At 72.8% G+C, this 55,993-nt stretch carries 55 protein-coding genes (1 of these 55 cut by a window edge); 22 read left to right on the top strand and 33 right to left on the bottom strand.

Going from position 1 to position 55,993, the window contains the following annotated elements:
• The 8 genes from ACA514_RS20005 to ACA514_RS19970 form a co-directional block, all read left to right on the top strand.
• A protein-coding gene (locus ACA514_RS20005) for a carbamoyltransferase (protein ID WP_375042693.1) crosses the window boundary here: on the top strand, positions 1–309 show its end. Its footprint begins 1,524 nt before the window's first position; only the last 309 of its 1,833 coding nucleotides appear in the window; its start codon lies off the left edge, out of view; the stop codon is at positions 307–309.
• A 39-nt stretch (positions 310–348) separates the two neighbouring features.
• Positions 349–525, top strand: coding sequence for a hypothetical protein (locus ACA514_RS20000; protein ID WP_375042692.1), 177 nt, complete (start codon positions 349–351; stop codon positions 523–525).
• 3 nt (positions 526–528) lie between these two features.
• A complete protein-coding gene (gene carA / locus ACA514_RS19995; protein WP_375042691.1) occupies positions 529–1,728 on the top strand; it encodes a glutamine-hydrolyzing carbamoyl-phosphate synthase small subunit in 1,200 nt (399 codons plus the stop codon).
• Positions 1,712–4,993, top strand: coding sequence for a carbamoyl-phosphate synthase large subunit (gene carB / locus ACA514_RS19990; RefSeq protein WP_375042690.1), 3,282 nt, complete (start codon positions 1,712–1,714; stop codon positions 4,991–4,993). Before carA ends, carB begins: the two co-directional genes overlap by 17 nt.
• A gap of 48 nt (positions 4,994–5,041) precedes the next feature.
• Positions 5,042–5,803 (top strand): sulfite exporter TauE/SafE family protein, encoded by a 762-nt coding sequence (locus ACA514_RS19985; protein WP_375042689.1) that lies wholly within the window; start codon positions 5,042–5,044, stop codon positions 5,801–5,803.
• Between the two features lie 135 nt (positions 5,804–5,938).
• Positions 5,939–6,718, top strand: a complete 780-nt coding sequence (locus ACA514_RS19980; RefSeq protein ID WP_375042688.1) for a TSUP family transporter — start codon at positions 5,939–5,941, stop codon at positions 6,716–6,718.
• Between the two features lie 176 nt (positions 6,719–6,894).
• Entirely contained in the window at positions 6,895–7,473 is a 579-nt protein-coding gene (locus ACA514_RS19975) for a TetR/AcrR family transcriptional regulator (RefSeq protein WP_375042687.1), read from the top strand.
• Positions 7,474–7,560: 87 nt separating this feature from the next.
• A complete protein-coding gene (locus ACA514_RS19970) occupies positions 7,561–8,484 on the top strand; it encodes an alpha/beta fold hydrolase (protein ID WP_375042686.1) in 924 nt (307 codons plus the stop codon).
• On the opposite strand, the gene ACA514_RS19965 is transcribed toward ACA514_RS19970, so the two are convergent.
• The 5 genes from ACA514_RS19965 to ACA514_RS19945 all read right to left on the bottom strand — a co-directional run bounded on the left by ACA514_RS19965 (position 8,481) and on the right by ACA514_RS19945 (position 11,404).
• Positions 8,481–8,624: a hypothetical protein gene (locus ACA514_RS19965; RefSeq protein WP_375042685.1), complete on the bottom strand. Its 144-nt coding sequence runs from the start codon at positions 8,622–8,624 to the stop codon at positions 8,481–8,483. The two genes, ACA514_RS19970 and ACA514_RS19965, sit on opposite strands and share 4 nt — an antisense overlap.
• 121 nt (positions 8,625–8,745) lie before the next feature.
• Positions 8,746–9,765, bottom strand: coding sequence for an ABC transporter permease subunit (locus ACA514_RS19960; RefSeq protein WP_375042684.1), 1,020 nt, complete (start codon positions 9,763–9,765; stop codon positions 8,746–8,748).
• Positions 9,762–10,652, bottom strand: a complete 891-nt coding sequence (locus ACA514_RS19955; protein WP_375042683.1) for an ABC transporter ATP-binding protein — start codon at positions 10,650–10,652, stop codon at positions 9,762–9,764. The genes ACA514_RS19960 and ACA514_RS19955 overlap by 4 nt, the downstream gene beginning before the upstream one ends.
• A complete protein-coding gene (locus ACA514_RS19950; RefSeq protein WP_285911989.1) occupies positions 10,649–11,041 on the bottom strand; it encodes a GntR family transcriptional regulator in 393 nt (130 codons plus the stop codon). Before ACA514_RS19950 ends, ACA514_RS19955 begins: the two co-directional genes overlap by 4 nt.
• Positions 11,042–11,056: 15 nt before the next feature.
• Entirely contained in the window at positions 11,057–11,404 is a 348-nt protein-coding gene (locus ACA514_RS19945) for a hypothetical protein (protein ID WP_375042682.1), read from the bottom strand.
• A gap of 63 nt (positions 11,405–11,467) precedes the next feature.
• On the opposite strand from ACA514_RS19945, the gene ACA514_RS19940 reads away from it, so the two are divergent.
• The gene (locus ACA514_RS19940; RefSeq protein ID WP_375042681.1) at positions 11,468–12,265 is read left to right on the top strand and encodes an ArsR family transcriptional regulator; all 798 of its coding nucleotides are present in this window, start codon (positions 11,468–11,470) and stop codon (positions 12,263–12,265) included.
• Positions 12,262–12,645: a VOC family protein gene (locus ACA514_RS19935; RefSeq protein WP_375042680.1), complete on the top strand. Its 384-nt coding sequence runs from the start codon at positions 12,262–12,264 to the stop codon at positions 12,643–12,645. The genes ACA514_RS19940 and ACA514_RS19935 overlap by 4 nt, the downstream gene beginning before the upstream one ends.
• A gap of 284 nt (positions 12,646–12,929) precedes the next feature.
• Here ACA514_RS19935 and ACA514_RS19930 read toward each other — a convergent pair whose 3' ends face one another.
• Positions 12,930–13,622 carry a response regulator gene (locus ACA514_RS19930; RefSeq protein ID WP_375042679.1) on the bottom strand — a complete coding sequence of 231 codons (693 nt, stop codon included), beginning with the start codon at positions 13,620–13,622 and terminating at the stop codon, positions 12,930–12,932.
• A 99-nt stretch (positions 13,623–13,721) separates the two neighbouring features.
• A complete protein-coding gene (locus ACA514_RS19925) occupies positions 13,722–14,936 on the bottom strand; it encodes a sensor histidine kinase (protein ID WP_375042678.1) in 1,215 nt (404 codons plus the stop codon).
• Between the two features lie 421 nt (positions 14,937–15,357).
• Between ACA514_RS19925 and ACA514_RS19920 the strand changes: the two genes are divergently transcribed.
• Complete coding sequence (locus tag ACA514_RS19920; protein ID WP_375042677.1) at positions 15,358–17,541, top strand: MMPL family transporter; 2,184 nt, start codon at positions 15,358–15,360, stop codon at positions 17,539–17,541.
• A gap of 52 nt (positions 17,542–17,593) precedes the next feature.
• Here the strand turns inward: ACA514_RS19920 and ACA514_RS19915 are convergent, their stop codons facing one another.
• Both ACA514_RS19915 and ACA514_RS19910 read right to left on the bottom strand, forming a co-directional pair.
• Positions 17,594–18,199, bottom strand: coding sequence for a cadmium resistance transporter (locus ACA514_RS19915; protein WP_375042676.1), 606 nt, complete (start codon positions 18,197–18,199; stop codon positions 17,594–17,596).
• 420 nt (positions 18,200–18,619) lie between these two features.
• Positions 18,620–19,540, bottom strand: a complete 921-nt coding sequence (locus tag ACA514_RS19910) for a zinc-binding alcohol dehydrogenase family protein (RefSeq protein ID WP_375042675.1) — start codon at positions 19,538–19,540, stop codon at positions 18,620–18,622.
• 177 nt (positions 19,541–19,717) lie between these two features.
• Between ACA514_RS19910 and ACA514_RS19905 the strand changes: the two genes are divergently transcribed.
• Positions 19,718–20,074: a winged helix-turn-helix transcriptional regulator gene (locus ACA514_RS19905; RefSeq protein ID WP_375042674.1), complete on the top strand. Its 357-nt coding sequence runs from the start codon at positions 19,718–19,720 to the stop codon at positions 20,072–20,074.
• Positions 20,075–20,450: 376 nt separating this feature from the next.
• On the opposite strand, the gene ACA514_RS19900 is transcribed toward ACA514_RS19905, so the two are convergent.
• The 4 genes from ACA514_RS19900 to ACA514_RS19885 form a co-directional block, all read right to left on the bottom strand.
• Positions 20,451–20,675, bottom strand: a complete 225-nt coding sequence (locus ACA514_RS19900; protein ID WP_375042673.1) for a hypothetical protein — start codon at positions 20,673–20,675, stop codon at positions 20,451–20,453.
• 1,115 nt (positions 20,676–21,790) lie between these two features.
• Entirely contained in the window at positions 21,791–23,059 is a 1,269-nt protein-coding gene (locus tag ACA514_RS19895) for a DUF222 domain-containing protein (protein ID WP_375042672.1), read from the bottom strand.
• 580 nt (positions 23,060–23,639) lie between these two features.
• Entirely contained in the window at positions 23,640–24,206 is a 567-nt protein-coding gene (locus ACA514_RS19890) for an HAD domain-containing protein (RefSeq protein ID WP_375042878.1), read from the bottom strand.
• Between the two features lie 5 nt (positions 24,207–24,211).
• The gene (locus ACA514_RS19885) at positions 24,212–25,123 is read right to left on the bottom strand and encodes a hypothetical protein (RefSeq protein WP_375042671.1); all 912 of its coding nucleotides are present in this window, start codon (positions 25,121–25,123) and stop codon (positions 24,212–24,214) included.
• 162 nt (positions 25,124–25,285) lie between these two features.
• Here ACA514_RS19885 and ACA514_RS19880 point away from each other — a divergent pair, with 162 nt between their 5' ends.
• A complete protein-coding gene (locus ACA514_RS19880) occupies positions 25,286–26,737 on the top strand; it encodes a hypothetical protein (RefSeq protein WP_375042670.1) in 1,452 nt (483 codons plus the stop codon).
• On the opposite strand, the gene galT is transcribed toward ACA514_RS19880, so the two are convergent.
• The 4 genes from galT to ACA514_RS19860 are packed head-to-tail and all read right to left on the bottom strand — an operon-like array spanning position 26,724 to position 31,669.
• Complete coding sequence (galT, locus tag ACA514_RS19875) at positions 26,724–27,785, bottom strand: galactose-1-phosphate uridylyltransferase (RefSeq protein WP_375042669.1); 1,062 nt, start codon at positions 27,783–27,785, stop codon at positions 26,724–26,726. The genes ACA514_RS19880 and galT overlap by 14 nt on opposite strands.
• A 10-nt stretch (positions 27,786–27,795) precedes the next feature.
• Positions 27,796–28,407 (bottom strand): ATP/GTP-binding protein, encoded by a 612-nt coding sequence (locus ACA514_RS19870; RefSeq protein ID WP_375042668.1) that lies wholly within the window; start codon positions 28,405–28,407, stop codon positions 27,796–27,798.
• Entirely contained in the window at positions 28,388–28,765 is a 378-nt protein-coding gene (locus ACA514_RS19865) for a DUF742 domain-containing protein (protein ID WP_344269065.1), read from the bottom strand. Before ACA514_RS19865 ends, ACA514_RS19870 begins: the two co-directional genes overlap by 20 nt.
• A 6-nt stretch (positions 28,766–28,771) precedes the next feature.
• On the bottom strand, positions 28,772–31,669 hold the full coding sequence (locus ACA514_RS19860) for a nitrate- and nitrite sensing domain-containing protein (protein WP_375042667.1): 2,898 nt from the start codon (positions 31,667–31,669) through the stop codon (positions 28,772–28,774).
• A gap of 277 nt (positions 31,670–31,946) precedes the next feature.
• On the opposite strand from ACA514_RS19860, the gene ACA514_RS19855 reads away from it, so the two are divergent.
• Positions 31,947–33,158, top strand: coding sequence for an extracellular solute-binding protein (locus tag ACA514_RS19855; RefSeq protein ID WP_375042877.1), 1,212 nt, complete (start codon positions 31,947–31,949; stop codon positions 33,156–33,158).
• 81 nt (positions 33,159–33,239) lie between these two features.
• On the opposite strand, the gene ACA514_RS19850 is transcribed toward ACA514_RS19855, so the two are convergent.
• From ACA514_RS19850 to ACA514_RS19840, 3 genes are read right to left on the bottom strand one after another with little or no spacing between them, the layout of a single operon-like run.
• Positions 33,240–33,533 (bottom strand): DUF1330 domain-containing protein, encoded by a 294-nt coding sequence (locus tag ACA514_RS19850; RefSeq protein ID WP_375042666.1) that lies wholly within the window; start codon positions 33,531–33,533, stop codon positions 33,240–33,242.
• Between the two features lie 48 nt (positions 33,534–33,581).
• Positions 33,582–34,961: an MFS transporter gene (locus ACA514_RS19845; RefSeq protein ID WP_375042665.1), complete on the bottom strand. Its 1,380-nt coding sequence runs from the start codon at positions 34,959–34,961 to the stop codon at positions 33,582–33,584.
• 26 nt (positions 34,962–34,987) lie between these two features.
• On the bottom strand, positions 34,988–35,446 hold the full coding sequence (locus ACA514_RS19840; RefSeq protein ID WP_375042664.1) for a MarR family winged helix-turn-helix transcriptional regulator: 459 nt from the start codon (positions 35,444–35,446) through the stop codon (positions 34,988–34,990).
• Between the two features lie 157 nt (positions 35,447–35,603).
• Between ACA514_RS19840 and ACA514_RS19835 the strand changes: the two genes are divergently transcribed.
• Positions 35,604–36,512, top strand: coding sequence for an oxygenase MpaB family protein (locus ACA514_RS19835; protein ID WP_375042663.1), 909 nt, complete (start codon positions 35,604–35,606; stop codon positions 36,510–36,512).
• Between the two features lie 30 nt (positions 36,513–36,542).
• On the opposite strand, the gene ACA514_RS19830 is transcribed toward ACA514_RS19835, so the two are convergent.
• The 4 genes from ACA514_RS19830 to ACA514_RS19815 are packed head-to-tail and all read right to left on the bottom strand — an operon-like array spanning position 36,543 to position 39,773.
• Entirely contained in the window at positions 36,543–37,442 is a 900-nt protein-coding gene (locus ACA514_RS19830) for a RecB family exonuclease (RefSeq protein ID WP_375042876.1), read from the bottom strand.
• A gap of 37 nt (positions 37,443–37,479) precedes the next feature.
• The gene (locus ACA514_RS19825; protein WP_375042662.1) at positions 37,480–38,190 is read right to left on the bottom strand and encodes an MBL fold metallo-hydrolase; all 711 of its coding nucleotides are present in this window, start codon (positions 38,188–38,190) and stop codon (positions 37,480–37,482) included.
• 10 nt (positions 38,191–38,200) lie between these two features.
• Positions 38,201–39,088: a PHP domain-containing protein gene (locus tag ACA514_RS19820; RefSeq protein WP_375042661.1), complete on the bottom strand. Its 888-nt coding sequence runs from the start codon at positions 39,086–39,088 to the stop codon at positions 38,201–38,203.
• Between the two features lie 37 nt (positions 39,089–39,125).
• Entirely contained in the window at positions 39,126–39,773 is a 648-nt protein-coding gene (locus tag ACA514_RS19815) for a DUF6758 family protein (protein WP_375042660.1), read from the bottom strand.
• An 83-nt stretch (positions 39,774–39,856) separates the two neighbouring features.
• Here ACA514_RS19815 and ACA514_RS19810 point away from each other — a divergent pair, with 83 nt between their 5' ends.
• A complete protein-coding gene (locus ACA514_RS19810; RefSeq protein WP_375042659.1) occupies positions 39,857–40,252 on the top strand; it encodes an NUDIX hydrolase in 396 nt (131 codons plus the stop codon).
• Here the strand turns inward: ACA514_RS19810 and ACA514_RS19805 are convergent.
• The gene (locus ACA514_RS19805) at positions 40,238–41,662 is read right to left on the bottom strand and encodes a lysostaphin resistance A-like protein (protein WP_375042658.1); all 1,425 of its coding nucleotides are present in this window, start codon (positions 41,660–41,662) and stop codon (positions 40,238–40,240) included. The two genes, ACA514_RS19810 and ACA514_RS19805, sit on opposite strands and share 15 nt — an antisense overlap.
• 51 nt (positions 41,663–41,713) lie before the next feature.
• Positions 41,714–42,658 (bottom strand): HpcH/HpaI aldolase/citrate lyase family protein, encoded by a 945-nt coding sequence (locus tag ACA514_RS19800; protein ID WP_375042657.1) that lies wholly within the window; start codon positions 42,656–42,658, stop codon positions 41,714–41,716.
• A 38-nt stretch (positions 42,659–42,696) separates the two neighbouring features.
• On the opposite strand from ACA514_RS19800, the gene ACA514_RS19795 reads away from it, so the two are divergent.
• Positions 42,697–43,203, top strand: a complete 507-nt coding sequence (locus ACA514_RS19795) for a hypothetical protein (RefSeq protein ID WP_375042656.1) — start codon at positions 42,697–42,699, stop codon at positions 43,201–43,203.
• Positions 43,204–43,218: 15 nt separating this feature from the next.
• Here the strand turns inward: ACA514_RS19795 and ACA514_RS19790 are convergent, their stop codons facing one another.
• From ACA514_RS19790 to ACA514_RS19780, 3 genes are all read right to left on the bottom strand, one after another.
• On the bottom strand, positions 43,219–44,106 hold the full coding sequence (locus tag ACA514_RS19790; RefSeq protein ID WP_375042655.1) for an RNA polymerase sigma-70 factor: 888 nt from the start codon (positions 44,104–44,106) through the stop codon (positions 43,219–43,221).
• A 140-nt stretch (positions 44,107–44,246) separates the two neighbouring features.
• Complete coding sequence (locus ACA514_RS19785) at positions 44,247–44,747, bottom strand: inorganic diphosphatase (RefSeq protein ID WP_344269104.1); 501 nt, start codon at positions 44,745–44,747, stop codon at positions 44,247–44,249.
• A gap of 43 nt (positions 44,748–44,790) precedes the next feature.
• Entirely contained in the window at positions 44,791–47,064 is a 2,274-nt protein-coding gene (locus ACA514_RS19780) for a SpoIIE family protein phosphatase (RefSeq protein WP_375042654.1), read from the bottom strand.
• 219 nt (positions 47,065–47,283) lie between these two features.
• On the opposite strand from ACA514_RS19780, the gene ACA514_RS19775 reads away from it, so the two are divergent.
• Complete coding sequence (locus ACA514_RS19775; protein WP_375042653.1) at positions 47,284–48,294, top strand: DUF5954 family protein; 1,011 nt, start codon at positions 47,284–47,286, stop codon at positions 48,292–48,294.
• Here ACA514_RS19775 and ACA514_RS19770 read toward each other — a convergent pair.
• Positions 48,289–49,740: an MFS transporter gene (locus ACA514_RS19770; RefSeq protein WP_375042652.1), complete on the bottom strand. Its 1,452-nt coding sequence runs from the start codon at positions 49,738–49,740 to the stop codon at positions 48,289–48,291. The genes ACA514_RS19775 and ACA514_RS19770 overlap by 6 nt on opposite strands.
• A gap of 7 nt (positions 49,741–49,747) precedes the next feature.
• Positions 49,748–49,897: a hypothetical protein gene (locus tag ACA514_RS19765; RefSeq protein WP_375042651.1), complete on the bottom strand. Its 150-nt coding sequence runs from the start codon at positions 49,895–49,897 to the stop codon at positions 49,748–49,750.
• Between the two features lie 76 nt (positions 49,898–49,973).
• Between ACA514_RS19765 and ACA514_RS19760 the strand changes: the two genes are divergently transcribed.
• Together ACA514_RS19760 and ACA514_RS19755 are read left to right on the top strand one after the other, a co-directional pair.
• Positions 49,974–50,582, top strand: a complete 609-nt coding sequence (locus ACA514_RS19760) for a TetR/AcrR family transcriptional regulator (protein WP_375042650.1) — start codon at positions 49,974–49,976, stop codon at positions 50,580–50,582.
• A gap of 144 nt (positions 50,583–50,726) precedes the next feature.
• Entirely contained in the window at positions 50,727–51,560 is an 834-nt protein-coding gene (locus tag ACA514_RS19755; protein ID WP_375042649.1) for an SAM-dependent methyltransferase, read from the top strand.
• Here ACA514_RS19755 and ACA514_RS19750 read toward each other — a convergent pair.
• On the bottom strand, positions 51,557–52,567 hold the full coding sequence (locus ACA514_RS19750) for an acyl-CoA dehydrogenase family protein (protein ID WP_375042648.1): 1,011 nt from the start codon (positions 52,565–52,567) through the stop codon (positions 51,557–51,559). The two genes, ACA514_RS19755 and ACA514_RS19750, sit on opposite strands and share 4 nt — an antisense overlap.
• On the bottom strand, positions 52,564–53,733 hold the full coding sequence (locus ACA514_RS19745; RefSeq protein ID WP_375042647.1) for an acyl-CoA dehydrogenase family protein: 1,170 nt from the start codon (positions 53,731–53,733) through the stop codon (positions 52,564–52,566). The genes ACA514_RS19750 and ACA514_RS19745 overlap by 4 nt, the downstream gene beginning before the upstream one ends.
• A gap of 194 nt (positions 53,734–53,927) precedes the next feature.
• Here ACA514_RS19745 and ACA514_RS19740 point away from each other — a divergent pair, with 194 nt between their 5' ends.
• The gene (locus tag ACA514_RS19740) at positions 53,928–55,058 is read left to right on the top strand and encodes an acyl-CoA dehydrogenase family protein (RefSeq protein WP_375042646.1); all 1,131 of its coding nucleotides are present in this window, start codon (positions 53,928–53,930) and stop codon (positions 55,056–55,058) included.
• Positions 55,055–55,957 carry an acyl-CoA dehydrogenase family protein gene (locus tag ACA514_RS19735; protein ID WP_375042645.1) on the top strand — a complete coding sequence of 301 codons (903 nt, stop codon included), beginning with the start codon at positions 55,055–55,057 and terminating at the stop codon, positions 55,955–55,957. Before ACA514_RS19740 ends, ACA514_RS19735 begins: the two co-directional genes overlap by 4 nt.
• Positions 55,958–55,993 lie beyond the last annotated feature (36 nt).

The following is a 55,993-nucleotide window of genomic DNA, read 5'->3' as shown; positions in this document are numbered from 1 at the left end:
CGCTCGACGATCCCGGCCGTCACGCACGTCGACTCGTCGGCCCGGGTGCAGACGGTCACCGAGGACGCCAACCCCGTCTTCCACCGGCTGCTGAAGGCGTTCAAGGAGGCGACCGGCTGCCCGGTGCTGGTGAACACCTCGTTCAACGTGCGCGGCGAGCCGATCGTGAACACTCCGCTGCAGGCCTACGCCTGCTTCATGCGCACCGACATCGACCTGCTCGTCATCGGCGGCTTCGTCCTCGACAAGGCGGACCAGCCGCCGTGGCGGGAAAAGGACGACTGGCGCTCGGAGATCCCGCCGGACTGACGACGACCGCCCTCCCTCACCCGAGAAAGGTTTCCCGACGTGCGCACCGCGCTGCTCTTCCTCGCCTACTACCTCGTCCTCACCCCCGCCGGACTGGTGCTGCGGCTGATCCGCGACCCCCTGACCCGCAGGCCGGACCGGCGCGCGGCGTCGTACTGGATGCTGACCGCGTCACCGCGCTCCGTCGGGAGCGCGAACGCGCCGGGCGAGGTGTGAGAGGTGTCCGCACCCGGCCCGATCGCGACACCCGGGACGCCCGCGGTCCTCGTCCTGGAGGACGGCCGCACCTTCCGCGGGCAGGGCTACGCCGCGGTCGGCGCGAGCCTCGGCGAAGCCGTCTTCGCCACCGGAACCACCGGTTACCAGGAGACCCTCACCGACCCGTCCTACCACCGGCAGATCGTGGTGATGACCGCGCCGCACGTCGGCAACACCGGCGTGAACGACGAGGACGGGGAGTCCCGCCGGATCTGGGTCGCCGGGTACGTCGTGCGCGACCCCGCCCGGCTGGCCTCCAACTGGCGCTCTCGCCGGCCGCTGGAGGAGGAGCTCGCCGGGCAGGGCGTCGTCGGGATCCGCGGGGTCGACACCCGCGCCCTCACCCGCCATCTGCGCGGGCAGGGCACGATGCGTGCGGGCGTCTTCTCCGGAGACGCGGTCGCCGGCACCGAGGCGATGCTGCGGACGGTCCGCGCGGCGCCGCGGATGGCAGGGGCCGAACTGTGCCACCAGGTCTCCGCCGACCGGCCGTACATCGTGCCCGCGGTGGGTCCGCGGCGCTTCACCGTCGTCGCGGTCGACCTCGGCATCAAGTCGATGACGCCGACGCAGCTCGCCAGGCGCGGTGCCGAGGTGCACGTGCTGCCGTCCACCGCCGGGGTGCGGGACGTCTACGCCCGGGAGCCCGACGGCGTGTTCTTCTCCAACGGCCCCGGCGACCCGGCCGCGATGGACGGCCCCGTGACCCTGCTGCGCGCCGTCCTCACCAGGGGCACGCCCTTCTTCGGCATCTGCCTGGGGCACGAGCTGCTCGGCCGGGCCCTCGGCCTCGCGACGTACAAGCTGAGGTACGGCCACCGGGGCATCAACCAGCCGGTGCAGGACCTCCGCACCGGGAAGGTTGAGGTCACCGCGCACAATCACGGATTCGCGGTGGACGCTCCGGTCGACCGGGTTTCGCCGACCGCGTACGGGCGGGTGGAGGTCACCCACGTCTGCCTGAACGACGGCGTGGTCGAGGGCCTGCGCTGCCTGGACCGGCCCGCGTTCGGCGTCCAGTACCACCCCGAGGCGGCGGCCGGGCCGCACGACGCCGCCCACCTGTTCGACGGGTTCGCCGAGCTCATGGGCGAGGCGCCGACCGTGCGGCCGCGGCCCACGGTCCCGAGCTGGGAGACCGACCATGCCAAAGCGCTCTGATCTCCGGTCCGTGCTGGTGATCGGCTCGGGGCCGATCGTCATCGGGCAGGCCTGCGAGTTCGACTACTCCGGCACCCAGGCGTGCCGGGTGCTGCAGGAGGAGGGGGTGCGCGTCGTCCTGGTGAACTCCAACCCCGCGACGATCATGACCGATCCGGAGTTCGCCGACGCCACCTACGTCGAGCCGATCACCCTGGAGTACCTCGAGAAGGTCATCGCGAAGGAGCGGCCGGACGCGCTGCTGCCGACCCTCGGCGGCCAGACGGCGCTCAACGCGGCGGTGGCGCTGTCCGAGGCGGGGATCCTGGAAGAGCACGGCGTCGAGCTCATCGGCGCGGACATCGGCGCGATCACCGCCGCGGAGGACCGGGAGCGGTTCAAGGGGATCGTCGCGTCGATCGGCGCGGAGTCGGCCCGATCGACGATCTGCCGCTCGGTCGGCGACTGCCTGTCCGCCGTCGAGGCGCTCGGCGGGTACCCGGTCGTGGTCCGGCCGTCCTTCACCATGGGCGGCGCCGGCTCGGGGATCGTGCACGACGAGGCCGCGCTCCGCGACGTCGCCGGCACCGGCCTGCGGCTCTCGCCCGCGGGCGAGGTGCTCCTGGAGGAGTCGCTCCTCGGCTGGAAGGAGTACGAGCTGGAGCTCATGCGCGACCGCGCCGACAACGTGGTCATCGTCTGCTCCATCGAGAACCTGGACCCGATGGGCGTGCACACCGGCGACTCGATCACCGTCGCGCCCGCGATGACGCTCACCGACCGCGAATACCAGAACATGCGCGACGTCGCGATCGCGGCGATCCGGGCCGTCGGCGTCGACACCGGCGGCTGCAACATCCAGTTCGCGGTGCACCCCGGCACCGGCCGGATGATCGTCATCGAGATGAACCCGCGGGTGTCGCGGTCGTCGGCGCTGGCCTCCAAGGCCACCGGCTTCCCGATCGCCAAGATCGCCGCCAAGCTCGCCATCGGCTACACCCTCGACGAGATCCCCAACGACATCACCCGGCGGACGCCGGCCTCCTTCGAGCCCGTCCTCGACTACGTCGTCGTCAAAGTCCCGAGGTTCGCCTTCGAGAAGTTCCCGCAGGCGGACGCCACCCTGACCACGACGATGAAGTCGATCGGCGAGGCCATGGCGATCGGCCGCAACTTCACCGAGGCCCTGCAGAAGGCCCTGCGGTCACTGGAGCGGAGCACGGCCGAGTTCGACTTCGCGCCCGGTTCCGGCCCGCCGGGCGACGGGACGGCGCTCGCGGCCGAGGCCGCCGTGCCGTCCGAGAACCGGATCAACACGGTGATGGCCGCCCTGCGGTCCGGCGCCACGGTGGCCGAACTGCACGCCGCGACCGGCATCGACCCCTGGTTCCTCGACCAGCTGTCCCTGATCGCGGAGATCGCCGGGGACCTGGCCCGCGCGCCGGACCTGACCCCGGCGCTGCTACGGCACGCCAAGAGGCACGGCTTCTCCGACGCCCAGATCGCGCGGATCCGCTCGGCGGAGGAGGAGAGCGTCCGCCGGCTCCGCCACGCGGTGGACGTCCGGCCCGTCTACAAGACCGTCGACACCTGCGCCGCCGAGTTCGCCGCGAGCACCCCGTACCACTACTCCTGCTACGACGAGGAGACCGAGGTCGAGCCGCGCGAGAAGACCGCCGTGATCATTCTGGGCTCCGGACCGAACCGCATCGGGCAGGGCATCGAGTTCGACTACTCCTGCGTCCACGCCTCCTTCGCGCTGCGCTCGGCCGGCTACGAGACCATCCTCGTCAACTGCAACCCCGAGACGGTCTCCACCGACTACAGCATCTCCGACCGGCTCTACTTCGAGCCGCTCACCCTGGAGGACGTCCTCGAGGTCGTGGACGCCGAGCGGCGGGCCGGGCCGCTGGCCGGGGTGCTCATCCAGCTCGGCGGGCAGACGCCGCTGAAGCTCGCGCGGGGGCTGGCGGACGCCGGCGTCGAGATCCTCGGCACCGGCCCCGAGGCCGTCCACCTGGCCGAGGACCGCGGCGCTTTCGGCCGGATCGTCCGGGAGGCCGGGCTGACCGCGCCGGAGCACGGGACCGCGGCCTCCCACCGCGAGGCGAGGGCGGTCGCGGAGCGCATCGGCTTCCCCGTCCTCGCGCGGCCCTCCTACGTGCTCGGCGGGCACGGCATGGAGGTGCTGGCCGACCACGCGGCCCTCACGGCCTACGTGGACCGCGCCGGCGACCAGCTCTCCCGGCATCCGGTGCTGATCGACCGGTTCCTGGACGGCGCCATCGAGATCGACGTCGACGCCCTGTACGACGGCGGGGAACTCTACATGGGCGGAGTGATGGAGCACATCGAGGAGGCGGGCGTCCACTCCGGCGACTCGGCCTGCGTGCTGCCGCCGGTCACCCTCGACCGCGTGGACGTGCAGGGGCTGCGGACCGCGACGGAGGCGATCGCCCGCGCGGTGGGCGTGCGCGGACTGATCAACATCCAGTTCGCGCTCGCGGGCGGCGTCCTGTACGTCCTGGAGGCCAACCCGCGCGCCTCGCGGACCGTGCCCTTCGTGGCGAAGGCCACCGCGGTGCCGCTGGCGAAGGCGGCCGCACGGATCGCGCTGGGCGCGGGCATCGCCCGGCTGCGCGCCGAAGGGCTGCTCCCGGACCGGGGCGACGGAGCCGACGTCCCGCCGGGAGCGCCGTTCGCGGTCAAGGAGGCCGTCCTGCCGTGGACCCGCTTCCGCGGACCCGACGGTGCCGCCGCGGACGTGGCGCTGGGGCCGGAGATGCGATCCACGGGGGAGGTCATGGGGATCGGCGCCGTGTTCGGCGACGCCTTCGCCAGGTCGCAGGCCGCCGCGAACGTTCCGCTGCCGGCCGCGGGACGGGTCTACGTGGCGGTCGCGGGACGGGACCGGCGTTCCGTCGTGTTCCCCGCCAAGCGCCTCGCCGAACTCGGCTTCGAGATCCTCGCGAGCGAGAGCACCGCCGGCCTGCTCCGCCGCGGCGGCGTGCGGGTGACGGCCGAGTCGTCGGCCGAGCGGCTCGTCGCGGCCCGCCGCATCGACCTGGTCGTGGACACCGCGGGCGCGGAGTCCGGCCGGGTGCGGACCGCCGCGGTCACGGTGGGGCGCCCGTGCATCACCACGATCGCGGCGTTCGGTGCGGCCGTGCAGGCCATCGAGGCGCTTGACCTGAAGAAGAACAAGGTGCGCTCCTTGCAGGAGTACGCGGCGGACGCCCGCGCTCACGCGGTCACCGGGTGCTCCACCGCGTCCCCCCTGTCATGACCCGCTATTGAGGGCCCCGGAGAGCCGGGGCCCTCGGCTGGAGACTCGATGTCCGCTCTCGAGGTGGTCGTGGTCGCGCTGGCCGGCGTGCTCGCCGGCGCCATCAACACCGTCGTCGGGTCAGGCACGCTGGTGGCGTTCCCGGTGCTGCTCGCGGTCGGTTATCCGCCGGTCGTCGCCAACGTCTCCAACAGCCTCGGCCTGGCGCCCGGCTCGCTGAGCGGCGCCTACGGCTACCGCGAGGAACTGCGCGGCCAGGCCGGGCACGTGCGCAGGCTGCTGCCCGCCTCGCTGCTCGGCGCGGTCGCCGGGGCGCTGCTGCTGCTGATCCTCCCCGCCGGGGCCTTCTCGACGATCGTGCCGGTGCTCATCGCGCTCGCGCTGGTGCTGGTGGTGGCTCAGCCGCTGCTCGTCCGCCGGCTCGCCTCCCGGCCCAAGCGGCCGCACGAGCACGGCGGCGTTCTGCTGTGGATCGGCGTGCTCCTCGGCGGCGTCTACGGCGGCTACTTCGGGGCCGCCCAGGGCGTGATGATGCTCGGCCTGATGGGCGTCCTCATGCCGCACAAGAACCTCCAGCGGACGAACGCGTTGAAGAACCTGCTCGTCGCGATGGTCAACCTGACGGCCGGGGTCGTCTTCGTCTTCCTCGCACACGTGGCCTGGGAGGCGGTGCTGGCGCTCGCGGTCGGTTCGGTGATCGGCGGTCAGATCGGCGCGCGGATCGGCCGCAAACTGCCCCCGGCCGCCCTCCGGGCGATCATCGTGACGGTCGGCATCGCCGCCCTCGTCAAGCTGACGGTCTGGCAGTGACCGCCGCCCGCCGGAAGCCCACCTGACCTGGGCAGCGATCACCGTGACGGCACGCCGCCTCACCCGGGCGCCCCTGCCCGCCGCCCGCCAGGGCCGATAAGGCAGGCTTTGCCCGATGAAGGCGGAGCTGACCACATGACCGGCCAGACCGAAGTGATCGCCTTTGCCGCCGGCGCGCTGATCGCGGTGGTGACCGCCCCGGTCGGGGTGTCGGGAGCGGTGTTCCTGCTCCCGGTCCAACTCAGCCTGCTGGGCGTCCCCAGCCCCGCCGTCACCCCGACCAACCTGCTGTTCAACGTGGTCGCCGGTCCCGGCGCCCTGGTCCGCCACCACCGCCAAGGCGACCTGGGCGGCCCGCTGACGCGGCTGCTGATCGCCGGGACGCTGCCCGGCGTCGTCGCCGGCGCGGCCATCCGGGTGTTCGCCGTCCCCGGCCCCACCGTCTTCCGCATCCTGGTCGGCCTGCTCCTGCTGCCCCTGGGCCTTTGGCTCTGCGCCCGCACCCTGCGCCCGCCCCGCCACCCGACCGGACGGCCGTCCACCCGGTTCATCACCGCACTCGCGCTGGCCGTCGGCACCGTCGGCGGCATCTACGGCATCGGCGGCGGCTCCATCCTCGGCCCCGTCCTGGCCGGCCGCGGCATGCCCGTCGCCCAGGTCGCCCCCGCCGCGCTGGCCTCCACCTTCCTGACCTCGACGGTCGGCGCCGCGACCTACGCCCTTCTCTCCCTCACCGCCGACGGCGCCATCGCCCCCGACTGGCCCCTCGGCCTGACCTGCGGCCTCGGCGGCCTGGTCGGCGGATACCTGGGCGCGCGCCTGCAACCCCGACTCCCCGAAACCGCGCTCCGGCTCACCCTGGGCCTGCTGGCCACCGCACTGGCCGCGCTCTACCTGGTCCAAACGATCGCCTGACCCGAACCGTCGAGCGCGAAGCAAACGTCAAAGCTCCTCTTGAGCGTCGATCGCAGTCGAAACATATGGCCGGCCGATCGATCCGCCGTAATGCCTTGGCCGACCGGTGGTGCGGCCGGAGCACCCTTGGACGCTGATTGTTGAACGTTCGGTCATGATCGGCTAGCCTCTGCCGCATGGGCAGGACCAGGGAGTTCGATCCGGACGCGGCGCTGCGCAGCGCGATGGAGCTGTTCTGGCGGCAGGGTTACGAGGCTACGTCGATGCAGGAGCTGGTCGATCACCTCGGGCTGGCCCGGGGCAGCATCTATGGCGCGTTCGGCGGCAAGCGCGAGTTGTATCTGCGCGCACTGGACCGCTATATCGAGGACACTCGGGCGGAGTTCCTCGGACGGCTGGCCGCGCCGGGCTCCGCACTGGAGGCGGTTCGCGGGCTGGTCCGGCACTACGCCGAGATGTCCCTGGAGGACGCCGAGGCCAAGGGCTGCCTGCTGACCAACACGGCGGTCGAGATGCCGGCCGACTCGGGAGCCGGCCGGCGGGTGGAGTCGAACCTGGAGATGATGGAGACCGCGCTGGAGGCGGTGCTGATCCGGGCCCGCGCGGCCGGCGAACTCGCCGCGGACAGGGATCCGGCGGCTCTGGCACGATTCCTGGTGACCCTGCTCCAGGGCATGCGCGTCGTGGGCAAGACGCCGAGCCGCCGGCGCTTCCTCGACGACACCGTGGAGCAGGCCCTCACCGTCCTGGACTGAGCCTTCCTGGCGCATGCCGCACCGGCTTTCGGTGCGGCGCCCTTACGCCCATTTTCTTGAATGAACGGTCACGAATTAAGGAGTGCCATGAGCAGTGTGGACACCGTGCCGACCGACGCGGAACTGGCCGCGTCCCTGGACGGCGACTTCACCAGCCGGTACGCCGACGTCAACGGCGTCGTCCTGCACCACGTCACCGGAGGGCACGGCGAGCCGGTGATCCTGCTCGGCGGCTGGCCGCAGACCTGGTGGCAGTTCCGCAAGGTGCTGCCGGACCTGGCGCGCCGCTACCAGGTGACGGCCGTCGACCTGCGCGGCATGGGCGGCTCGGCCAAGCCCGAGTCCGGTTACGACAAGCAGACGATGGCGGGCGACATCGCCGCCTTGATCGGCCACCTGGGACACCGGTCGGCGTTCGTCGCCGGGCACGACATCGGCGCCTCGGTGGGGTACCACCTTGCGGCGTCCCGGCCCGCGACGGTGCGGCGCCTGGTCACCCTCGACCTGGGAGTTCCCGACGCGTCCTGGCTCGACATCCCGATGCTGCCGGCCTCCGACGAGCAGGTCGCGGCGCTGACCCGCGGCCGCGGCGGCTACCCCTGGTGGTTCGCGTTCAACCAGCTCCACGGCCTGCCCGAACAGCTCCTCACCGGCCGCTTCCGGCACCTCATCGACTGGTTGTGCGGGCACATGCTGGTCGACCAGGCGTCCATCGAGGAAGACGCCCGCCGGATCTACGCCCGCGCATACGACTCCCCGGACGCCATCCGCGCGGGCAACGGCTGGTACCGGACGATGCGCCAGGACATCGCCGACCTCGCCACCTACGCCCCTGTCACCACCCCGATCCTCACATTGGCCGGCGAATCCAGCTATCCCATGCTGCGTCAGCAGATGGGCCCCGACAAGGGCACCGACATCCAGGTCGTCAAGGTGAACAACAGCGACCACTACCTGCCCGAAGAACGCCCGGACATCGTTGTCGAAGAGCTCATCAAGTTCTTCGGCTAGTGGAAGACGGGTGGCGGCTGAGGCGGGCCGCGTTGCCACAGCGCCATTTCCAGCGCGCCCAGCGGCAGGTCAGTGCCCAGATGGTCGGCCAGTTGCCAGCCCACGATCCGGCGGGAGGAGGCGTCCAGTACGAACGCCACCCACACCCGGCCCTCGCAGGGCTCTCACCTTGTACTGCCGGCGCGTTCGTAAGAAGGGAACCCCGTGATCCGGTCACCTCCTGCGCGAGCGGCTCCGCAAGGGCCACCCTCGGGCCGCTGATCAAGACAGTCGGCGGAGGCGGTGGAAGCAGAAGGCGGTGAGGCCGAGGGCGAGGAGGGCGTAGACGCCCGCCTCGCACCACTGGAGGGGCCAGAAGCGGCCGGCGGGCTGGTAGGTCATCGCCTGCCTGTAGCCGAGCCGGTTGATCTCGGCCATGCAGGAGTCGCGGGTCGGGGCGCCCTGGGCGGGGGCGCATGCCCCGGTGGCCAGCGACACCTTGACGTCGCCGACGGTGCGTCCGGATGCGTCGACGGTGCGCTGGGACAGGATCCATGCGCCGGTTTCGGGTGGCTTGATCCGTAGGCGTACCGAGCCGTCGGCGGTGTCGGCCATGAGGGACTTCAGGTTCGTGCCGGTGATCGCGGTGGCGGTACGGACCGGCGGCAGGAGATGGGGGCGGACGAGGAGCGGCACGGCGATCTGGACGGCGGCGAAGACGGCCAGGGTCAGGGCCATCGCGGGGACGGTCCGGCGGACGAGCATCCCGACGACCACGCCGAGGACGAACGCGAACGCGGCATAGCCGACCGGGACGATGCCCCGGGCGCCGAACACCAGGGGCGACAGCCGTGGCAGCTCGTCGGCCGCGCTCTTGTCGATGGGGGCCGACCACCAGGTGATCGCCGCGCTGCCCAGCGCGGCGGCGGCCGTGGCGGCCAGCCCGACGAGCGTGAGCTTGACGGCGAGCCAGCGGGCGCGCGTGACGCTCTGGTTCCACACCAGCCGGTGGGTGCCGCTCTCCAGTTCGCGGCCGATCAGGGGTGCTCCCCAGAACAGTCCGACCAGGCCGGGCAGCAGCAGCACGACGGCGATCAGCGCGAGGAAGACCGGCTGGTGGTCGTCGAAGAACTGCCCGGTGAACGTCGAGCAGTCGTGTGCGGCCGTGCAGGCGGCCCGTCCGGAGGCGTAGTCGCCGGCGAGGCGGGGACCGGTGACGGCGAGGACGGCCGCCAGCGCGGCGAGCGCGGCGAAGCCCGTCGCCGCCTGGGTACGGAACTGGCGCAGTGTCAACCAGATCATCGCTGGACCTCCAGGGCCGGCCGGGCGCCTGCGTTCCCGTCGGGGTTCATGTAGGCGAGGACGAGGTCTTCCAGGCCGAGACCGCTGACGGTCCAGGCGGGGTCGTGAATCGGGCCGTCGGAGCGGACGATGAGGGTCGTCTGGCGGCCGGTGTGGCTCGCCGAGACGACCTGCTGGTCGCCGGGAAGCGTGACCGGGTCGCGGCGCGGCCCGGTGAGGCGGTGGTGGGCGGCCAGCAGTCCGTCCACCTCGCCCGCTACCCGGACCTGCGACGACACCAGCACGACCAGGTGGTCGCAGGCACGCTCCAGGTCCGACACCAGGTGGGAGGAGAGCACGACGCCGAGCCCCTGCTCGGCGACCGCCTCCATCAGGCTCTGCAGGAAGTCGCGGCGGGCCAGCGGGTCGAGCGCGGCGACCGGCTCGTCCAGGATCAGCAGCTCGGGTCGCTTGGCGATGCCGAGGGTGAGGGCGAGCTGGGCGCGCTGACCGCCCGACAGCCGCCCCGCCCGCTGCGCGGGGTCCAGGCCGAGCCGCCTGATCCGCTCCCGCGCCAGCGCGTCGTCCCACGCCGGGTTGAGGCGGGCGCCGAGGCGCAGGTGTTCCTCGACGGTCAGCCCCGCGTAGACGGGGGTGTCCTGGGCGACGAAACCGACCTTGGCGAGCTGCCCGGGACCGGCGCCCGGCCGGCCGCCGCACACCTCGATCGTGCCCGAGGTGGGGGTGAGCATCCCGGCGGCGAGGTTGAGCAGCGTGCTCTTCCCGGCACCGTTGGGGCCGACCAGCCCCGTCACGCGTCCGGCGGGGATGTCGAGGGTGCAGTCCGTGAGCGCCCGGCGGCGCCCGTACGTCTTGGTGAGCGCGCGGGCGCGCAGGGCGGCGGTCACGCGGTCTCCTCCTGTCCGGCGGCGCGGAAGGTCGACATGAACAGGGCCTCGATGCTCTCGTCGTCCAGGCCGGCCCGGCGGGCCTTGGCCAGCCAGCGCCGCAACTCGGTGCGCAGCGGGCCGTGCGCGGCCAGCGAGGTGTCGGCGAGGGTCGCCGTCACGAACGTGCCGACGCCGGGACGGGCGGCGACCAGGCCCTCGTGCTCCAGCTCGCGGTAGGCCTTCAGCACCGTGTTGGGGTTGATCGCCAGCTGCGCCACGACCTCCTTGACCGTGGGAAGCCGGTCTCGCTCCTTCAGCAGCCCGAGCCGCAGCGCGTGCCGGACCTGCCGGACGAGCTGCTGGTACGGCGGCAGCCCCGAGCCCGGGTCCAGATGGAACTCGATCACCGTTCCTCCATTTGACTAGTTGCCTAGTACTTTAGAGGAACGGGACGGCGCCCTGTCAATCCCGCAGCCGGGCGTCCCCGGCGTCCCCGGCCCCACCAGGCCGGGCACGAAAAGATGGGCGGGCCGAAGGCTTCTCCGCCGGCGACCACGACATCGCGCCGGCGAGCGCGCCGATGGCCAGTCCGGCGAGCGGGCCGCCGTCGTGCCGCGCCGCAGCGGCCGCAGCAGCACCGCGTCGGCGGGCCGCCCCAACGCGCGCAGTTCGCCGACGTCGCCGTCCAGCGCCAGGAACAGGCCTCCGTCGGCCGCCACGCTCAGCGCCATCAGCACCAGGCAGGCCACGACGACCCGCACCACGATCACTCGCACTCCTGGGGGCCATCGCCGTGCTAATACATCAAAGGGATTTGATGTATCGTCGCTGTCATGGTGTCCTCGGGTCACGCCGCCCCGGCGTTCGTGGGCCTAGCCGCCCATCCCCTGCGGTGGCGGCTGCTGACCGAGCTGGCCACCAGCGACCACCGCGTCCGCGAGCTCGTCGACCTCCTCGGCCAACCGCAGAACCTGATCTCCTACCATCTGCGGCTGCTGCGGACCGGCGGCCTCGTCAACGCCCGGCGCAGCAGCTTCGACGCCCGCGACAGCTACTACCACCTCGACCTTCAGCGCTGCGCCGATGCCCTCAGCGCCGCCGGGACCGTCCTGCACCCCGCCTTGGGCCTGGACCCGGCACCGCCACCGCTGCGGGCGGCCCAGCAGGCGGACCAGTCGAGTGTGCTGTTCGCCTGTACCGGCAACAGCGCCCGCTCACCGATCGCCGAGGCCCTGCTCCGCCGCGCCGGCCACCGGCAGGTGACCAGCGCCGGCAGCCATCCCAAACCTGCCGTCCATCCCCATGCCGTGCGGGTCCTGCGCGAACGCCACGGCGTCGACATCGCCGACCAGCGTCCGCGGCACCTGGACACCCTCGGCCGCCGCCGGTTCGACTACGTGATCACCCTGTGCGACAAGGTCCGCGAGGTCTGCCCCGACTTCCCCGACCACCCGCGGCTGATCCACTGGAGCATCCCCGACCCCGCCGCCGCCACCTCCGGAGGCGCGGGCACCGCCAGCCATGCCACCGATCTCGGCGCCTTTGTCGATGTGGCGGCCGAGATCGAGACCCGGATCCGTTACCTGCTCCCGACCCTTGCCCGCGTCCCGCGCCAGGAGGCCCGGCCATGACCGAACCCGACCAGCTCGCCAGCGTCCGCTACATCGTCGACGACGTCGCCGCCGCCATCGACTTCTACACCACCCACCTGGGCTTCACCCTGCACACCCACCCCGCCCCCGCCTTCGCCGACGTCGTCCGCGGCCCGCTGCGGCTGCTGCTGTCGGGACCGGCGACCTCCGGCGCCCGCGCCACACCCGACGACCACGCCGCACCCGGCCGCAACCGCATCCACCTCATCGTCGACGACCTCGACGCCGAAGTCGACCGGCTGCGCGCCGCCGGACAGCCCTTCCGCAGCGAGGTCGTCACCGGCCCCGGCGGACGGCAGATCCTGCTCGCCGACCCCGCCGGCAACCTCGTCGAACTGTTCCAACCCGCCTCACACTGAACCGTGTTCGAGGGGCGGCCTCGTACTCGGTGAACTGGCGGTCCTTCATTGCCGTGCACCGCTCGACCGCCGCGGGGTGGGACGGCGCGGCGCCCGGACCTGGAACCGGCACCGCTCGGCGCTGCGCTCCTTCACCGCCTGGGCCACAGGTCCCGGCCGCGGCCGGGTCAGCACCGACCTGGCCTCCCAGATCGACCGGCGACCGCAGACGCCGACGGCGGCCGTGGTCGACTCGCTGTGGACACTGCCCCGGACGATTTTCTCGACGGGCGAGAAGCCGACGTTTATGGAGCGTCCGGTGGCGTCGGGTCAGGCGGGTTGACCAGGCGGTGTTGGTAGGCCAGCGCGACCAGCTGCGCGCGGTCCCGGGCGCCGAGTTTGGCCATGGCCCGGCTGATGTGGGTCTTGGCGGTGGCCTGGCTGATGGACAGGGCCGCGGCGATCTCGTTGTTGCTCATGCCGTGCGCCGCGAGCCCGGCGACCTCTCGCTCCCGCTCGGTGAGTCTGGCCAGCGCTCCGGGGTTGACCTGGCGCAGGGGGGCGTGGTCGACAAGGCGCGCGATCAGCCGACGGGTCAGGCCGGGGGAGAGGAGTGATTCGCCACCTGCGACCACCCGGATGCCTTTCAGCAGCTGGCCGGGATCGGTGTTCTTGATCAGGAAACCGCTGGCGCCGGCGTCCAGCCCCTCGATGACGTATTCGTCGTGATCGAACGTCGTGAGGATCAGCACGTGCACGCCGGCCAGGTCGGGAGCCTCGGCGATCTGGCGGGTGGCGGCCAGCCCGTCGACACCCGGCATGCGGATGTCCATGAGGACGACATCGGGGTTGGTCCGCCGGGCCAGGTCGACCGCTTCGGCGCCGTCGGCCGCCTCGCCCACCACGATCATCTGCGGCTCGGCATCGATGAGCGCCCGGAACCCGGCGCGGACCAGCATCTCGTCGTCGGCGATGAGGACCCGGATCGGCTCGGTCATGCCTGACCCGCATCAGGTGCCGCCGGTGATCGCCGGTCCCCGCTCGTCCGGATAACGCACGGTTCCGGTTGGCCGGTCATGGGCGGGCGCATGCCGTCATCATGCCTGGTCCGGAGTGGGTAGCACACACCGCACCTGGAAGCCGCCGTCAGGGTGCGGGCCGGCGGTGAACTGCCCGGACAGCGCCACGGCCCGTTCTCGCATGCCGCTCATGCCGTGCCCGTCCCCGCCGTCGGCGCCGCGGTGACCGGGACCGGCGCCCGGTCCGTCGTCGCGGATCTGGATGACCAGCTGGGCGGGTTCGTAGCGAAGGTCAAGCCGGACGGTGCGGGCGCGGGCATGGCGCACGACGTTGGTCAGTGCCTCCTGGATGATGCGGTAGGCGGTGAGATCGACGGCCGCGGGCAACCGCCGGGCGTCGTGGTGGATGTTCAGCTCGGGCTGGACGCCGGCCGCCCGGACCGGATCCAGCAGCGCGTCGAGCCGGTCGAGGCCGCCGCGCGGGGCGCGGGGCCGGTCGGGCTCGTCGCCGTCGGTGCGCAGGATGCCCAGGATGGTCTTGACCTCGGTCAGCCCCTGGTCGCTGATGTGCTTGATCGTGCGCAGCGCCTCCACCGCCTGAGCGGGTCGCGTGGCGATGAGGTGGATGCCGACCCCGGCCTGCACGCTGATGCCGGCCATGGTGTGGCCGAGGACGTCGTGCAGTTCGCGGGCGATGCGCAGCCGCTCTTCGACCACCCGGCGGCGGGACTGCTCCTCGCGGGTCTGGGCTTCGCGGGCGAGCTGGGCGCGAGTGGCCACCAGCAGTGCACGGTTGTATCCGACCGCGGTTCCGGCGGCGCCGGCGGTGAAGGCCATCCACATGGCATTGCCCGTGATCCCGGCCGGCACGGCGGCGCCGAAGGCCAGGTGGATCGCCGCCAGCGCGGTGAGCGCGGTCGCCGCCGCGCCGGCCGCCCCCCACCGCCATCCGCGCAGGGCCGCGAGGGTATAGCAGGCGATCAGCGGGACGAGGGGGACCAGCGGGCTGGGATAGCGGGCGGCCGACCAGGCCAGGGCGACCGCGTTGAGGACGACCAGCACCGATCTCGGGTGACGGCGGCGCAGCGCCAGAGCGCCGGCCACGACCCCGACGAGCCCGACCGCCACGGCGTCCGGTCGGCGAGGGTCGTCGACCCACGGGAGTCTCGTGCCGGTTCGGCCGTCGGCCAGCACCAGCACCAGCACCAGCAGCGCCGCACCGAGGCCGACAACGGCATCGGTGGGGTTCGGTGCGGCCCGGCGCACCGTGCTGAGCGCCCTTGACGTCTGCATCGCGGGACATTCTGCCTGTATCCGCTGGTCATGCGCATCCGCTGCCGGGAGTACCACGCTCGGCGTACTGGTCTACCGCGTGCGGATGACCTACTCCGGCGGAGTGAGCCACGGAACACGACCGCCGGCCGACGCGAATTGCCTGCACCTGCCGCCACCATCAGTTGATGACGGGCAGGAGCGAGAAAGAACTAATGATGGCGAAGCGGTCAGGGGCACGATGCCGGACCGAAATCGGGCCGGTGGCCGGGCGAACCGTTAGAAGCATTCCTCCGGTGAATGAATCGGGCGATTCCGCGAGGTCGATTTCGCGTACGGCGACGCTGCTACCGGAGAGCGGCTGGGAATTGCGCGTCGGCCGGGGTGGGCGGTGGTCGGTGTCCTGGGGGCGGCACGCGAACGCGCACGACTTGAGGAGAAGATGATGACGACCGAGGCTCCACGGACCGATGGGGTTCTGGCGGGACTGGCCCGTTTCTGTTACCGGCGGCGCCGCCTGGTCCTGCTCGCCTGGATCGTCGGCGTGATCGCCATTGCGTTCGTCGGCTTCGGCTACGGCGCCGCCCCCGACAACGACATGTCCGGCGGGGGATCGGAGTCCGCCAAGGCGCAGGCACTGATCGAGAAGCACTTCCCCGAGCGGCAGGGGGACACGCTCACGCTCGCGATCAAGGCCGGCAGGGGCATCGACGACCCCGCCGCCCGGCGGAAGATCGAGAGGGTCGTCGCCGATCTCGAAGCCTCGCCCATGACCGGGCCGGTGACCTCGCCGTACCAGGACGAGAAGCTGGTGACCGATGACCGCCGCATCGCTCGCACGATCATCCCGCTGACCGCGAAGGACGCGACGAAGACCGAGGTCAAGCCCCTGGTGGACACGGTCAAGCATGCCTCCGGAGACGGCGTCTCGCTGGGGCTCGGCGGGGAGCGGGCGGAGAAGGCCGAGACGCCCAAGCAGAACCCGGCCGACAGCGCGGGCGTGCTGGCGGCAGCGGTGATCCTGTTCATCGCCTTCGGGTCGCTGGTGGCGATGGGCCTGCCGATCGTGACCGCACTGATGGCGATCCTCGGCGGCCTCGCCCTGACCAAGCTTTCGGGGTACCTCGTTCCCGCGCCGGACTTCACCGTGGTCTTCGCCGCGGTGATCGGGCTCGGTGTCGGCATCGACTACGCATTGTTCATCGTGACCCGCTACAAGGACGGCCTCCGGGAGGGCGACACCCCCGAGGGCGCCACCGTCAAGGCCATCGCCACCGCGGGTCACGCGGTGCTGTTCGCCGGCACGACCGTCGTGATCGCACTGCTGGGTCTGGTCGTCATGGGACAGCGGCTCATGACCGGGGTGGCCATCGGCGCGTCGGCGACCGTGCTGGTGACCATGATCGCCGCAGTGACCCTGCTGCCGGCGTTCCTGGGCTTCATCGGACACAAGATCGACTCGCTGCGGCTGCCTCGCCGTACGTCCCGCCGGCGCGCGTCCATCGACGGCCCGGCACCGGCCCGCCGCACCGCCGCCGAGCGCTGGGCCGGCGTCGTACAGCGCAGGCCACTGATCGCCGCGGTAACGGCCGGTGCGGGTCTGCTGGTCCTGGCCGTCCCCGCCCTGTCGATGCGGCTCAGCCTGCCCGACGCCAGCGTGCAACCCCACGACAGGGGCAGCTACACCTCGCACAAGATCCTCTCCGAGGGTTTCGGCCCCGGCTACGGCGCGCCCCTGATCTTCGCGACCGAGGCCGATTCCAAGGACGACCTGGGCCCCGTCGTCGAAGCGGTCGGCGCGACCGAGGGCATCGCCTACGTCACGCCACCCCAGATCAGCAAGGACGGAGGGGCCGCCACCTTCACCGCCTTCCCCAAGACCGGATTCCAGGACGAGGCGACCACGCACCTGGTACACGAGCTCCGCGACGACGTACTGCCCAAGGCACCCGCCGGTGAACGGGTCCACATCGGCGGCCCGAACGCCGCCGCGATCGACTACTCCGAGCAGACCGGCTCGCGCCTGCCCCTGATGATCGCGGTCGTCATCGTGCTGTCACTGGTGCTGCTGGTCGCGCTGGTCCGGTCGGTCACGATCGCGCTGCAGGCCGCCGTGATGAACCTGCTGTCGATCGGCGCCGCCTACGGCGTGCTGGTCGCGATCGTGCAATGGGGATGGTTCGGCTCGGCCCTCGGCTTCCCCACCGACATGCCGATCACCACCTGGGTACCGCTGGTGATGTTCCCGGTCCTGTTCGGCCTGTCGATGGACTACGAGGTCTTCCTCATCTCGCGGATCCGCGAGGAGTACGAGCGCAACGGCGACACCCGGGCCGCCGTCGCCCACGGGCTGGCACGGACGGCCAAGGTCATCACCGCCGCGGCCGCCATCATGATCGCCGTCTTCACGACCTCCCTGTTCGGCCCCGACATCTCCATCAAGCAAGTCGGCCTGGGCATGGCCGTCGCCGTGCTCATCGACGCCACCGTCGTCCGGATGATGCTCGTCCCCGCGGTGATGGAACTGTGCGGCAAGACCAACTGGTGGATGCCCGGACGCCGGGCACCGAAGACGACATTGGCCGCACAGGCGGGGGGCGGAGAAAGGGAAGAGGCCAACGTCTGACCCATGGCCGGCTTCGCACCGACCAGGGCCCGTCCCAGCTACTCCCGGGCGATCAGAAAAGTTCGCCGAGCACGCCGGACTCGATGACGATGAGCGCGCCGATCCCCATGAACACCGCGGGCACGATCCATTGGCCGTAGCGCTCGACGACCTCGATGACCTTCTTGTGCGAGCCCAGCCAGGAACCGGCCGCGCACCACAATGCGACGCCCACGGCGAACACCGCGATCGTGACCAGGGTCGAACCGGTGCCGATCGTGCGGAACACCGGGGTATAGACCGAGACGTTGTCGGCGCCGTTGGCGATCGTCACCCCCGCCACCGACACCAGCCCGGTCGCCACCGCCGGCGAAGCGTCCTGCCCGCTGCTGTGGGCGCGCAACGCGCTGACCAGGCTGCGGACACCGAGCGCGAACGGGACGAGGCCGAGCAGGCCGACGTAGTCATCGGGGACGATCGTCAGTCCGAGAGCGGCGATGACCGACACCGCCACCAGGACGGCGATCCCGGCGTACTGCCCGGCCCAGATCTGCCCGGGCCTGAGGGCGCCGCCGGCCCGGGCGGACAGGAACAGCACGGTCAACACGATGATGTCGTCGACGTTGGTGCCGGCGAACATCGCGGCCGCGGTGCCGACCGTCCCCCCAATCCCGTCCATGACGGGCAAACCTACTGATCCAGCACTGCCCCCGCACCCACCGGCAGCCCCGCCCCTCGATGCACCGCCCTCGATCGACCGCGTCCGCCGAGAGTCGCGACGGGCGAACTCTGGACACAGGCACTGGCCACCGCAAGGAGGCGCGCGAGGCGTTGGATGGGGCGTTGGGCGCGCGTCCGTGCGGCGTGCCTGACGCCGAGACGCCCACTACCACGTCGCCGGCCGAGGACTTCTGCGCCAAGGAACGCCGTCCTGAGCAGGTCCGCGCTGAGCTGCCGGCCCGATGCAAGGCCGGCAGGATAGAGCCGTCCACCTCGTTGCGCCTCGACACGATCGTCCCGCTGACGGCTGCACCACGGCGATGTCGGCGGCCGGAACTCACTGCCTGCCCAGGGGCATGCACCAGGTGTGATCCGAGGGTTATGGCGTGAGGACCGTCTTGCCGATGGTGGTGCGTTCTTCGAACGCCTTATGCGCGGTGGCGGCCTGGGCCAGCGGAAGAGCGGCGCCGATGATCGGCTTGAGTTCGCCGGTGCGGGCCAGTTCGAACGCGCGGTTGAGCAGTCCGGCCAGGTGTTCTGGTGGCAGCATCACGGACGCGAACCCTGTGACGGACAGGCCACGCTGGTAGACGTCGAGTGGGTCGAATTGCGGCGCCTGGCCGCTGGTCGTCCCGTAGACCACCATCCGGCCGGTGCCGGGCGTCAAAAGGTCGAAGGCGGCCTTGGAGACCGGGCCGCCCGTGGTCTCCAGCACCACCTGGAGACCACCGTCCGCCGCCTCCCGGACGCGCTCGGACCAATTCGGTGTGCTGTAGTCGATCGCCGTGTCCGCGCCGAGTTGCTTGGCCACATCGAGCTTCTCTTCGCCCCGGGCAACGGCGATCACCCTCGCGCCGGCGTGCTTGGCCAGTTGCACCAGCAGACTGCCGACGCCGCCCGCCGCGGCCTCCACCAGTACCGTCTCTCCCGGCCGGAGGGCGGCCGCCTCGGCCACCCCGACCGCGGTCGTCCCCTGCCCGAGCAGGGCCAGGGCCGTGTGGTCGTCCAGCGTGTCGGGCCGCGACAGGGCCGCCGCCGGAAGGACGGCCTTCTCGGCGTAGCCGCCGCCCGCGGTGGCGCCGATCACCTGGCGGCCGATCTGTACGGGATCGACGTCCGGGCCGACGGCGATCACCGTGCCCGCCACTTCGAACCCCGGCGAGTACGGCAGCGGGAGGTCGGCGAGCACCGATCGCATCAGGCCGGCCCGTACCTGGACGTCGGCGAAGCCGATCCCGGCCGCGGTGACCTGCACCAGGATCTGGCCGGGGCCGGGCTCTGGGTCGGGAACCTCGTCCACCTGCAGGACGTCGGGGGAACCGTAGTCATGGAAGCGAACAGCACGCATAGATGGTCCTTCGCATCGGAGATGTGAGGCGGCGGATGCACCGCCTCCGCGAAGGTATCGATGAGATACTGGTTACTTCAAAGGTATCTAACTACCGTGAGGGTACTAGTGGATCCACTCTCCCCGGACATGTTCGACCCGGCCTGCCCGAGCAGCATCATGCCGATCCGGATCGGCGACAAATGGTCGGCGATGATCATCCAATGCCTCGAACAGGGGCCGCGCCGGTTCTCTGAGATCCGGATTCCGCTCCGGCACGCTACACCCAAAGTGCTCACTCAGACTCTCCGTGCCCTCGAACGCGACGGCATGATCACTCGCACGGTTTATGCCGAGGTCCCACCACGAGTGGAGTACGAACTGACCTCGCTCGGGCGGACCCTGCTCGACCTCGTCGCCGCCTGTCGGCACTGGGCAGAGGAGAACATGCCCACGGTCCTCGCGGCGCGTGACGCCTATGAGAACACCATCACCGACTCCGGCTGATCGAACCAGCGCAGCACGCCGAACGGCTCAACCAACCCAGCTACATCGCCCCGGATGTGGCAGTCCTTAATGGCACCCAAAATGGTCCAGGACGGTCTACGACCGCAGAAATCCGGGCGTGCTCGCCACTGCGGCGATCCCGTGCGGCCTCAACTCCGCGGTCTGCGCGAACGCCAGTCGGATCACCGCGGACTTCGCTAGGTCGTAGAGGAACGAGCCCCGGTACCGAGCGGTCTTCTAGTCGGTCGCCTCTCGGTCATCTCCACCACCAGTCCGCTGCCGCGCGCGACCATCAGCGGCAGGGCAAGCCGGCTGGCGATCACATGGGTCTCCACGGCGCGCCGCAGCAGCCTCAGGCCCGGTCGAGGTTCTGCTCTCACAGCGGATGCTCCCAGTCGGTCAGCGGATCGCCGCCCCACACCGAGTCGACCAGGACGTCGAGCCGCCGCGTCCTGGTCCGCGGCGATCCGGTCGACGAGAGCGCGGACCTGGTCTCCGGATCGCCGTGGTCGGCGCGGACGGCGACACCCGCCCCTCCGGCGGCGTCGACCAGCGTGGTGGTCTCCTCGATGGTCTCCACGCACCCGAGGTCGGAGATCACCGACTCACTGCTGCGGCCCGAGACGTAGACGGTCGCGCCTGCGGCCCCGAGTTGGACGGCGATGCCCCGACCTGCGCCCCGCGTGCCCCTGGCGACCAGCGCGACCTTACCGGCGAGCGGACGTTTCTCTACGGTCCCTACTCAGGGGAGATGCGGTGCCAGGCGTTGTCCGGTTCCCGCCCGAGCCGTTCGGGTAGTGTCCCCCGCCGATCGCGGGCCCATGTGAGCCCGGCCCCGCGACGACGGCCTGAATCGTTCCGGCCAACGCCTCGGTGTCCGTCCCGTCCCGGCCCGGAGGCCGCCGTCGGACACCGCGTCGTCGAGCAGCATCTCGATCATCCGCCCCGTTCGCCTCGTGCACGGCGAGCGCGTGCTCGTGGAACTCCGGATCGGTGAGGACCGGGCACATGAACGCCAGCTGGTTGACGTACCGCTCGGCGTGGACATCGCCGACCACGATCGCGGCACGAACGCCCGCCGCTGGTGCCGCCAGCGCCGATCGCTGCCCCTCGCACGCCCATCCGTGCAGCGTCTCCGCGTTCTGCACTGACCGCTCGGCCAGTGCCAGCAGCAGCCCGCCAGTTGGGCCATGGCCAGGGAGGGGAGAAGCGTAGGGCGGAGCGTTCTTGGTGGGCTGCTGCTGGTGGAGTGGCATGCGCAGACGGGCGTCTGGAATGGGCATCCAGGTGTGGTGGTGTGTTCGGGCGCTGGGCCTGTTCAGGGGATTTGCGGAGGGTGGAAGGGGTGTTCGCGGAGAGGCAAGAAGGGTGTTCGTGCGGTGGGGTGGCGCTGGCGTACGGGGCCGCCCCTCCAAAGTCAAGGGCGCCTTCGGCGTCGCTTCGCGATGGACTTCGTCCACCCTTGACTTTGGAGCCTCTGCGGCCCCTGAGGCAGCGCTTAGGGGCAGGCTCCGCCTGCCCCGCCCGGTCGCGCCACCCCACCGCCCCCGAACCAGCGGACCAAGAGACGGTCGAGATGAAGAGGGTGAGTAGGCAGGGTGCTCCGGGCCAGTGCAGCTCGGAGGGTGGGGCGCGATGTGAGCCAACGTGGGCATGCCGGTTCGCCCGAGATCCGGGGTGGATTCGGGCGAACCGGTGGCGTGAGGGTGGGGTTGGCTATGCGGCCCAGTTGACGGTGGTGTCGGGTGGGCCGATCGTGCCCGGTGGCCCGCTACCGGTCCGGGATCTTGATCGGGCGCCCGGCGGTGGCAGCAGCCGGTAGATGTATCGCCCGTCGGGAGCTTTGCTGATGCCGATCTGATCTGGGCTGGTGTGCTTGAACCGGTTGTGCCACCCGCAGGTCAGCGCGAGCTGATCGATATCGGTGGGTGAGTGTCCGAGGGCCCAGCCGTTGACGTGGTCGACCTCGCACAACGTCCCCGGGATCTCACACTCCCGCACCGCGCAGGTGGAGTAGAGGGTCTCCAGCACCTGCCGTTGGGCCGCGCTGGCGAACCGCTCCCGATAGCCCAGGTACAGCGGCGTGTGCCCTCGCCCGAGGATCAGCGGTGACACTCCTGCCGATAGGGCGATGCGGCGGGCTTGGGCAGCGGGGATCGGTGTCCCGTCGGTCAAGCGGGCCGGAGCATTGCCGCCGGTGAGGGTGTCCAGGTCGCAGATGACGGTGACCTTGGTGGCCTTGTGCCCACCGGACAGGACGCTGGACAGGGCGGCGGCGGTGCGTTCGGCGACGTCGCGGGTGTCCTCGGGCCCGGCCGGCTTGGCCAGCGGGGCAAGCGTGCCGTCCCAGATCGCGGCGTCCTCGGCGTTCAACCAGCCCTTGATGTAGCGGCCACCGTCCAGCGAACCGGTGCTGGTGATCCAGGACTTGGCGTACCCGCGCTTGACGTCCTCGCCGGGGACGGTGTCGGTGCCGTCGCGTTCGGCGATCACGTCGCAGATACGGCGGCCGAACACCCCCACCTTCGCCGCTGAAAAGCCTTGGTCGACCAATCCCAGCAAGGTGGTCTCGGCTTCGGCGCAGTCGGTGTCTTCCAGTCTGGCCACGCTCTGCGCGACCGTGGCCGCGTAGCCGTAGGACAGTTCCCCAGAGGCGAGGCGTTCGGCGACTTGGGGTAGGCGGTGCCGCTGGCGGGCGAGGGTGAGGCGTTCGGTGGTGCGGTTCTCCCGCATGCCAAGCCGGGACCGTAGCCATGCCCGGGTGGAGGGGTATCCCCAGCGTTTCTGTTCACCGGTGGCATCGACTCGGCGGATGAAACCGGCCAGTGCGCTTTCCTGAATATCGCAGGCAGCGGCAAGGTTCTCGGTGAGTTCCAGGCACGCCGCCGCCGACTCCGGGGCTTCTCGCTGGGCGAGTTCAGCGGCGATCGCTGAGACCGCGTCCACCAATTGCATGGTGGACGCGGTCTCCAGGTCGACCGTCACTGATTGCATAGGTAAAGCATACCCTACGTGGCCGACAAAAGTCGGCTCGACGGACCCTTAATTCGACCTTCCAGAAAAAGGTATGGCTAGGTATACCTTCGGGATACCGATCACCCTCTATTGGGTCCAGGGAATGCCACTTTATGGGGATTTGCGAGCACGCGTTCGGAAGGGGGTGGTGGGGTGGCGCGACCGGGCGGGGCAGGCGGAGCCTGCCCGTTTGCGCTGCCTCAGGGGCCGCAGAGGCTCGAAAGTCAAGGGTGGACGAAGTCCATCGCGAAGCGACGCCGAAGGCGCCCTTGACTTTTGAGAGGCGGCCCCGTACGCAGCGCCACCCCACCACCCGAACACCCCATGCCCACTTCCCGAACACTCCATGCCCACTTCCCAAGCACCCTTACCCCCCGCCATCTAAGAGCATGAAACAGAAGGCGTCTCAGCATCCTCGCCGGTCCGACGAGATTCTCGAACACCAGAAATTCCAACCAGATTGCGGCGCACAAAAACGAACACCACCGTCCAACAGCCCACCACACTCGCCCATCAACCAACAAGCCAATAAGCCCAAGCCCAGCCACCCCTAAAAGGAACCATCCACCCCTTCGCGCGTCCGCTGTCCACCCCACTTCCCACTAAACTGAAGCAGGCGGCTTATATGGCGGCGTGTCAGGCCCTCGTCCGGTCTCACGGGGACGAGTTTGACGGCTCGGCGGTACAGGAAAGCCTGGCGCCTGATTGTCCAGGGAATGATGTCGTCCACCCAGGCGAAAGGCCGACCGTCCGCGTGTCGGAGGATCGGCGCCCATTTGCGCATGAGCGGTATTTGGAGGAGCGGAGTGTGCGGATCGTCAGGATGCGGTTCGTACGCGGAAAAGGCCACGTGAGGGAGAGGTGGGAGGCCCAGCAGGGGGCCTATGTGCTCGTTGGCGTGTTCTTCCCAGGTCGTGGCCCAGGTCAGGTCGTAGTGAGCCGCCAGTTCTCGTAGCCAATCGCCGTGCTCGCGGTTGATGCGGACGGTGAGCCGGCCAATGGCGTGCTCGTGGAAACGGGCGGGGTCGCGGGGTGCTTCGGGGTTCAGGACGCCGTCGATGTCCAGGTAGAGGAGCGGGCGGGCGGGGCGGCTGCCGGGACGGGGCACGCCTCGCATGGCGGTCAAGCAGCGGCCTGCGTGGAGGCGGCGTGGAGGCCGGTGTCCGTGGCGGCGAGGAGGGTTCCGTCCGTGGTCAACGCTAGGTCGTTCACTGCGGCGGGAATCGGGACCCGTTGCGAGGGCGTGGCGGACGCGGCGTCCCACACCAGCAGAGCGTCGTGGACGGCGGCGGCCGCCATGAACCGGCCGTCGACGATGGAGGCGGCGACCGGGCCGATGTCGGCGGGGGCCGTGAGGGTGGCCGCGAGGTCGCCGTCCAGGGTTCGGACGAGCAGCTCCGCGCCGTCGGGCTGGACGAGGAGCGGCGGCCCGTCCGGACTGGGCGCGAGCACCGCGTGGGAGCCGGACGAGGGCAGGGACGCGGTCTCCTCCTCGCGCTCGATGTCGAGGATCCCGATGGTGCGTTCGGTGTCGCAGGCGAGGCCGACGAGGGGGCCGCTCGCGGGGGTGGCGTGCAGGATCCAGCGGTCGATGGCGGTCCAGTGGCCGAGCCAGATGCCGAACTCGGCGCGGAGGTCGCCGTTGCGGGCGTCCCAGACGACGACCTTCGCGTCGTTCGCCGGGCCGAAGACGGCGACGACGGCGCCACGGCCGTCGTGGACGGCGAGCCCGATCAGGTCGGGCTGGCCGTCCACGGTGAACTCGGCGCCGGTGGACGGGTCGTGGACGTGCACCCGGTCGCGGTGGGTCCAGGCCGCGACCGGCGAGCCGTCGGGCAGCAGGCCGAACGCCCATTCCGCGCGGTGGTCGGGGAAGTCGGGGATCGGCGGGCCGAGCGGGGAGCGGGTCCGCAGATCCCAGGCCTGGCCGATGTTGGCGCCCTGGCCGGCCCGCGTGGTGAAGGCCAGCGGCGGTCCCGCCGCGGTGGCGGCGACGCCGTCGAACGCTCCCCGCGCCAGCACGCTTTCGAGCATGCAGGGAGGCTAGGGCACCGGAGTGAGATCGTTCCACGAAGTGCACGAAAACGCGGAGGCCGCCTCCGGCGCCGGTCAGGCCCCGGTCAGGCCCCCGGTCAGGCCCCCGGTCGCCCGATTGTGCGGGCGAAGGACCGGATGATGCCGATAGGTTCCTTGGTCGTGGAGCCGATCGATCTGACCCCCGTCGAACGGCGCGTGTGGCGGGCGTTCCCCACGGGCACGCCGCTCGACCTGCGGGACGGCGATGACGATCCGGAGCACGGCGGCGGCTGGGGCCCAGGGCGGACGGTCCGGGCGAGCGTGCTGCGCAAGCTGCTGCTGAGCCCGGCGTCCGACGGGGAGATCGCGGCGCTGCGGGTGAACGGCGCGCGGATCTCCGGGCGGCTCGACCTGCGGTACGCGGCGGTCGGGCATCCGATACGGCTGTCGGGCTGCCATTTCGACGAGGTGCCGGAGCTGTACGGCGCGCATCTGCGGCAGCTGAACCTCAGCCGTTCCTTCCTGCCGGGCCTGATCGCCCAGACTCTGAGGATGGACGGCGTGCTGCGCCTCACCGACTGCCGTGTCCCCGGGGAGGTCCAGCTGGGCGGGGCGCGGCTGAGCGGTGCCCTCTTCATGGAGCGCGCGCGGCTCGGGCAGGACGGCGCACGGAAGGAGGTCCTGCACCTCAACCATTCCACCGTCGATGACGACGTCTGGGCGCCCGGCCTCGAGGCGCGCGGGCAGATCCGGCTGAACGGCGCGTCCGTCGCGGGCATGGTGAACCTCAGGGGCGCCGTGCTGCTGACCCCGGGCGGGCGGGCGTTCGACGGCGAGAACCTCTCCGTGGGTTCGGACGTGGTCGCCACCGGGGCGCGCATCGAGGGCGAGGTGAGCGTGCGCGGCGCGGCGATCCCCGGGCTGCTGGTGCTGACGAGCGCGCGGCTGTCCGACACGACCTGCGCGCTGCGGGCGACGAGCGCGGTGATCGGGGAGGTGTGGCTGCGGGAGGCGCGGGTCGACGGCACGGTGAACCTGCTGCGCGGCCGCTTCGGGCTGCTGCACGCGGCGCCGGAGGCGTTCGGCGGCACGGTCTGGCTGGACGGCCTGACGTACGGCCTGCTCACGCCGCGGCTCCCCGCGAAGGCCCGCATCGCGTTGCTGGAGCGGGACGAGGAGGGCTACGTCCCGCACGCGTACGAGCAGCTCGCCGCCGCGTACCGGCAGGCGGGCGACGATCGGGCGGCGCGGAACGTCCTGCTGGCCAAGCAGCGCAGGCACCGGTCGACGCGGCCCCGGTACGCGCGGCTGTGGGGGTACTTGCAGGATGTGACGGTCGGGTACGGGTTCCGGCCGATGTGGGCGGCGGCGTGGCTGGTCGGGCTGCTGGCGGTGGGCACGGCGGTGTTCGGGCCGCATCCGCCGGCGCCGCTGAAGGCCGACGAGCATCCGCCGTTCAACGCGCTGTTCTACACGCTGGATCTGCTGCTGCCCATCATCGACTTCGGGCAGGAGAAGGCGTTCGAGCCCGCCGGCTGGCACCAGTGGTTCGCCTACGGCCTGGTCATCGCGGGCTGGGTGCTCGCGACGACGATCGCCGCCGGGATCACCCGGACGCTCAGCCGGCAGTGACCTCGCGGAGGCGGGCGGCGGCGGCCTCGGGCGGGACGTCGTTGATCCACGCGGCCATGCCCGACTCGGACCCCGCCAGATATTTGATCTTGTCGGGGGCGCGCCGGATGGAGAACAGCTCCAGGTGCAGGCGGACGAGGTCGCGGCCCTCGCCGGTCGGCGCCTGGTGCCAGCCCGCGACGTACGGCAGCGGCGTGTCGTAGAGGGCGTCGCAGCGGCGGAGCAGGTCCCGGTAGAGGACGGCCAGCTCGTCGCGTTCCCCGGCGTCGAGCGCGGCGAAGTCGGGGACGTGCCGGTGCGGCATCAGGTGGACCTCGACGGGCCAGCGGGCGGCGGCGGGGACGTAGGCCGTCCAGTGCTCGCCCGCCAGCACCACGCGCGTGCCCGACCGCTCCGCCTTCAGCACGTCGTCGAAGAGCCCCGGATGCCGTGCCGCCATGGCGAGCATGCGCTCCGTGCGCGGGGTGATGAACGGGTACGCGTAGATCTGCCCGTGCGGGTGGTGCAGCGTCACGCCGATCTCGACGCCGCGGTTCTCGAACGCGAACACCTGCCGGACGGTCGGGATCGCGGACAGTTCGGCGGTGCGGTCGGCCCACGCGTCGATGACCGTCCGGACCCGGGATACCGGCAGGTCCGTCATCGCCGCGTTGTGGTCGTCGGTGAAGCAGACGACCTCGCAGCGGCCCGCGCCCGGGAACCGGGCGAACACCTCGGCGCCGTCGACCGTGGCCGGCACGGCGGGGGTGCGGGTGTCGAACGACGGGAACCGGTTCTCGAAGACGGCGACGTCGTAGGAGTCGTCGGGGATCTCCGAAGCGGGGCCGCCGGGGCACAGCGGGCACTGGTCGGGCGGCGGCAGGAACGTGCGCGTGTTGCGGTGCGCGGTGACCGTGACGTGGTCGCCGGTCAGCGGGTCGCGGCGGACCTCGCACACCGGCTCGACGGGCGGCAGCCCGCGCGGGTCGGGGACGGGGACGCGCCCGGGCGTCTCGTCGTAGTAGACGAGTTCGCGGCCGTCGGAGAGCCGCGCGCGTGTCCGGTGCATCGCCCGCAGCCTACCGGGCCCCGGCGCCGGCCGCCTCCGCCTCGTGCACGGCGAGCAGGTGCTTCACCAGGGTGGTCAGCACCTCCTTGCCGGACGTGCGCTCGCGGACGTCGCACAGCACGATCGGGGTGGTGTCGCTCAGGTCGAGGGCGTCGCGGATCTCGTCGTCGGTGTAGTCGTAGCCGTCGTCGAACATGTTGACGGCGACGACGAACGGGAGCCCGCGGTTCTCGAAGTAGTCGACGGCGGGGAAGCAGTCGGCGAGGCGGCGGGTGTCGGCGAGGACGACCGCGCCGAGCGCGCCGAACGACAGCTCGTCCCACATGAACCAGAAGCGGTCCTGCCCGGGGGTGCCGAACAGGTAGAGGACGAGGCCGTCGCGGATGGTGATGCGGCCGAAGTCCATCGCGACGGTGGTGGTGGTCTTCTGCTCGACGCCCGCGGTGTCGTCGACGCCGACGCCCCGGTCGGTGAGCAGCTCCTCGGTCTGCAGGGGCCGGATCTCGCTGACGGCGCCGACGAGGGTCGTCTTGCCGACCCCGAAGCCGCCGGCGACGAGGATCTTCACCGCGATCGGGGCGGCGGGGCCGGTGGCCGCGTCGTCAGAGGGCTTGGAGACCATGCAGCACTTCCCTGAGCAGGCGTTCCTTGGAGAGCGGGCTCTCCTGTCGAGGACGGGTGACGGTGATGAGCCGGTGGTGCAGCAGGTCGCCGAGCAGCACCCGGATGACGACCAGCGGCAGCCGCATCCGGGCGGCGATCTCGGCGACCGGCTGCGGTTGCAGGCACATCTCGAGGATGTCCAGGTGCTCGGGGCCGATGCCGGGCGACCCGGACCGGGGCCGCGCCGCGGTCGCGACGATCGTGATCATGTCGAACGCCTCGGCCGTGGCGGGCCTGGCGCGCCCGCGGGTGAGCGCGTACGACCGGACGATCGGCCCGGCCTCGTCATCGAGCCATTCGCTCCCAGGACCGCTCATGCGGGGTCACGAGTCCTCGGTGTCGAGGGATTCGGCGCGGCCGCGCCGGGTGCCCTGCTGGATGGACGACATCATCGAGCGCAGCTCCTCGGGGGTGCGGCCGGCGCGCGGCTCCGGCTCGGCGGCGGGCCGGGCGGGCGGCTCCTCGCGCAGCTGCGCGGCCATGTTCTCCTGCCGGACGCGCTTGGGCAGCGGCGGGCGGTCGGCCCGTCCCGCGCCGGGGGGACGCCGCCGGACCTCGCGCGGCGAGCGCGGCGTCCGCGGCGCGGCGGGCCGCTCCTCGTCGCGCGCGGGGCGTTCCTCCTGCCGGGCGGCGGGCTCCTCCGGCTGCGCGGGCGGCTCTCCCCAGGCGGACGGCGACTGCCGCTGGACGGGCAGCGGCCCCTGCACGGGTTCGGCGAAGACCGGCCGGGGGCCCGGCGTCTCGGCCGCCTCCCCGGATGTCCCCGGCGCCGCGCCCGCACCGGTGGACGGCTCGCCGAAGCGCTCCGCCGGGGCATCGCCGGACGTATCGGCCGGTCCCCACCCGATCGGGCCGATCGGGCCGGTCGCGGGGCCGCCGGACGCCGCGTCCGCCGGGACGCCGATCGGGCCGGTGGCCGGGCCGTCCGAAGGCAGACCGTTCGAGGGCAGGCCGTTCGAGGGCAGGCCGTTCGAGGGCAGGCCGATCGGGCCGGTGGGCGGGCCGTCCGAAGGAAGGCCGATCGGACCGGTGGGCCGGTCGTCGGGGCGGTCGCCGAACCACGCGGGACGGCTCCCCGGAGCGTCGGGGCCGGGACCGCCGGCGACGGGCCTGAGCGGGTCGCCGGGCTGCGGCGGGCGCGCGAGCGGCTCGGCGGGTCGCGGCTCGGCCGGCTGCGGCTTGGCGGGTTCCGGGCGCGGGGTCGCGGCGTGCCGTCCGGCCGGAAGGCGCAGCACGGACCCGCCCTGCCCGGATTCGACGGACGGCCCGGGCGCGTCGGCCCGGTGGCCGCCGACGATGGCGCCGACCGGGACGAGGGCGTCCTCGGCGCGGCGCGTGGTGAGCGCGGGCGGGGCCTCCAGCGTGTCGGTGTCGGCGCGGACGACGAGGTCCTCGGGCAGCAGCACGATCGCGGTCATGCCGCCGTACGGGGAGGTGCGCAGGGTGACCTTGACGCCGTGCCGGCGGGCGAGCCGGCCGACGACGAACAGGCCGAGCTGCGAGGCGTCGGACAGGTCGAACTCGCCACCGCTCGCGAGCCGCTCGTTGGCGGCGGCGAGGCTCGGCTCGTCCATGCTGAGGCCGCGGTCCTCGACCTCCAGCGTGAAGCCGTGCGAGACGGCCTGCCCGTGCACCTGCACGGTGGTGTGCGGCGGCGAGAACGCGGTGGCGTTCTCGATCAGCTCCGCCAGCAGGTGGATGACGTCGGCGACGGCGGGGCCGACGATCGCGGCGCGGGTCATCGGGGCGACGTTGACGCGGGTGTAGTCCTCGACCTCGGACGCTGCGGCGCGCGCGACGTCGACGATGGCGACGGGGCTGCGCCACCCGCGGCCGGGCGCCTGCCCGGACAGGATGATGAGGCCCTCCGCGTGCCGGCGCATGCGGGTGGCGAGGTGGTCGACCCGGAACAGGTCCTCGAGGTCGTCGGGCGCCTCGATGCGGCGTTCCATCGAGTCCAGCAGCTTGAGCTGGCGGTGCAGCAGCGTCTGGCTGCGGCGGGCGAGGTTGACGAAGACGTCGCTGACGTTGCGGCGCAGCGTCGCCTCCTCGACGGCGCCCTGGATGGCGGTGCGGCGGGCGGCGTTGAACGCCTCGCCGACCTGGTCGATCTCGCGGGTGCCGAACGCCAGCGGCGGCGCCTCGGCGGCCACGTCGACCTCCTCGCCGCGGCGCAGCCGGCGGATCACGCCGGGCAGCCGGACGTCGGCGAGGTCGATCGCCTCGCGGCGCAGCCGGGCCAGCTCGCGGATGACGGACCGGGCCACCCACACCGCGATGACCAGGGACGCGATGACGGCGAGGAGCCCGAGGACGCCGGCCAGCACGACCCGGGTGATGATGCCGTCGGAGATCGGTTTGGCGCGCTGTTCCGCGCCCGCGGTCACCGACAGCTCCAGGCCGCGCAGCCGGGTGAGGTTGGAGTCGGCGGTGGTCTTCCACAGCGCGCCGGCGGTGCTGGACGGCCGGACGAGCGCGCGGGACGCGACGAACCCGTCCTCCAGCTTGCGGAGCCGGGCGTACTCCGGCATGCCGATGACGCGCTCGTAGTACGCCTGGTCGGCGGTGCGCAACTCGGACGAGGAGAACCCGTACAGCGAGCGCTGGGTGCCGACGAGCTTGACGAACTGGGCGTGCTCGGCGGGCGTCATCCGGCCGGCGGCGAGCGCGCCGGCGAGGACGGCGTCCTCCTCGGCGAGGGTCTCGCGGGCCCGCGACAGCGACGCCTCGTTGCGGGCGTCCTTGGCGACCTCGGAGTTGTCCAGGGTGGCGAGGGAGCCCTGCAGCGATCCGACGTCGGACAGCAGGGCGGTGTAGTCGGTGAACGCCTTGGTCCGGCTGGTGGCGCCGCCGTCGATGGCGCGCCGCCCGGTGCCGAGCGCGGTCAGCTCGCCGCCGATCCGGTCGGCGAGCCGGCGGGCCTGCGGGGGCGCGGCGTCGCGGGCGCCGGAGTCGGCGACCAGGCGGCGGAACAGCTCGGCCTGCCGGTCGGTGACGAGCCGGCCGGACTCCATCGCGGCGCGGTCGCCGTCGGTGTGGCTGCCGAGGTACACCATCGACAGCCGCCGCTCGTTCTGCAGCGCGCTGCCGAGGGCGCCCGACGGGTAGCCGAAATGGTCCTGGACGGTCTCGACGTGGCGCAGGTTGAGCCCCTGGCCGAGCGCGATGCTCGCGGCGAAGGCCCAGAGCACGCCGAGCGAGACGACCGAGACGGTCACCATCAGGACGACCTTGAACCGGATGGACCGGAACCGCGCGGCCTTGGGCGCCCGACGGTGGCCGGCGGCGGGGTCCGGGGAGCGACCTCGTTTTGGCACTTCGGTGAAGACTTTCGCTTGTGGCGGCGGGAGGACCACCAGGGTTTCAGGGTGGAACCGACGGGTTTGCGCGGAACGGACGGAAGCCTAGGGCGATCTCGCGCCGTGTGTCGACAGTTTCCAGATCATCACATTTTGTGTGCGCACGTGACCAAAAATAGCTCTACGATCTCTCAGCGTGATGGCGAACACTCCGAAACCGGCATCCCGGGCGCGAACCGCGCTCCGGGGAGCCGCCCTGGCGGCGGCCGTTCTCTCGGCGGCCGCCCTGTCCGCCGGGTGCGGCGGCGGGTCGTCCGGCCCGGCCGCGCCGCCCGACGTCCCGATGCAGCAGGAGATCGGCGCCTCGGAGGGCAGGCTCGACCTCGTCGTGTGGGCGGGCTATGCCGAGGACGGCTCGAACGACCCGAAGACCGACTGGGTCACCCCGTTCACCAAGGCGACGGGGTGCCGCGTGCAGGCCAAGGTCGCCGACACGTCCGACTCCATGGTCGCGCTGATGCAGACCGGCAAGTACGACGGCGTGTCGGCGTCCGGGGACGCGACGCTGCGGCTCATCTACGGCGGCACGGTCGCGCCGGTCAACACGCGGCTGCTCAGCGGGTACGGCGACATCGCACAGTTCCTGAAGAACCAGCCGTACAACTCGGTCGACGGGCAGATGTACGGCGTCCCGCACGGCTACGGCGCCAACATGCTGATGTACCGGACGGACAAGCTGGCGCAGCGGCCGACGTCCTGGGACGTGGTGTGGAAGAAGGACTCCCCCGCCGCGGGGCACGTCGTCGCCTACGACTCCCCCATCTACATCGCCGACGCCGCGCTGTACCTGAAGGCGCACCGCCCGGACCTGAAGATCGACAACGTCTACGAGCTGACCGACGAGCAGTTCGAGGCGGCCGTCGACCTGCTGAAGCAGCAGCGGCCGAACGTCAACCAGTACTGGGCGAACTACCTCGACGAGCTGCAGTCGTTCAAGAGCGCGGACAACTACGCGGGCACCGCGTGGCAGGTGACCGCGAACCTGGCGATGGACGAGCGGTCGCCGGTCGCGACGACGATCCCGTCCGAGGGCGCCACCGGCTGGTCCGACACCTGGATGATCTCCTCGAAGGCGCAGCATCCGGCGTGCATGTACCAGTGGATGAACTGGATCACCAAGCCGAGGGTGCAGGCGGAGGTCGCGCAGTACTTCGGCGAGGCGCCGGCCAACCCGAAGGCGTGCGCGTTCACCGCGAAGGGGTTCTGCTCGACGTACCACGTCGGCGACCCGGACTTCTACAAGCGGCTCGCGTTCTGGCGGACGCCGGTGAAGGACTGCGGCGACGACCGCGGGAACAAGTGCGTCGACTACTCGCGCTGGACGCAGGCTTGGACGCAGATCAAGGGCTGACCAGCGGAGACCGGGCTCGGGCGGGCCCCGGCACCGGCCGCGCGCCGGGTGCCGCGTCCCGCCCGGCCTGACGTCCGGTCGTCAGTCGATGCCTTCGATGATGCGGAAGTCGCGCTCGACGGCGTCGGCGAGCACGGCCAGCGCCTCCTGATAGGCCGCACTCTCGCGCGCCGCGACGGCCTGCTCGAAGCTGTCGAACTCGATCAGGACGACGCGCTCGGCGATCCCGGCGTCATACGCCACGACCCGGCCGCCACGGGCGAAGGTCCGGCCGCCCCCGGCTCGGACGGCCGGACCGGCCAGTTTGTTGTAGGCAGCCAGCTTCTCGGGGTCGGAAATGGTGCGGTAGACGCTGACCCAGTAGCCCTTGGCCACGGTACCTCCTGTGTTCGGAACTGATATTCGGAAGCATCCTCGGATCCATCACCGGCGGGCGAGGGCGAGGCCGGTCATCGTCGTGACCGCCATCGCGGCGACGCCGACCAGCGCCGCGGTGGTGTAGGCGCCGTCGTCCGGGAAGAGGCGGCCGGCGCCGGTGCCGGCGGCGAGGACCAGACCGCCGATGGCGCTGCCCAGGGAGTACCCGACGCTGCGGACGACGTAGTTGAAGCTCATGGCGCTCGACGTCTCGCTCTTGGGCGTGACGGCCAGGATGACGCCGGGCATGGCGGCCGAGAAGCCGCCGACGCCGAAGCCCAGCACGCCCATGGCCGCGAGCAGTTCGGCCAGGTTGGACCGGGCCGCCGCGAACAGGACGAACCCGCCGCCGACGATGGCGGCGCTGCCGGCCAGCAGCAGGGGGCCGTCGATCCGCGTCCGGACCCGCGGCGTGAGCTTGCCGGCGACGAACCCCAGCACGGAGAACGGGATGAGGACCAGCCCCGCCACGAAGGTGGTCAGCCCGAAGCCGTAGCCGGCGCCGTGCGGCGTCTGCGCGTAGCGGGTGATGAGCGTGAGCAGGAGGTACATGCCGATCCCGCCGACGAACATGGCGATGTTCGCCCCGGCGACCGCCGGGTGCCGTACCGCCCGGACGTCGACCAGAGGCGTCTTGGTTCGCAGCTCGGAAACGGTCCAGACGCAGAGCAGGAGTACGGCGGCGACGGCAAGGGTCACCGCCACGGCGAGGTGCCGGCTCCACAGGCTCCTCTCGCCGGCCAGGAGCAGGACGAGAAGCAGCCCGCCCGCCAGGACGAGCGCACCGGCCACGTTCACGTGGGCGGACCGGCCTTCGGGAGCTGCGGGCATGGAGCGCCACGCGGTCAGCAATGCGATGGCGGTGACGAGCAGGCCGAAACCGTAGGCGGCCCGCAGTCCGCCGAACTCGGCGAGCAGCGCGGCCAGCGGGTAGCCGACGCCGGCTCCGATGATGGAGACCACCGAGATCAGGGCGATCGTGGCCGCGCTGCGCTCCTCGGGAAGATGGTCGCGGGCCACGCCCATCATCAGCGACGTGAGACCGAGGCCGACGCCTTGGGCCGCCCTGCCGGCGAGCAGCCAGGCGAACGGCAGCGGCAGCACGGTGAGCGCGCTGCCGACGACGACGATCGCCAGCGTGGCGAGGATCGTGGCCCGCCGGTGCGGACCGGCTCCGAGCCGGCCGAGGACGGGTGTGGCGACGGCGCCGCTGAGCAGGGCGATGGTCAGCGTCCACTGCGCGCTGTCGAGGGAGACGTGGAACGTGGTCGCCACGCTGGTGATGAGCGGCGTCCCGAGGCTGGCGACCGCCGCCACGACCAGGGCGATGAACACCAGGGCGGGGACCAGCAGACGCGCCTCGGAACGTGTCGGGGCCGTGCTCATGGGCTGGTCATGAGCCTGGGCCGCGGTCACCGGTCCGACCCCCCTCGGGCGTGGCTTTCGAGCTCCGCCAGATGCTGCAGCGCCGGAAGGGCCGCCGCCAGGGCCTCGACCTCGTCACCGGGGAGTTCGTCGATCAGCCGCGCGTACGCGTCGACGCCCGCCTGGCGCCGCGTCCGGACGTACGACGCGCCGGCCTCGGTCAGGCACACCAGCGTGACCCGCCTGTCGGACGGATCGCCCTTCCGCTCGACCAGCCCGGATTCCTCCATCACCCGGACCAGGACGGTCATCGCGGGCTGGGTGACGCCCTCGGCCACCGCCAGATCGGTGATCCGTCGCGGGCCGGTCTTGTCCAGGGTGGCCAAGGTGGCGGCGGACGTCAGGCTCATGTCGCGGGGAAGGCGTCTCACGGCCCTGGTGGCCAGGCCGTAGAGGGCCGACCCGATGGCTTCGGAAGCGCCGTGCGCGGCGCCTTGGCGACTCACGCCCGAAGCATAGCAGTTTTATATGAATCCTTTATGTATCTACCGATCGGACTGCGTCACCTCGAACGGGACGCGACACCGGGGGCCGGTGCCGAGCCCGATGCCGAGTAATGAGACACTTACATCAGTTTGTCGCACGACTTCTGGTGAGGTGTGAATGTCCGCGACCGTCCAGCCCCCCGAGAGCGTGACCTGGCGCGTCCACATCGACCGGTCCATGTGGGTCGGCGGGGTGCGCAGCCTCATGCTGCAGGCCCTGCACCCCATGGCCATGTGGGGCGTCTGGCAGAACTCCAACTTCCAGGAGGACCCGTTCGGCCGCCTCCAGCGCACCGCCGACTTCGTCGGCGTCGCCACGTTCGGCACGCACGACGAGATCGACGCGCTGGCCAAGAAGGTGCGCGACATCCATCGCAGCCTGCGGATCCTCAACCACGACACCGGAAAGAAGGAGCGCCTCGACCAGCCCGAGCTGCTGCGGTGGGTGCACTGCGCCGAGGTCTACTCCTACCTCCAGGTCGCGCGCCGCGCCGGGCTGCCCCTCACCGACGCCATGGCCGACCGGTACCTGGACGAGCAGCGCCACACCGCCACCTACGTCGGCCTGCACGCCGAGGACGTCCCCGGCAGCGTCGCCGAGATGGAGGAGTACCTGGCGAGCATGCGCCCGCACCTGCGCGTCACGGAGGAGGCGGCGGCCACCGTCAGGTTCCTGATGTGGCCGACGATGCCGGAGAACCTGAAGTTCCTCGCGCCCGGAAAGCCGGGCTACTTCCCGTTCGGGGCGCTCTGCTACTACACGCTGCCCGACTGGGCCCGCAAGATGTACGGGGCGCTGCCGGAGGTCCCGCAGCCGGCCGTCACCGCCGCGCTGCGCTCGTTCCGCCTCGCGATGAACTCGGTGCCGGAGAAGCTGCACGACTACGCGTTCGCCAAGCCCACCCGCGACATGCTCGAACGCGCCCGCCAGAGCCTCGCCGCCGAGGGCTACGACACCGCCAAGGGCCTCTACGGCCTCCGCGACCCCCGGCGCTGGCCGTCCCGCCGCGCCCTCAGCCCCGCCTGACCGGCCGCGGTTCCCGCCCCGACCACGCGATCAGGACAGGGCGGCCCAGGGGTCTTTCTTCGGGGCGGCTTCGCGGCCTTCGGGGCAGTGGCGGGCGAAGTCGCACCAGGCGCACAGCCGGCCGGGACGCGGCGGGAACAGCTCGTCGAACGGGGCGTGGTCGACCGGCGGTGCGGTGTCGCGGTTCGGTGCGGCGTCGCGGCCTCGCGCGGTGACGCGGGTGCGGGACTCGCCTCGGCGCGGGGCCGGGACGCGGGCGCGGTAGGCGTCGTCGGCGGCGGACGCCTCCGCCGCGATCCCCTCCGCGCGCCGGATGTGCCGCTGCAGCGACTCGTCGGTGTGCTCCCAGACCGCGACCTCGCCGGACGGCAGGTGGTGCAGCTCGACGCGGTGGCAGGGGCGGCGCAGTACCCGGGACGCGGCGACCGCGTAGATCGCCAGGGCGAGCGAGCCGCGCGCGTCGTCGGTGGTCAGGACGTGCCGGCCCGTCTTGTAGTCCACCACGACGAGCTCGGAGCCGCGGGCGTCGAGCCGGTCGATGCGGCCGGACAGGGCGATGCGCTCGGTGCGCGCCGCGACGGTGCGCTCGACGCCGATCGGCTCGTCGGACGGGTCGAGGCCCGCCGCGTACCGCTCGGTCATCTCGCGGGCGCGCTCGCGCCACTCCGCGGACTGCGCCTCGTCCCGGAACCCGTCGGTCAGCCAGCCGCGCACCAGCAGGGTGCCGGCGGCCTCCGGGGTCCGCTCGGCGGGCGGCAGCCGCCACCAGCCGGCGAGCGCGTTGTGCACGCTCGCGCCGACGCTGTTGTGCGCCCACGGCGGGCCCTTCGGCGGCATCGGACGGTCCAGGTAGGTCATCCGGTACCGGCGCGGGCAGTCCAGCCAGGTGTTCAGCCGGGACGGCGTGCACGCGTACAGCCGCTGGGGCATCCCGTCGAACCCCAGCTGCTCGGCCCCGGCCACCGGATCAGTCGTCGTCCTGCTCGCGGGCGAGCGAGCCCCACGTCTCCCAGCGGGCGTCCTCTTCGCCGGCCGTGGTCTCGCCGCCCTGCCCGGGCAGGATCCGCAGGTCCTTCGGGAGCGGGGTGAGCAGCGCGCCGATCGAGTTCAGCTGCTTGCCGAGCTCGTCGTACACGCCGCCGATCGAGCCGGGGCGGCCGCGGTGCAGGGTGTCGCCGGAGAACAGCACGCCGAGCTGCTCGCTGATCACGCTGACGCTGCCGGGCGTGTGGCCGGGGGTGTGCAGCACCTCCAGCTGGGCCTCGGCGATCTCGAAGATGCCGCCGTCCTCCAGCCAGATGTCGGGTTCGAGGGAGCGCAGCGCCTTGGCGTCGTCCTCGTCCTCCTCCTCGCGGGCGAGGCGGCCGAAGTAGTCCCGCCACAGCACCCGGTCGCCGCGGTGCAGCGCGATCGGGGCCCAGTTCTCCTCGTCCTCCTCGCCGGCGGCGGCCACCTCGAGCACCACCTCGAGGCGGTGCTCGTAGCCGTCGGTGAGCAGTACGGCCATGACCTCGCGTTCGCCGACCCCCTTGAGGATGGCGTCGGCGTCGAAGGCCGGGTCGATCACGATGACCTCGTCGTCGTCGCCGACGATGTAGGTGTTGCTCTCGACGTCGTACTCGGTGTCGTCGAGGGTGATCTTCCCCGACGTCGTCACCTGTTCGATGCGCGCGTCCACGCCTGGCACCCTACCGTGCTTCGGGGCCGGCTCCGGGCCGCATCGCACCGGTCCCCCCGATGGGGGCGACGGCGCCGGACGCCGCGGCGGCGAGCGCCGCGAACGCGCCGGGCGCGGTGGTCTCGGCGCCGAGCCGGTCGCCGGTCAGGGCGCCGTGGTCGTCGCTGGAGCCGGTGGCGGCCAGGCCGAGGTCGCGGGCCAGCGCGCGGAGCGCGGCGCGCTCGCCGGCGTCCTGGTCGGGGTGGTCGACCTCGATCCCGGCGAGCCCGGCGCCGGCCAGTGCCGCGATGACCTCGTCGGAGAAGACGTAGCCGCCGCGCCGGGTGCGCGGGTGCGCGAGCACGCACGCCCCGCCCGCCGCCCGGACGAGCCGGATCGCGCGTTCGGGGTCGAGCGCGTACCGGTCGGCGTGCGCGCGGCCGCCCTCGGCGATCCAGTCGGCGGTGAACGCCTCGTCGGGGGTCGCCACGACGCCCGCCTCGATCATGGCGCGGGCGATGTGCGGCCGTCCGACGGCCTCGCCGCGCGCCAGTTCGCGGACCCGCTCCCAGGTCACGTCCGCGCCCAGTTCCCGCAGCTTGTCCACCATCGTCCGCGCCCTGATGACGCGGTCGTCGCGGATCCGGGCCAATTCGGCGGCGAGGACGGGCTCGGACGGGTCGAACAGGTACCCGAGCATGTGCAGGCTGCGCCCGCCGTGCTTGCACGACAGCTCCACGCCGGGGACGAGCGTCAGCCCGTCCGGCAGCGCGGCGGCCGCCTCGCCCCAGCCGGCGACGGTGTCGTGGTCGGTCAGCGCGAGGACGTCCACGCCGTTCGCGCGGGCGCGCCGGACGACCTCGGCGGGCGGCCGCGTCCCGTCGGAGACGTCGCTGTGGCAGTGCAGGTCGATCCGCATGCGCCTCTTTCTAACAGGCGCCTCCGGCGGGCGCCGGTCATTCCTCCAGCCGGGGGCTGTGGGCGCCGTAGGGCAGGTCCAGGTCCATGCCGGGTTCGCGCAGGTCGAGGAGGTTCTGGCGTTCCAGCATCAGCACTCCGGCCTCGGCGGGCCACAGCACCGCCCAGAGCCAGTCGCCCATCGCCTCGCCGACGTAGACGGCGCGGTCCGCCCTGGTGCCGACGGCCCACATCGGGACCGAGTGGCCGCAGGTCGCGGCGGGGCCGCTCACGTCGATCTTGGCGTCCGGCGGGCTGCCGTCGAACACCTCGCCGGGGTCTCCGCCGTCCAGCCCGGCGTAGTGGCCGCCGAGGCCGATGCCGGGCTGCTCGGCGATCAGCACCAGGTCGGCCGGGCCGCTGAGCAGCCCCGGCCCGGACAGGGCGACGGCCGCCGCGCGGGCGCCCGAACGCTCGTCGCCGACGGTCGCGAACCCGGTGAGGAGCCAGGCCGGCGGAAGGGGCCAGGGCGTCCAGACCGGGACCCTCGCGTCCCGGAGCACGGCGGCCAGCCCTTCCGGACCGGGGCGATGGGACGGCTGGCGGGGCAGTACGGCACCGTGCACGCCGCAGCTCCAGTCGCTCGACCAGAGGCCCGGCGCGCTCAGCGGACCCGCGCATCGCGGGCATGTGGGCTCCGCCCTCATGATTACCCACCCTGCGCGCCGGTTCCCCGCGCCGTCAAGTTCCCCGAGGTAGCGGACCGGGCAAGGGGCGACAAAATGGTGTCATGAGAGTGCGGTGCGTCGGCGGGATCGTCCGGGACGGCGCGGGACGGCTGCTGCTGGTGAGGCGCGGCAGGCCGCCGGGCGCCGGCCTGTGGTCGGTGCCGGGCGGGCGGGTCGAGCCGGGCGAGGACGACGCCGCCGCGGTCGCCCGGGAGCTGAAAGAGGAGACGGGCCTGGACGTGGCGGTGGGCGCGCTCGCCGGATCGGTCGACCGGCCCGGGCCCGGAGGCGTCGTCTACGAGATCCACGACTACGCGGCGGAGGCGGTCGGCGGTGCTCTGCGCGCCGGGGACGACGCCGCCGACGTCCGCTGGGTCACCGCCGCCGAGCTGCGGGAACTCCCGCTGACGGAGGGGCTGGTCGAGGCGCTGGAGTCGTGGGGGCTACTCGGCCCGTGAGACGAACTCGGGCTCGGCGGCGTACACGGGCGCGTCGACGCCCCCGGCACCGTCCACCGCCTCGTCCGGGGCGTCGTCCGGGCCGGAGGTGACGGTCTGGATCCGCTTGCGCCGCGCCAGCCAGACGACGGCCGCCGCGTACAGCAGCATCGGCACGATGTCGGCGACGACGTACTGCCACGGCACGCCGCCTTGGTCGATGTCGAGCTGCCCGACCGCGGCCGGGCCGAGGAACGCCAGCAGGTTGTTGAACACGTGCAGGGCGATGCCCGACTCCAGCCCGCCCGTCCGCGTCGCGAGCCAGGCCGCGACGGCGCCGAAGACGAAGATGTCGAGGATGCCCCAGCCGGTGTAGCCGTGCAGGGACGTGAACGCGGCGGAGCCGATCACGATCCCGGGCCACGGGGTGCGGAACACGGCGCTGAGGGCGCGCCCGACCCGTCCGGTGCGGTTCTGCAGCGTGCAGGCGCCGACGGCCTGCAGCAGCCAGCCGCGGAAGACGACCTCCTCCGCCGACGACTGCAGCGGCACCAGCAGGACGATCACGATGGCGGCGGGGACGAACCGGCCCCAGCCGACCCAGTGCTCGCCGCCCGAGGAGGTGTCGTCCACGAACGCGCTCGCGATGATCGACGACGCGTACGACACGGCGCAGAACGCCAGCGCCAGCCCGCAGCAGGTCAGCAGCCAGCGCCCGCGCACCCGGCCGGCGACCGACATCAGGGTGCCGGGCCCGCGCCGCTGCAGCAGCCACGCGGCCAGCAGCGCCATCGGCAGGAAGACCGCGATCGTGGCGAGGTTGAACGCCAGGTCGGCGGTCGAGTTCCCGAAGACCGTGTCCGCGTCGGAGCCGGAGATGTCGGGCGCGCCGCCGGTCACCACGACCCGGATGACGATCCCCACGATCATCATCGCGATCGCGAGCGCCATGCCGGCGACGACGATCGCGACGGTCCCGGTGAGCGGCCGCCACCAGCGGTGCAGCGGCGTGCGCGCCATCCGGTGGAACGGGGTGCCGGGCGGCGGCCCGACCGTCCACGGCCCCTTGGGGGGCGGCGGACCGTACCCCGTGAAACCCTGCGGCGCATAGGGGCCGTAAGGCGGCGGCCCGTAGGCCGGCTGGTGGGGCGCGGCGTACTGGCCCTGGTAGGGCGGGGCGCCGTTATAGGGCGGCTGCATCGGGGCGGGCGGTGGCTGTTGAGCGCCCTGGCCTGCGGGCCACGTCCAGCCCGCGGCGGGCGGCTGCGCCACCGGCGGTTGCGGGACGGGCGGCTGCGGGAAGGGTGCATGCGGCACCGGCCCGGGTGCAGGCGGCAGCGGCTGCTGCGGCGCCGGCGGCGGGGCCGGGGCCCCGCCCGACATGCCGGGGTCGAGCGGAGCCCAGCCCTTCTCGTCCGCTGGTTCCGGCACCTGTTCCCCTCCCGCGACGGCTTCCCCGTGTGGGACGAATGGTATGTCCCGTCAGGTGCCCGGGGGGTCGAAGCGCTTCGTGCGCGTCATCCCGGCGGCGCGTCCCTTGGCCGCGACGACCAGCGCCATCTTCCGGGACGCCTCGTCGATCATCTCGTCGCCGAGGGTGGCGGCGCCGCGTCCCTCGACGGTGATGGAGTGCTCGTAGGCGTCCAGGATCAGCTCGGCGTGGTCGTAGTCGTCCTGCGACGGGGAGAACACGGCGTTCCCGGCCTCGATCTGGGACGGGTGCAGCACCCACTTGCCGTCGAACCCGAGCGCGGCCGACCGCTTCGCGACCCGGGTGAAGGCGTCCACGTCCCGGACGTTGAAGTAGGGGCCGTCGATGGCCTGGAGGTCATTGGCGCGGGCGGCCATCAGGATCCGCATCAGGATGTAGTGGTAGGCGTCGCCCTCGGTGTAGCCGGGCGGCTGCTCCCCCACCACCAGCGTCTTCATGTTGATGGACGCCATCAGGTCGCCGGGCCCGAACACCAGCGACTCCAGGCGCGGCGACGACGCGGCGATCGCGTCGATGTTCACCATCCCCTTGGCGTCCTCGATCTGCGCCTCGATGCCGATGCGGCCGGGCTCGAACCCCATCGCCCGCTCGATCTGGGTGAGGAGCCGGTCCAGCCACTGGACGTGCCCGGCGTCCGACGCCTTCGGCAGCATGACCGCGTCGAGGTTCGCGCCCGCGCCCTCGACGACCTCGATCACGTCCCGGTACGCCCAGTGCGTCTCCAGGTCGTTGATCCGCACCACCCGGACCTTGCCGGTCCAGTCGCCGTCGTTGAGCGCGGCGACGACGGTCTTGCGCGCGCCCTCCTTGGCGGACGGCGCGACGGCGTCCTCCAGGTCCAGGAAGATCTCGTCGGCGGGGAGCCCCTGCGCCTTCTCGATGAACCGGGGATTGCTGCCGGGGACCGCGAGGGTGGTGCGTCGAGACCGCTGCATGACGCGGATGCTATCCGGCGGTGTGAGACGCTTTCCGGGTGGGTGAGCTGAACCGCGCGCTGGTCGACGAGGCGGCGAAGAAGTCGGGACTGCTCTGGCTCGACCTGCCCGGGCTGCCGCAGCCGCGCGCCGCCTGGCACGTCTGGCACGACGGGTCCGCGTACGTGCTGACCGGCGGGGAGGGCGAGCAGCCGCTGCCCGGCCTGCCCGAGGCGGAGCGGGTCACCGTCATCCTGCGCAGCAAGGACAAGGGCGGCCGGCTCGTCGCGTTCACCGCCGACTGCGCGCCGGTCGAGCCGGGCACCGGACTGTGGGACGAGGTCGCGCCGCTGCTGGCCAAGGAGCGGCTGAACGCCCGCACGCACGAGGGGCAGCTGGAGACCTGGGCGGACGAGTCGTGGATCGTCCGGCTGACCCCGTCGGACGCGGTCGACGACCCGGGGCCGGACGCGTACGCGACGGTGCGTCCGGTGCCGACCCCGGCGACGACCGCGGGCCCGCCGCCGCGGATGTTCGGCGGCAGGCGCCGCGGCGCCGACCGCTAGCGGGCGGCCGGGCGGTCACATCTCCAGGGTGCGGCCCTCGGCGATCGCGCGGAGCTTGTCCGGGTTCGCCACCAAGTGGATCTCCTCGACGCGCCCGTCGGCGCCCACGGCGACGGTGATCGCGCTCATCGGGCGGTCCGGGCCGTCCACGACCAGGGCCGGCGCGCCGTTGATCTCGACCCGGCGCATCCGCCACGCGCCGGGGTCGACGCCCTCGTACGGGCGGTCGCGGATGCCGGAGAGGAACCGGCCGACCAGGTCGACGCCGTGCACCAGCTTCTTCGGCGCGCGCACCTTGCCGCCGCCGTCGGTCCACATCGTCACGTCCGGGGCGAGGCTCTCCATGAGCCGGTTGAGGTCGCCCCCGACGACGGCGTCGAGGAACCGCTCGGTCGCGGCGCGGCGCTCGGCGGCGCCCGCCTCGAAGCGGGGGCGGCGGGCCTCGACGTGCTTGCGCGACCGGGTGCCGAGCTGCCGCACCGACGCCTCCGTCCGGTCCAGCGCCCGCGCGATCTCCGCGTACGGGTAGCCGAACACCTCCTTCAGCACGAAGACGGCGCGCTCCAGCGGGCTGAGGGTCTCCAGCACGACCAGCATCGCCATCGACACCGACTCCGACAGCTCCGCGCCCTCCGCGACGTCCGGCGAGGTCAGCATCGGCTCCGGCAGCCAGGGGCCCACATAGGTCTCGCGCTGCACCCGCGCGGACCGCAGCCGGTCCAGCGCCACGTTGGTGGTGATCCGCACGAGGTAGGCCTTGGGGTCCTGGACGTCCGCGCGGTCCGCGGCGGACCAGCGGATCCACGCGTCCTGGACGGCGTCCTCCGCGTCCGCGGCGGTGCCGAGCATCCGGTAGGCGACCGCGAACAGCAGGTTGCGGTGCTCCTCGAAGACATCAGACATGATCGTTCAGCCTCTCACGACCGGGCACGCGGGCCCGCCCTCACCACCGAGGACGGGACGCCCGCCCGGATCGTGACATGCCGGCCCGCGAGACCGTCGCCCCGGGTTCTGTATCGTCCCGGGCCCCGGTCGCCGGGCGGTCAGGGCGAGCTCGCGAGGTGCGCGTCGGCGGCGCGCTCGATCGACTGGCCGATCTCCTGGTCGGCGACGGCGCCGTCCTGCCAGCCGCGCACGTCGGTGTCCTTGCCCGGTTCGAGGTTCTTGTAGATGTCGAAGAAGTGGGCGATCTCGTCCAGGAAGTACTTGGGCACGTCGCACAGCTCGCGGATGGACTCGTAGCGGACGTCCCGCGCCGGCACCGTGAGGATCTTGGCGTCGGGCTCGCCGCCGTCGTGCATCCAGAACACGCCGACGCTGCGGACCGACACCTGGCAGCCGGGGAACGTCGGCTCCTCCAGCAGGACCATCGCGTCCAGCGGATCGCCGTCCTCGGCGAGCGTGTCGGGGATGTAGCCGTAGTCGACCGGGTACTGCGTCGAGGTGAACAGCATCCGGTCCAGGCGGATGCGCCCGAGCCGGTGGTCCATCTCGTATTTGTTGCGGGATCCGCGCGGGATCTCGACGATCATTTCGATTTCCATGGTGTCCTCCCCGCAGGGGCCATACCCGGCGGACCGGGCTCCCCTACTCACCCGTGGCCGGAACGTGCAGGGCGAGAAGGGTCACGTCGTCGGACTGCTCGTATCCGGCGAGCAGCCGCGCGACCAGGTGGTCGACGAGCCGGGCCGGATCGGCGGCCCCGCCCGGCGGCATCTCCGCCGCCGCCGCGACCAGGTCGTCGAGCCCGGTGTCGACGCCGCGCCTGCGGTTCTCCACCAGGCCGTCGGAGTACAGCACGACGGTGTCCCCGCGCGCCAGCGAGAAGCTCGTCTGCTGCCGGTGGCTGGGCCAGCCCAGCGGGGTGCCGGCCTCGACGTCGCTCAGCTCCGGCGGCCTGTCGGCGGGCAGCAGCAGCGGCGGCGGATGCCCGGCGCTGGTGTACAGGCCCTGCCCGGTCGCCGGGTCGATCACCAGGTAGGCGACGGTGGTGAACTGCTCGGCGTCCTCGGTGGCGCTGAACAGCCGGTCCAGGCCGGACAGCACGGCGGCGGGCCGCGGGTCGGTGAGCGCGAGCGCGCGCAGCGCGTTGCGCACCCGGCCCATGATCGCGGCGGCCAGCACGCCCTTGCCCATCACGTCGCCGACGACGACCGCGAGCCGGTTGCCGGGCAGCTTGAACACGTCGTACCAGTCGCCGCCCACCTGCACGTGCCGGGTCACCGGGTCGTAGCGCGCCGCCATCCGCAGCTCCGGGGAGCTCGGCAGGTCGCCCGGCAGCAGGCTGCGCTGCAGCTGCTCGGCGGTGCGGTGCTCGCGCTCGAACAGGATCGCCCGCTCCACCGCCAGCGCGCACTGCCCGGCCAGCGCCTCCAGGAACACCTGCTCGTCCTCGGTGAGGAACCGCGTCCGGGTGAAGGCGAACCGCAGCACCCCGATCGCCGCGCCCGCCGCCAGCAGCGGCAGCGCCACCCACGCCTGCTCGCCGGGGCCGCGCCGCATCTCCTGCGCGGCGGCGTCCTCGCCGAGCAGCCGCCGCAGCTCCGCGGGGTTCTCGGCGACGAACGGGCGGCCCTCGCGCGCCGCCGCCGACATCACGGTCGGGTCGGTGACGGCGACGACGTCCGGCCACACCTGCGCGGCCTCGGGGGCTCGTTCGGGCTCTTCGGCGTCGCCGCCGGAACCGGTGGCGGATCCGGCCGCGGGCGGGGGGTCGGCCGGAGCGACCGGGGCGAGCCGCGCCTTGCCGTCGTCCAGCAGCGCGACCGTGCAGTGGTCGACGCCGACCGCCGACTGCCCGACCTCCACGATGACCCGCACCACCTCGCCGACGGTCAGCGCCTCCGCGAGCATCGAGGTGGCCTGCTGGAGCCGGGCGGTGCGCAGCGCGGCGGCCGACAGCTGGCCGGTGAGCCGGCCGCGCATCTCCTCGGCGTCGCGGCGGCCGGTGACGTCGGTCCCGGCGCAGACCCACTCGATGACCTCGCCGTCCCGCCGGATCGGGACGGCCCGCACCTCGAAGTGCCGGCGCCCGCCGGCCCCGGTGAGGACGCGGCAGTCCACCTCCAGGACGCGCCCGTCGCGCATGCTGTCGCGCCACTCGGCGGCGACGCGGTCGTAGTCCTCCGGGTGCACGGCGGCGAGCCAGCCGCCGCTCGCGTAGTCCTCCGGGGTCTGGCCGGTGACGGCGCGCCAGTGCGGCGCGTCCTCGCCGGCGGAGCCGTCGGCCGCGGTCGTCCACACCACCGGCGTCGTCGCCTCGACCAGCGACCGGTACCGCTCGGTGCGGCGGGTGATGGCCTCCTCCACCGCGCGGCGGACCGTCTCGTCCTGGACGATCAGCGCCGCGCCCAGCGTCGCGCCGCCGGATCCGCGGACCGGCAGGCACGCGCAGACCCAGACCCGCTCGCCGCGCGCGTCCGCGTCCGCACCGCCCGGTCCGGACGGCGCGCCGGGTGCGGAACCGGCCTTGGTTCCGGGCGCGGTGCCGGGTGCGGTGCCGGTCGCGGGCACGGGGCCGCGCACCTCCAGGCCGGTGACCGCGCGGCCGTCGTCCAGGACGCCGCGCAGCGCCGGTTCCAGGGCCGCGGCGAACTCGCCGTCCAGCACCTCGGTGAGCGGCCGGCCGGCCAGGTCGGTGCCGTTGCGGCCGCCCTCCCCGGCGTCGCCGCCGCGCAGCAGCGCGCGCAGGGCCGCGTTGACGCGGCGCAGGCGGAGCCGGGCGTCGAGGAACGCGACGCCGAAGGGCACCTCGGTGACCAGCGCGCCGAACAGCGCCCTGTCGGCCTGAGCGGCGCCGGCCTCGGACGGGCCGGCGTGGGCCGCCTCGGCACCGGCCGTGTCGCGGGCATCCGGGACCATCGCCTCATCCCCCGGTCTCGATCCGGCCCCCAGTCTAGACGGGGCCCCGCCGGATCGGCGGCGGCCGCGCGCGCCGAGTCGGCCGCCGGGAGATATGTCCGGTGAGCTCCGCCTCACCTGTCGGACATAAGCCGCTGACCAGGAGAAGTCGCACGTCAGCGGCCGTCCGGTTCCGCGGAATCCGCTGCGGGCCGCGCCCCGGGTACCGAATATGAGGGCATGACGTTCCCGTTGATGCCGGGGTTCGACCACATCAACCTGGTCGCCTCCCTCGATCCGGTCGCGGCCGTGCGCGACCGCGAGATCGGCGACGCGATCCTGGCCTACCCCAAGCTCCTCCCGGCCGGGTCGCCCGATTTCGGGTACGCGGTGCAGACCGGCGCCGAGTGGCGCATCGGCCGGCTCGGCTCGGCCGACCCGTCCGCCGCCCGGTACGGACTGGCCGCCGACCTGCGCCGGGAGGCGGCGACCGGCGGGCACGCGCCCGGTCGCGCGGACGGATCCGGTCTCGCGGACGCGATGCTCGCGGTGGCCGACCGCCTCGACCCCGAGGAGGGCGAGCAGCTCCCCAAGGACGAGTGGGAGATCGGCGACCGGCGCTACCGGATCATCCGGGTGGAGAAGTACACGCTGCTCGGCGACCGGGTGATGGAGCCGCCCCGGCCGACCGACACGCCCGGCGCCTGCGGCGACGGGACGCTGCGCGGCCACCTGCTGGAGCCGGCGGCGCCGGCCGGGCAGTGGGAGGCGCAGCTGCGGCTGAACCTGGTCGGCCACATGCCGGTGCCGGGCACCGTCCCCGACCTGGTGCAGGCCGAGGCGCGGCACGCGGTGCTGGCGCACCCGGGGGTGGTCCTGCTGCCGCCGACGTTCATCGCGGTCGAGGTCAAGGCGGACGGCTGGGCGCCGCTGACCGGCGGCGACGACCCGGAGCAGACCCGCCGCCGGCTGGCCCGCTACTTCGGCGACCTGCTGCCCCGGCTGCGCGAGTTCCAGGGCGACCCGCCCGCGCCGCAGGAGCTCGCGGAGTGGGAGCGGGCCGCCGAGCAGATCGAGCGGGCGACCGGGCACGCGTTCACCGCGGCGGGGCGCGAGTTCCGCACCGTCCGCATCTCCCGGATGCTGCGCCTCGGCCGCGACGGGCCGGAGGCCCCGCGCCCCTCCGACCAGGAGCGCTACGGCCTGTCCGGCGCCGCCTACGAGGACGAGGAGCAGGAGGAGACCTCATGACGGCCGGGCGGCGCCCGCCCGGCCGGTGACCAGGAACACCGCCGCCGCGACGAGGCACAGCGCGCCCGCCGCGCCGAGGCTCGCGACGTCGAAGCCGTGCACCGCCGCGCGCGCCGCCGCGCCCGGGTGGGCCCGCAGGTAGTGCGCGGCGGCCGTCCCGGCGACGGTGCTGAGCAGGGCGGTGCCGAGCGACGCGCCGATCTGCTGCGACGTCATGACGGTCGCGCCGGCCACGGCGGTGTCGGGGCCGGCGCCGAGCGTGGCGGTGCTGTTGGCGGTGACGAGCACCCAGCCGGTGCCGAGCCCGACCAGCAGGAACACCGGCAGGACGTGCGTCCAGTAGCCGCTGTCGACCCGCACGGTCCCGAGCAGCGCGAGCCCGGCGGCGATCACCAGCAGGCCGGGGGCCAGCAGCGCCCGCACCGGCGCCCGGGCGAGCAGCGGGCTCACCCCCCGCACGCCGATCACCAGCCCGGCCGTGAGCGGCAGGAACGCCACGCCCGCCCGGACCGGCGAGTAGCCGAGCACGTTCTGCAGGTAGAAGGTGAGGAAGAACAGCGCGGCGAACATCCCGACCGACAGGCCGAGGACCGCCAGGTAGGAGCCGCCGCGCCGCCGGTCGAGGACGACCCGCAGCGGCAGCAGCGGCCCGCGCACCTTCGTCTGCGTCCAGACGAACGCCGCCAGCAGGGCCGCTCCGGCCGCCAGGGGTCCGACGGTCGTGGCGGCGCCCCAGCCGTCCGGCTCCGCCCGCGCGAAGCCGAGGACGAGGCCCATCAGCCCGGCGGTGGCGAGCAGCGCCCCGGCTACGTCGACCTTCACGCCCGGCGCGCGCGGCACCGGCCGGACCGCGTAGAGCACCCCGGTCCCGGCGGCGACGGCGATCGGCACGTTCACGAACATGCACCAGCGCCAGTCGAGGTAGTCGGTGAGGACGCCGCCGAGCACGACGCCGAGTCCGGACGAGCTGCCCATCACCGTCCCGTAGATCCCGAACGCCCGGCCGCGCTCGGCCGGGGCGGGGAAGGCCGCGGCGAGCGTCGCCAGCACCGACGGGGTGAGCAGGGCGCCGAAGACGCCCTGGGCGGCGCGCGCGGTGAGCAGCAGGCCGGGGCCGGGGGCCACGCCGCCGAGCGCGGACGCCAGCGCGAAGCCGGTCAGCCCGGCCAGCAGCGCGCGGCGGCGGCCGACCAGGTCCGACAGCCGGCCGCCGAGCAGCAGCAGGCCGCCGTAGCCGAGCGCGTAGACGGTGATCACCCACTGCCGGCCCGGGTCGGACAGGTGCAGGGAGCGCTGCAGCGACGGCAGCGCGATGTTCATGATCGTCATATCGATGCCGATCATGAGCTGGGCGGTGGCGACGGCGGCCAGCGCCCACCACCGCCGCGGGTCGGGCGCGGTCCGTTCCGTGCCGTCCCGCCGCCCGGGAACCGTTTCGGTGCTCATGGCCGCCTCAGCACATTCCGTTGTCGTTCGCGGCGGCCTCGGGGACCGGCCGCGTCACGTCCCAGTGCTGGACGTAGCGGTCGCCGGTGGCGAAGTCCTTGTAGTCGAGCCCGGCCTCGGTGCCGTGCGGAGCCGCGGCTGCGGTGGTGGTGGACATGGTGCGCCCTTCCGTTGACTGAACACTTGTAGCGCTACGACTGTAGCGCAACGGTCGCCGGAATAGAATGCCGGGCATGGGAGCGACGCGGCCCTCGCGCGGGCGGAACCGGCGGGGCGAGGGCGAACGGCTGCGCGAGGAGATCGTGGCGACCGCGCTGCGGCTGCTCGACGAGCTCGGCGACGACGAGGCGCTGTCGCTGCGCGCGGTGGCCCGGGAGGTCGGCATCGCGGCGACGTCGGTCTACCTGCACTTCGCCGACCGGGACGCGCTGGTCCTCGCCGCGATGGAGCGCAGCCACGCCGACCTGGTCCGGGCCGCCGACGAGGCCGAGGCCGAGGCCGGCGACCCGGTGGGCGGGCTGCGCGCGCGCGTGCAGGTCATGGGCACCTGGTCGCACGAGCACCCGGGCCTCTACAAGGTGCTGCACGAGAGCGCGGTCAACCAGCGGTGCGACACCTCGTTCAAGATGGAGCTGGGCAAGCGCATCTCGGCGGCCGTCCAGCGGTGCATGGACGAGGGCCTGGCACCCGCCGACGTCGCGGCGGCCGTCTCGCTCGACCTGCGCGCGGCCGTGCACGGCGCGGTCTCGATGCGCGTCAACGAGCCGAAGCTGCCGTGGGAGCCGCTGGAGCGGCAGGTCGACCGGCTGCTCACCAAGCTCGTCGGCGTCCGGCTTCCCTAGAGGTACGCGCAGGCCTGGAAGGCGGCGGGTGGGCGCGGTGCGGGCGGGGGCGTGTTCGACCGATCTTGGCCAACCGGGGTGGCGGGTGCGGCATCGCGGAAAGACTGGCGGGCGACCGGTCTTCCCCGTCCCGACGGAGGCCCCATGCCCGAGCATCCGGAGATCGACTCGTCCGTCCCGCACTCGGCGCGGATCTGGAACTACTGGCTGGACGGCAAGGAGAACTACCCGATCGACCGGGAGGTCGGCGACGCGTTCGTGCAGATCTTCCCGGGCCAGGTGGACATCGCCCGGCACTCGCGCGCGTTCCTCGGCCGGGCGGTGCGCTTCCTGGCGGGCGAGGCGGGCATCCGGCAGTTCCTCGACATCGGCACGGGACTGCCCACGGTCGACAACACCCACGAGGTCGCGCAGCGCGTCGCGCCCGAGGCCCGGATCGTGTACGTCGACAACGACCCGCTGGTGCTGGCGCACGCCCGCGCGCTGTTGACCTCGACGCCGGAGGGCACCACCTCCTACATCGACGCCGACATCCGCGAGCCCGGCGCGATCATGGCGAAGGCGGCGGAGACGCTCGACTTCGGCGAACCGGTCGCGCTGCTACTGCTCGGGATCCTCGGCCACGTGACCGACGAGGAGGACCCGGAGGCGATCCTCGCGCAACTGGTGAAGGCGCTGGCGCCGGGCAGTTACGTCATCATCAATGACGGCACGAACGTCTTCGGCGGCGAGGACGACGGCGGCGGGCGGCCGGAGGGGCCGGACGAGACGGCCCGCGCCCGCGCGATCGCCCGGTACGTGGAGGCCGGCGGGGTCGCCTACAACCTGCGCCCACCGGAGCGGATCACGGCGTACTTCGACGGCCTGGAGCTGGTGGAGCCCGGCGTGGTCCCGGTGTCGCGGTGGCGGCCCGAGCCGTCGCCGTTCGACGAGCCCGCCGGGGTCGACGCGTTCTGCGGCGTCGCCCGCGTCCCCTAGGCGTCCCCGCCCGTGACGAGGGGCCAGAGGCCGCCGGCGCCCGCGCCGAGGACCAGGCCGCCGAGCCGTTCGCCCCACTCGGCCTCGTTGCCGGACTCGTCGCGCCAGGCCCACAGCCGCGTGGTGGCGTGCCGGAGGCCGTGCTCGTCGGTGAACCCGATCGCGCCGTGGACCTGGTGGGCGAGCCGGCACACGGTCCCGGCGGCCTCGCTCACCGCCGCCTTCGCCGCCGCGACGGCGAGGCCGGTGCCCTCGGCGGCCGCCGCCTGCGCCGCGACCCGCGCCATCAGCGTCTCGCCCGCCATCTCGGCGAGGTGCTGCTGGACGGCCTGGAACTTCGCCAGCGGGCGCCCGAACTGGACGCGTTCGCCCGCGTAGCGCAGCGCGAGGCCGGTCGCGGTCTCCATCGCGCCGGCCATCAGCGCCGTCCGGCCGAGCGCGCCGCGTTCGCGGAACGCCTGCGCGGTCGCCGTCGAGGCGAGCACGTGCGCGGGAGCGGCGTCGCGCAGGTGGACGGTGTCGCGCGGTTCGCCCGCGAGGTTCGCGCCCTCCTCGACCTCGAAGCCGCCGCGCGGGACGTACGCGACGTGGCCGCCGGCCAGTACCGCGATGCCCTCCGCGTGCCGGGCCCACGGGACGCGCGGCAGCGTGCCCGACAGCCGCCACGCGTCGCCGTCCCGCCGGAGCGTCACGTCGGGTCCGGCGAGCGCGGCGGTCAGCGGTCCGGACGGGACGTCGGCGCCGGCATCGGCGAGCAGCCACCCGGCCAGCAGTGCGGTCTCCGCCAGCGGGACGGACGCCGCGTGCCGTCCCAGCGCGAGCAGCACCTCGACCGTGGTGGCGAGGTCGGCTCCGGCGCCGCCGCGCTCCTCCGGAACCGGCAGCAGCGTCACGCCGATCTGTTCCAGCTCGTCCCACAGGCCCGGGTTCCAGGTCCGCTCCGGGTCGGCGTACCGGGCGCACACGGCGTCCACCGTGGACACCAGCGCCTCGACGACGTCGTTCACCGCGCCTCCCCCGTTCCGGCCTGCATTGCCTTGGCGACGACGCCGCGCAGGATCTCGTTCGTCCCGCCGCGCAGCGTGAACCCGGGACCGTGCAGGACGGACTGGGCCAGCAGATGGGCGAGCGGATCGGACGACGCGAGATCGGGTTCGACGCGGGCGAGCAGCCGGACGGTCTCGGTCAGCGCGCCCTCGAACCGGGTGCCGAGGTCCTTGACGACGGCGGCCTCGGTCGCGGGCGCGTCCCCGGCGGCGAGCCGCGCGGCGACCGCGAGGGACATCCGCCGCAGCGCCCACAGCCGCGCGACGACCATCCCGACGCGGGCGCGGTCGGCGGCGTCGGCGCGGCGTTCGGCCAGCCGCCCGACGACGGCCGCGAGCAGCGGGAACGTGCTGAGGATCCGCTCGGGGCCGCTCCGCTCGAACGACAGCTCGCTGGTCACCTGCCGCCAGCCGTCGCCGACCGTGCCGAGCACCCGATTGTCGGGCACGAACACGTCGGTGAGGACGACCTCGTTGAAGTGGTGCTCGCCGGTCAGCAGCCGGATCGGGCGGATTTCCAGGCCGGGCGAGCGCAGGTCGACGATCAGCTGGGTGAGGCCCTCGTGCCGGCTCTCCCCGGCCGGGCCCGTCCGGACCAGCGCGATCATGGCGTCCGCGAGGTGGGCGCCGCTCGTCCACACCTTGGTGCCGTTGACGGTCCAGCCGCCGTCCGCGCGCTCGGCGCGCGTCCGGACGGACGCCAGGTCGGAGCCGGAGTCGGGCTCGGACATGCCGATCGCGAAGGACGTCTCGCCGCGCGCGATGCCGGGCAGGTAGGCGCGGCGCTGCTCCTCGGTGCCGAACTTCAGCAGCGACGGCCCGGACTGCCGGTCGGCGATCCAGTGCGCGGCCACGGGCGCGCCGGCCGCGAGCAGTTCCTCGGTGACGACGAACCGGGCGAGCGACCCGGCCCCGCTCCCGCCGTACTCGCGCGGGAAAGTCATCCCGATCCAGCCGCGCTCGCCGAGCCGGCGGCTGAACGCCGGGTCCCAGCCGGCCAGCCAGTTGTCGGCGTGCGGGGCGATCCGTCCGGCTGCGGTCTCCTCGGCGAGGAAGGCGCGGACATCCCGGCGCAGGTCGTGCAGCTCGGGCGGCGGCACCGCCGCGTCCAGTCTCAGTGCGGGCACGGCACCTTCTTACCGGATGCCGCCAGAACGGGATTCGGCGGCACCGGCCGCGACCGCGTCCCGCTGGACGGGAGGCGATGGCGGGGGCGGTGGACGGCGGCGGCTACTCTACCAAACAGTTGTTAGAAAGAAGCGTGGTCGCCGGGCCCGAGCGGCGCGCCGCGCCGCCGCCGGGGACGACGAGGAGGCACCGCATGGATCTTGAGTTCGGGGCGGCGGACGAGGAGTTCCGCGCCGAGGTGCGCGGCTGGCTGCGCGCGAACGTGCCGGCCGAGCCGCTGCCGTCGCTGGAGACCGAGGAGGGCTTCGCGCTGCACCGGGAGTGGGAGCGCCGGCTCGGCGAGGCGCGGCTCGGCGTCGTGTCGTGGCCGGAGGAGTACGGCGGTCGCGGCGTGTCCCTCCTCCAGTGGCTGGTCTTCGAGGAGGAGTACTACGCGGCGAACGCGCCCGGCCGGGTCAGCCAGAACGGCATCAACCTGCTGGCGCCGACGCTGCTCAAGCACGGCACGCCCGAGCAGCTCGCCCGGATCCTGCCGCCGATGGCCGCCGGCGAGGTGATCTGGGCGCAGGCGTGGTCGGAGCCCGGCGCGGGCAGCGACCTCGCGGCGCTGCGCTCCACCGCGACCCGCACCGACGGCGGCTGGCTGCTCGACGGCCAGAAGACGTGGAGCTCGCGCGCCGCGTTCGCCGACCGGGGCTTCGGCCTGTTCCGCTCCGACCCGGAGTCGTCGCGGCACAAGGGCCTGACGTACCTGATGTTCCCGCTGGACGCCGAGGGCGTGACGGTCCGCCCGATCGGCCGCCTCGACGGCAAGCCCGCGTTCGCCGAACTGTTCCTGGACAGGGTGTTCGTCCCGGACGAGGACGTCATCGGCGCGCCCGGCGACGGCTGGCGCGTCGCGATGAGCACCGCCGGCAACGAGCGCGGCCTCACGCTGCGCAGCCCCGGCCGGTTCACCGCCGCGACCGAGCGGCTCGTCGAGCTGTGGAAGGAGCGCGCCGACCCGTCCGACACGGCGCTGCGCGACCGGGTCGCCGACGCGTGGATCCGGTCCCGCGCGTACCGGCTGAAGGGCTTCGAGACGATCTCGCGCGACGACGACATCGGCGCGGAGTCCAGCCTCAACAAGGTCTTCTGGTCGGAGCTGGACGTGGCGCTGCACGAGACGGCCCTCGACGTGCTCGGCCCGGACGGCGAGCTCGACTCCGACTGGCTGGAGGGCTACGTGTTCTCCCTGGCCGGCCCGATCTACGCGGGCACCAACGAGATCCAGCGCAACGTGATCGCCGAGCGCCTGCTCGGCCTCCCGAGGGGGTCCCGGTGAAGTTCGTTCTCTCCGCCGAGCAGCGGATGTTCGGCGAGACGCTGCGCCGGCTGCTGGCCGACGCCGGCACCGCCAAGGCGATCCGCGCGTGGGCGGCGGGCGACGCCGGGCCGGGCCGGGCCGTGTGGTCGCAGGCCGCCGAGGCGGGCGTGTTCGCGCTGGCCGTCCCGGAGGAGCACGGCGGCATCGGGCCGCTGCCCGTCGAGCTGGCCGTCGCGATGGAGGAGCTGGGCCGCGCCGCCGCGCCCGGCCCGTACGTCGAGACGCTCGCCGCCGCCGAGGTCCTGACCGACGGCGACCTGCTCGCGAAGATCGCCGAGGGTGAGGCGCTGGTGTCGATGGCCGTCCCGCACGCGCTGGACGCCGACGCCGCCGACCTCGTCATCGCCGCCGACGGGTCCGCCGTGCGGCCGGGTGAGCGCGTCGCCTCCCTCGACCCGGCCCGCCGCCTGTTCCGGGTGGACGGCGCGCCGTCCGGCCTCACCGACCTCGGCGTGATGCTGTGCGCCGCGCAGCAGATCGGGCTCGGCCGCGCGCTGCTCGACGTCTCGGTCGAGTACGCCAGGACGCGGCAGCAGTTCGGGCACCCGATCGGCGAGTACCAGGCCGTCAAGCACCACCTCGCCACCGCGATGGTGGAGCTGGAGTTCGCGCGGCCGCTCGTCTACGGCGCGGCGCTGTCGTACGGGACGGCGGACTTCGCGCGGGACGCCTCCGCCGCGAAGGTCGCCGCGTCCGACGCCTCGTACCTCGCCGCGAAGACGGCTCTGCAGGTGCACGCCGCGATCGGCTACACCGACGAATACGACCCGTCGCTGTGGATCCGCAAGGCGCGCGCCCTGCACTCCGCCTGGGGCGCCCCCGCCCACCACCGCGCCCGCGTCGTCGCCGCCCTCTAGCGATCCCTTGCGTTGCGGCGAGTCGTCGCTATGGAG

The sequence above is a fragment of the Actinomadura sp. NTSP31 genome, from assembly GCF_041951385.1.
Lineage (GTDB): Bacteria > Actinomycetota > Actinomycetes > Streptosporangiales > Streptosporangiaceae > Spirillospora > Spirillospora napierensis.
The sequence above is the reverse complement of the archived record's forward strand: the minus strand, read 5'-3'. Positions and strand labels throughout refer to the sequence as shown.

Excerpts from the sequence above, each read along its gene's own strand:
- carB (WP_375042690.1), top strand. The coding sequence starts at position 1,712 with ATGCCAAAGCGCTCTGATCTCCGGTCCGTGCTGGTGATCGGCTCGGGG.
- ACA514_RS19985 (WP_375042689.1), top strand. The coding sequence starts at position 5,042 with ATGTCCGCTCTCGAGGTGGTCGTGGTCGCGCTGGCCGGCGTGCTCGCC.
- ACA514_RS19980 (WP_375042688.1), top strand. The coding sequence starts at position 5,939 with ATGACCGGCCAGACCGAAGTGATCGCCTTTGCCGCCGGCGCGCTGATC.
- ACA514_RS19975 (WP_375042687.1), top strand. The coding sequence starts at position 6,895 with ATGGGCAGGACCAGGGAGTTCGATCCGGACGCGGCGCTGCGCAGCGCG.
- ACA514_RS19970 (WP_375042686.1), top strand. The coding sequence starts at position 7,561 with ATGAGCAGTGTGGACACCGTGCCGACCGACGCGGAACTGGCCGCGTCC.
- ACA514_RS19960 (WP_375042684.1), bottom strand. The coding sequence starts at position 9,765 with ATGATCTGGTTGACACTGCGCCAGTTCCGTACCCAGGCGGCGACGGGC.
- ACA514_RS19940 (WP_375042681.1), top strand. The coding sequence starts at position 11,468 with ATGGTGTCCTCGGGTCACGCCGCCCCGGCGTTCGTGGGCCTAGCCGCC.
- ACA514_RS19935 (WP_375042680.1), top strand. The coding sequence starts at position 12,262 with ATGACCGAACCCGACCAGCTCGCCAGCGTCCGCTACATCGTCGACGAC.
- ACA514_RS19930 (WP_375042679.1), bottom strand. The coding sequence starts at position 13,622 with ATGACCGAGCCGATCCGGGTCCTCATCGCCGACGACGAGATGCTGGTC.
- ACA514_RS19925 (WP_375042678.1), bottom strand. The coding sequence starts at position 14,936 with ATGCAGACGTCAAGGGCGCTCAGCACGGTGCGCCGGGCCGCACCGAAC.
- ACA514_RS19920 (WP_375042677.1), top strand. The coding sequence starts at position 15,358 with ATGATGACGACCGAGGCTCCACGGACCGATGGGGTTCTGGCGGGACTG.
- ACA514_RS19915 (WP_375042676.1), bottom strand. The coding sequence starts at position 18,199 with ATGGACGGGATTGGGGGGACGGTCGGCACCGCGGCCGCGATGTTCGCC.
- ACA514_RS19905 (WP_375042674.1), top strand. The coding sequence starts at position 19,718 with ATGTTCGACCCGGCCTGCCCGAGCAGCATCATGCCGATCCGGATCGGC.
- ACA514_RS19890 (WP_375042878.1), bottom strand. The coding sequence starts at position 24,206 with ATGCGAGGCGTGCCCCGTCCCGGCAGCCGCCCCGCCCGCCCGCTCCTC.
- ACA514_RS19885 (WP_375042671.1), bottom strand. The coding sequence starts at position 25,123 with ATGCTCGAAAGCGTGCTGGCGCGGGGAGCGTTCGACGGCGTCGCCGCC.
- galT (WP_375042669.1), bottom strand. The coding sequence starts at position 27,785 with ATGCACCGGACACGCGCGCGGCTCTCCGACGGCCGCGAACTCGTCTAC.
- ACA514_RS19870 (WP_375042668.1), bottom strand. The coding sequence starts at position 28,407 with ATGGTCTCCAAGCCCTCTGACGACGCGGCCACCGGCCCCGCCGCCCCG.
- ACA514_RS19865 (WP_344269065.1), bottom strand. The coding sequence starts at position 28,765 with ATGAGCGGTCCTGGGAGCGAATGGCTCGATGACGAGGCCGGGCCGATC.
- ACA514_RS19860 (WP_375042667.1), bottom strand. The coding sequence starts at position 31,669 with ATGGTGACCGTCTCGGTCGTCTCGCTCGGCGTGCTCTGGGCCTTCGCC.
- ACA514_RS19855 (WP_375042877.1), top strand. The coding sequence starts at position 31,947 with ATGGCGAACACTCCGAAACCGGCATCCCGGGCGCGAACCGCGCTCCGG.
- ACA514_RS19845 (WP_375042665.1), bottom strand. The coding sequence starts at position 34,961 with ATGAGCACGGCCCCGACACGTTCCGAGGCGCGTCTGCTGGTCCCCGCC.
- ACA514_RS19835 (WP_375042663.1), top strand. The coding sequence starts at position 35,604 with ATGTCCGCGACCGTCCAGCCCCCCGAGAGCGTGACCTGGCGCGTCCAC.
- ACA514_RS19830 (WP_375042876.1), bottom strand. The coding sequence starts at position 37,442 with ATGCCCCAGCGGCTGTACGCGTGCACGCCGTCCCGGCTGAACACCTGG.
- ACA514_RS19820 (WP_375042661.1), bottom strand. The coding sequence starts at position 39,088 with ATGCGGATCGACCTGCACTGCCACAGCGACGTCTCCGACGGGACGCGG.
- ACA514_RS19815 (WP_375042660.1), bottom strand. The coding sequence starts at position 39,773 with ATGAGGGCGGAGCCCACATGCCCGCGATGCGCGGGTCCGCTGAGCGCG.
- ACA514_RS19810 (WP_375042659.1), top strand. The coding sequence starts at position 39,857 with ATGAGAGTGCGGTGCGTCGGCGGGATCGTCCGGGACGGCGCGGGACGG.
- ACA514_RS19800 (WP_375042657.1), bottom strand. The coding sequence starts at position 42,658 with ATGCAGCGGTCTCGACGCACCACCCTCGCGGTCCCCGGCAGCAATCCC.
- ACA514_RS19790 (WP_375042655.1), bottom strand. The coding sequence starts at position 44,106 with ATGTCTGATGTCTTCGAGGAGCACCGCAACCTGCTGTTCGCGGTCGCC.
- ACA514_RS19785 (WP_344269104.1), bottom strand. The coding sequence starts at position 44,747 with ATGGAAATCGAAATGATCGTCGAGATCCCGCGCGGATCCCGCAACAAA.
- ACA514_RS19780 (WP_375042654.1), bottom strand. The coding sequence starts at position 47,064 with ATGGTCCCGGATGCCCGCGACACGGCCGGTGCCGAGGCGGCCCACGCC.
- ACA514_RS19775 (WP_375042653.1), top strand. The coding sequence starts at position 47,284 with ATGACGTTCCCGTTGATGCCGGGGTTCGACCACATCAACCTGGTCGCC.
- ACA514_RS19770 (WP_375042652.1), bottom strand. The coding sequence starts at position 49,740 with ATGAGCACCGAAACGGTTCCCGGGCGGCGGGACGGCACGGAACGGACC.
- ACA514_RS19765 (WP_375042651.1), bottom strand. The coding sequence starts at position 49,897 with ATGTCCACCACCACCGCAGCCGCGGCTCCGCACGGCACCGAGGCCGGG.
- ACA514_RS19760 (WP_375042650.1), top strand. The coding sequence starts at position 49,974 with ATGGGAGCGACGCGGCCCTCGCGCGGGCGGAACCGGCGGGGCGAGGGC.
- ACA514_RS19755 (WP_375042649.1), top strand. The coding sequence starts at position 50,727 with ATGCCCGAGCATCCGGAGATCGACTCGTCCGTCCCGCACTCGGCGCGG.
- ACA514_RS19740 (WP_375042646.1), top strand. The coding sequence starts at position 53,928 with ATGGATCTTGAGTTCGGGGCGGCGGACGAGGAGTTCCGCGCCGAGGTG.